The following is a 57,671-nucleotide window of genomic DNA, read 5'->3' on the forward strand; positions in this document are numbered from 1 at the left end:
TGGCGAGGCGGTGGCGGCCTGGGAGATGATGCTGAAGTTACTGCCGGCGGGTGACGCCCGGCGGGCGGTGATAGAGCGCAGTATCCGGCTGGCGCAGGAGAAATAAGACCCTGACGGCCCGGTGGCGCGGCGCCACCGGGCCTGGCTTGTTACTGCATTCCGCGTGTTTGTAAAAATAGAATGGTCGCCGCGACGCGCGAGCGCACGTTTAGCTTGCGAAGTAGATTACGAATGTGCACCTTAACCGTCTGCTCAGAAATATTCAGTACTGACGCAATCTGTTTGTTAGAAAGCCCCTGCGCCAGCTCATGCAAGACATCTAACTCTCGTTCGGTCAGGATACTAAAGGGATCTTCCTGCGCGCCAAACCGTTCACGCTCACGCAGATATTCATTGACCCGATCGCTAAAGACTTTACCGCCGTTAGCGCCTTTGCGAATGGCCTCCAGCAGCACTTCCGGATCGCTATCTTTGAGCAGATAACCGTCGGCGCCGGCGTCGATCAGCGCGTAGATGTCGCTGGCGGAATCCGAGACGGTAAGAATAATAATTTGCGCCGTCACACCATCCCGGCGTAGCGCGTTCAGGGTATCTAACCCGCTCAGACCTTTCATATTCAGATCCAGCAGGATCAGATCGGGCTCAATGCGATTCGCCAGATCGATCGCACTCGCCCCGTCACCCGCTTCGGCAACGACATGAAAAGCCGGGTCCAGTTCCAGTAATTGACGAATACCTCGCCGCATAAGTGGATGGTCGTCCACAATAAGCACCTGAAAAGGTGTTACTTCAGGCATGCTATATCTCCTGAGTTTTATTAGAATGATTATTGTTTTCAGCGCGGAAATCGTCCAGATTTGCCACATTGTCAAGCGCGTAAATTTTACCCTAATTAGTGCATGGGTAAGTAGTAAAACCTGTGACAGGCGAGTAATTAGCTGAACGATAGAAAGGATAAAACAACCCGTTGTGAGAGAAAACAGAATACTCCCTGAAGTTGAATACTGGTCTGGACGCTTTTTTCGGACAATGTGACATAACAGAAGTGTGGCATATGTTGCTGCGCCCTTGCCCCCGTAAGTCCAGACTATCTTTACTGGCAGGAAATTCCTTATTAAAAGTCATAGCGTCTAAAGCTTGTCATTATTAACAAATTATTTTAACTGAATTTATTTATGGTTTTATTAATGTCAATGAAATACATCTGAGCAGAACGAATAAACCGCGACATCTGTTAAATTAAATATTAAGTCAATAGCAGAGGTATTTTTATGCGATAAAGAGATTCTGACGATATTCTTATCATAAATGAAAATGTGGTCAGAAATGAGTGTCATTCACTTATAACTTATCCTGGATGTGCCTGAACAACACTCGCGGCGTTTTGAGCACCCGTTGGGGCGACTCAAGGGGAGAACGTAGTGTGGATGCTATATCAGCCGTTTCTGTGAGCGTAAGCGTGGCGTAGAAAATTTTAAATATGTTAGCCGGTTAAAAATAACTATTGACATTGAAATGGTGGTGGAGTGTATATGAAGAGAATATTTATATATCTATTATTACCTTGTGCATTCGCATGTTCTGCTAATGATAATGTTTTTTTTGGCAAGGGCAACAAGCATCAGATCTCTTTTGCTGCGGGAGAAAGTATAAGAAGAGGAGGGGTTGAGCACTTATATACGGCTTTTCTGACATACAGTGAACCCAGCGATTTTTTCTTTTTACAGGCAAGAAATAATCTGGAGTTAGGAGGATTTAAGGCTAAGGGTAGCGATGATTGCAGTAAACATTCTGGCAGCGTTCCCTGTAATAAATATAACCAGGGCGTATTGGGTATCTCGAAGGATGTGGCGCTGGTTCATTTCGCTGGTATCTATACCGGTATTGGTCTGGGGGCTTATATAAAATCTAAGTCGCGAGATGATATGCGTGTCAATTCTGCATTTACCTTTGGAGAAAAAGCGTTTCTTGGCTGGAACTTTGGGGCTTTTTCTACAGAAGCTTATATCCGGCATTTCTCGAATGGATCACTTACGGATAAAAATTCAGGGCATAATTTTGTAGGTGCTTCAATTAGTTATAATTTCTGAAGTTGAATAACAATTAGCGAGTTGCTGGCTGAAGGAGTAATTAATCACCGTACGTTGTCTACAAAACGTGTTGTGAATAGCCGATCGTTATCGACCCTATGGCGACAGGGAGGCTAATTGTTAGCGACAAAGGCGTGGTAGGCCGTTTACCTTACCAGAACGTTTTATTATTGCTGCGACAGATTGCTTACTCATTTACCTGCCACTGCAAACATTTTTTCCAGTATAGGGTGTAGATGCGCTTTTTCTGTTTTAGTACAAACATGGTTTACGTTAGTTGCCTGCATTGACTTTACTGTGACCACTGCACAGGAAAGATGTCCAATCAGTTCATGCAAAATCAGTTCATGCAAAATAACGTCTCTGGCATCAGCTAACTTTTTAATTGTAGGCATAAAAAAACCAGCCCTGACAGGCTGGTTTTCAAGGGGAATTTTGGTCGGCAGCTTCATCCGCAGCATCTGCGGAGAGCAGCGCAGGTACGGCGACCACAAAAGCCGGGGAGGCATCAGCCAGCGCGGCGTTGGCTGACACAGCCAGAACGGCGGCAGCCGCCTCGTCATCAGCATCGGAGGCATCCACCCACGCCGCCGCATCTGATACCAGCGCATCACTGGCAGCGCAAAGCAGAGCTGCAGCCGGAGAATTGGCAACCAGAGCCGAAGAGGCCGCGAAACGGGCCGAGGATATCGCAGACGTGATTTCCCTGGAAGATGCAAGCCTGACGAAAAAAGGTATCGTTAAATTAAGCAGTGCCACGGACAGTGACAGCGAAGCGCTGGCGGCCACACCAAAGGCGGTAAAAACCGTTATGGGTGAGGTACGGACCAAAGCGCCGCTGGACAGCCCGGCATTCACTGGAACGCCGACCACACCGACGCCGCCAGGCGATGCTAAAGGGCTTCAGACAACAAACGCGGAGTTTGTCCGCAAACTGATTGCCGCGCTGGTTGGTTCCGTACTGGAGCCACTGGACACCCTGCAGGAACTGGCTGACGCGTTGGGAAATGATCCGAACTTTGCCACCACGGTACTGAATAAACTGGCGGGCAAGCAGCCGCTGGACGAAACCCTGACGGCGCTGTCAGGAAAAAGTGTTGACGGTCTTATCGAATACGTTGGTTTGCGAGAAACCATAAGTCGTGCCGCCGATGCATTACAAAAATCACAGAATGGCGGCGATATTCCGGACAAGGATTTGTTTGTGCGTCGTATCGGTGCCGCGCGAGCGTTTGATGGCGCAGTTATTATCGGCTGTGATGATAATCCGTGGACGACGGCGGAGTTTATCGTCTGGCTGGAGTCTCAGGGCGCATTCAATCACCCTTACTGGATGTGTCGTGGCTCCTGGTCTTACGCTTATAACAAAATCATCACGGATACTGGCTGCGGTAATATCTGTCTCGCTGGCGCAGTGATTGAGGTAATGGGAGTGCGTGGCGCGATGACTATTCGGGTGACAACGTCCCATTCAGTATCTGGTTGGTGATACGTGGGTGACAGCCCCAAGTGTATAAGAAGGAATAATTATGACAGCGGAAAAAAAATAAAAAGAACAAACAGTTTTTAAATATTAAAAATTTCATTCCGTATGCACCGGAACCAGATGACACATTATTCGCCGATGCGGCGTATCTTAAATCAGAGGATGGTCAGGACTGGTATGGGTGCCAGCAATTATTTTCAGCAGACACGCTGAAAATTACCTACGACGATAACGATGTTATTACGTGTATTACGCGTGATGTTTCCGGGCTGTGGCCTGCTGGCCAGAGCGTTGCAGAGTTGCCTGATACGGATGAAAACCGTCGCGCTGATATTCATGCTGCTGGCAGTTTAAAGACGGTAAAGTCGTTCAAAGGGTTTATTCGCCGGAAGAGCTGCGCAGGCAGGCAGAATCGAAAATTGAACGCCCGGGCGTTGATACCGGATGATCTGGTCATCGTGGAAAGCGACCCTGAAAAAATCGACACTTTAGCTGTAAAATGACAGTCCCGCCATCCGGTCATCATAACGGATTTTTCTTCTGCACCTTCTGAAGCCCGCCATGTCAGGACGACCATGAATCCGCCGATAACCTTATTGTGAAATTAAGACCAGGAAGAGATGATGTCTGCCGGACAGATACTATATGTAAATTTATAAAGGTTTTTTGTTATGCCCTTTCATATTGGAAGCGGATGTCTTCCCGCCACCATCAGTAACCGTCGCATTTATCGTATTGCCTGGTCTGATACCCCCCCTGAAATGAGTTCCTGGGAAAAAATGAAGGAATTTTTTTGCTCAACGCACCAGACTGAAGCGCTGGAGTGCATCTGGGCGATTTGTCACCCGCCGGCCGGAACGACGCGGGAGGATATGATCAACAGATTTGAACTGCTCAGGACGCTCGCGTATGCCGGATGGGAGGAAAGCATTCATTCCGGCCAGCACGGGGAAAATTACTTCTGTATTCTGGATGAAGACAGTCAGGAGATATTGTCAGTCACCCTTGATGATGCCGGGAACTATACCGTAAATTGCCAGGGGTACAGTGAAACACATCGCCTCACCCTGGACACAGCACAGGGTGAGGAGGGCACAGGACACGCGGAAGGGGCATCCGGGACATTCAGGACATCCTTCCTCCCTGCCACAACGGCTCCACAGACGCCAGCAGAGTATGATGCTGTCTGGTCAGCGTGGAGAAGGGCTGCACCCGCAGAAGAGTCACGCGGCCGTGCAGCAGTGGTACAGAAAATGCGTGCCTGCCTGAATAATGGCAATGCAGTGCTTAACGTGGGAGAATCAGGTCTTACCACCTTGCCAGACTGTTTACCCGCGCATATTACCACACTGGTTATTCCTGATAATAATCTGACCAGCCTGCCGGCGCTGCCGCCAGAACTGCGGACGCTGGAGGTCTCTGGTAACCAGCTGACTAGCCTGCCGGTGCTGCCGCCAGGACTACTGGAACTGTCGATCTTTAGTAACCCGCTGACCCACCTGCCGGCGCTGCCGTCAGGACTATGTAAGCTGTGGATCTTTGGTAATCAACTGACCAGCCTGCCGGTGTTGCCGCCAGGGCTACAGGAGCTGTCGGTATCTGATAACCAACTGGCCAGCCTGCCGGCGCTGCCGTCAGAATTATGTAAGCTGTGGGCCTATAATAACCAGCTGACCAGCCTGCCGACGTTGCCGTCAGGGCTACAGGAGCTGTCGGTATCTGATAACCAACTGGCCAGCCTGCCGACGCTGCCGTCAGAATTATATAAGCTGTGGGCCTATAATAATCGGCTGACCAGCCTGCCGGCGTTGCCGTCAGGACTGAAGGAGCTGATTGTATCTGGTAACCGGCTGACCAGTCTGCCGGTGCTGCCGTCAGAACTGAAGGAGCTGATGGTATCTGGTAACCGGCTGACCAGCCTGCCGATGCTGCCGTCAGGACTACTGTCGCTGTCGGTCTATCGTAACCAGCTGACCCGCCTGCCGGAAAGTCTCATTCATCTGTCTTCAGAGACAACCGTAAATCTGGAAGGGAACCCACTGTCTGAACGTACTTTGCAGGCGCTGCGGGAGATCACCAGCGCGCCTGGCTATTCAGGCCCCATAATACAATTCGATATGGCGGGAGCCTCCGCCCCCCGGGAAACTCGGGCACTGCACCTGGCGGCCGCTGACTGGCTGGTGCCTGCCCGGGAGGGGGAACCGGCTCCTGCAGACAGATGGCATATGTTCGGACAGGAAGATAACGCCGACGCCTTCAGCCTCTTCCTGGACAGACTGAGTGAGACGGAAAACTTCATAAAGGACGCGGGGTTTAAGGCACAGATATCGTCCTGGCTGGCACAACTGGCTGAAGATGAGGCGTTGAGAGCAAACACCTTTGCTATGGCAACAGAGGCAACCTCAAGCTGCGAGGACCGGGTCACATTTTTTTTGCACCAGATGAAGAACGTACAGCTGGTACATAATGCAGAAAAAGGGCAATACGATAACGATCTCGCGGCGCTGGTTGCCACGGGGCGTGAGATGTTCCGTCTGGGAAAACTGGAACAGATTGCCCGGGAAAAGGTCAGAACGCTGGCTCTCGTTGATGAAATTGAGGTCTGGCTGGCGTATCAGAATAAGCTGAAGAAATCACTCGGGCTGACCAGCGTGACGTCAGAAATGCGTTTCTTTGACGTATCCGGCGTGACGGTTACAGACCTTCAGGACGCGGAGCTTCAGGTGAAAGCCGCTGAAAAAAGCGAGTTCAGGGAGTGGATACTGCAGTGGGGGCCGTTACACAGAGTGCTGGAGCGCAAAGCGCCGGAACGCGTTAACGCGCTTCGTGAAAAGCAAATATCGGATTATGAGGAAACGTACCGGATGCTGTCTGACACAGAGCTGAGACCGTCTGGGCTGGTCGGTAATACCGATGCAGAGCGCACTATCGGAGCAAGAGCGATGGAGAGCGCGAAAAAGACATTTTTGGATGGCCTGCGACCTCTTGTGGAGGAGATGCTGGGGAGCTATCTGAACGTTCAGTGGCGTCGTAACTGATGCACCAGGTGAATGAGGTGCGGTGCGACAAAGATATTCCCGGACGAACAACATCAGACAGTACGGATGATGTACAGGTGAAATAGGGGAGACTTCTTCAGTCAGGGCGCGGCGCAACTTTTTCGATGATAACGCGCCGCGCGCCGGTAGCGAGAAGCCGATGGAAGTACTGGATCACCTGAATGCAAAGAAGGGCTGGGGAAAGCTGTACTTTGCCGGGGAGGGTATCCAGCAACAGTGGGCTATGAAGAGAAACATACTGTCATCCCGATATACCACCCGCTATGAAGACCTGCTTCAGGTTAAGTGACAGGTTTACCCTGATTTTCAAATTTCTGATGTGATGGTGTGCCGCAGCCACATTGTATGCAAGAACGGGCTGCGGCAAACTGGCGATCGTTCGATAGTGCGTGTATTGAATAGTTACCAGTCGTGGCGGATTCTACTGGTTAAGGATGACTAATCAATGTATTTAAGTCATCTGTTCAACTTTTCGCGTTGGAGGGAGCTTGAAGTCAATTTGCAGTGACCTTCGATAGCTATTTCACCATCATTTCACCATTTGCAAATTGGATATATAAAAAAACCAGCCCTGGCAGGCTGGCTTTTAAGGGGAATTTTGGTCGGCACGAGAGGATTTGAACCTCCGACCCCCGACACCCCATGACGGTGCGCTACCAGGCTGCGCTACGTGCCGACTTGTGGGTGCTAATACTACCTCTTTCCAACGCGAATGCAAGGGGAAACGGTGCTAACTGATTTATAATTAATCAGTTAGCGATAAAACGTTTCTCTTCTGTTAGCACTTGCAGCAGCAGACTGAGCTGCGGCTTCTGATCTTTGATCTTCTCGCCGTGTAAGTCATAGGTCTGATAATGACCGTTATTATTGAGCACCAGGGTCATTTGCGGCGTCGTGATAGCCAGCGTACTGCCGTCTGCCGCCGTTACCCAGTTATGACGACGTGGAACGGTAAAGATGTCCTGGCCCTGTGAATATTCGTTCGCTGGCGTGCTGACATGTAACAGGCGTTGCATCAACGTGGTCATCACATCGGTATGATCGGTAAGCACATTAATACGCTGCGCAGGCGTCCCCGGCCAGTGGATCACCAGCGGTACTTGCAGATGACCTTGCGACCAGTCGAAGCGATTTTCTTCCGGCGTCAACGGTATGCCGCGTCCTGCGGTAATGATCACGACAGTATTGTCGAATTTACCGGCCTCTCGCAGCGCGTTCAGAACCCGATTGATTTGCGCATCCACGTCGCTGGCGGCACTGGCGTAACGCTTAACAAAATTTTTCTGGTTACTGTCATCAATGTTAGTACCGTTAAACGATATCCATGAGAACCAGCGGTTATCTTCCTGTGCGTAGCGCCCAAGCCAGTCTATCCACTGGCTGGCCGTTTGCGCATCAGACTGCGTTTGCGCTGCCGGCATCGAGAAATCGGACAGTAATGCCTGACGATAAAGCGGGCTGGCGAAGCCATCTGAAGAAAACAGTCCCAGTTGGTAGCCTTGCTGATTCAAGGCGGTAATGAGCGCCGCAGGGGTTCTGGTGGATAACACGCCATCCATATAGCCTGGCGATATGCCATAGAACAGGCCGAAAATACCGTTATCAGTGGTATTCCCTGAACTCATATGACGGGTGAAGTCGATGTTTTGCTCGGCAAATGTAGCCAGCTCCGGCATCTGCTTCTCAAAGCGAGAATAGTTCAGGCCGTCTACGGTAATGAGCAGCACATTCTGACCGGTGCCCATATCGCGATAGTGCAAATTGCTGAGCGGGTACTGTACGGAGACCGCTTCCGGATTGCCTTGCTCTACCAGACGGCGCTGATATTCCTGCGCATCCAGCAGACCGTGTTTTTCAAGAAAACGTCGCGCCGTCATCGGATAAGAGAGCGGCAGGTTTGCCCGCTGCATGGTAATCGGCCGGTAAAAATTAGCATCTGCCCAGATGTAGATAAGATGCGATGCGATAAAGGAGACGAAAAAGAATGCCGCAAGCGGCCTTGCGAAATGGCGACGGCGCGTGAGACTGCGCAGCTTTTGCCAACTCCATGTCGCAAATAGCATCTCAATCAATAAGATAACCGGCACGCTAATAAACATAAGCTGCCAGTCGCGCGCCATTTCGTTCTGGTCAGGGTTGATGACCAGCTCCCAGACAATGGGGTTAAGATGCAGGTGAAAACGGGTAAAGACTTCGCTGTCGATAAGCAACAACGTCATACCTGCGGTCGCCAGTATGGCTGATAAAAACCGCATCAGCCGCTGGGACATCACGATAAACGTGAGCGGAAAAAGAATAAGCAAATAGGTGGCGAACACCAGAAAGCTAAAGTGTCCGACAATGCTCAGGTAGGAGTATATGCGACCCGCAAGCGTTGTCGGCCAGTCGGCGACAAACAGGTAACGGCTGCCGAGCAACGTAGCCAACAGTATATTAAACAGAGCGAACCAGTGCCCCCAGCTAACCATCTGGGAGACTTTTTCACGGTAGCGCTGACGATGAGTTACCATACCTGTCGCTTGTTTCTCCGGAGTCGGCTTTTTAGTGTGCGTTGTCTTCGCTAATCGAAGACTGCAAGGCGCGGGCAAAAGAGTTCGCAATCGCCTGGCGTTGAGCCGGCGCCACGCTGGTGTTGATAAGGTTGGTGACCATATTTCCCAGCACCATCAGGGAAAGATCGGTCGGCGCCTTATGTTTTTCCAGTACACTGAGCAGTTCGCTCAGCAGTTGTTCAACATGTTCATCACTATAGCGGGAGAGTTGTGGCATAAATCAAAATCTGTTTGTTCATGAAAGGGCAACATATTACCGTAGCAACAGTTTTTTTTCTGCATTTTTATCCCCTAAATCATTCGCGTTACGGATAACGCCTGAAATGACAGGGCGATTGCTTGCGTCTTCCGGCAGGCGGTGGTTGAATACCGCCCGGTCTTAAAGGAGAGTTTATCATGAGTCTGGATATCAACCAGATTGCCCTGCACCAGCTTATCAAGCGCGATGAGCAAAATCTTGAGCTGGTCTTGCGCGATTCATTGCTGGAGCCGACAACCACCGTTGTCGAGATGGTGGCTGAACTGCATCGGGTCTATAGCGCCAAGAATAAGGCGTATGGCCTGTTTAATGAAGAGAGTGAACTGGCGCAAGCGCTGCGGTTGCAACGTCAGGGGGAAGAAGATTTTCTTGCCTTTAGCCGGGCGGCGACCGGACGCCTGCGTGACGAACTGGCGAAATATCCCTTTGCGGACGGCGGCATTGTATTGTTCTGCCATTATCGTTACCTGGCGGTGGAGTATCTGCTGGTTACGGTACTGAACAACCTGAGCAGTATGCGGGTCAATGAAAATCTGGACATTAACCCGACGCATTATCTTGATATTAACCATGCGGATATCGTGGCGCGTATCGATCTTACCGAGTGGGAAACTAATCCGCAATCGACCCGCTACCTGACGTTCCTGAAAGGTCGGGTAGGGCGCAAGGTCGCTGACTTCTTTATGGATTTCCTCGGCGCCAGCGAAGGGTTGAACGCCAAAGCGCAGAATCGCGGCCTGTTGCAGGCAGTGGATGATTTCACCGCAGAAGCGCAGTTGGATAAAGCAGAACGTCAGAACGTGCGTCAGCAGGTGTACAGCTACTGCAACGAGCAGTTACAAGCCGGGGAAGAGATTGAGCTGGAATCGCTGTCTAAAGAGCTTTCCGGCGTCAGTGAAGTCAGCTTCAGCGAATTTACCGCCGAAAAAGGCTATGAGCTGGAAGAGAGCTTCCCGGCGGATCGCAGTACGCTGCGCCAGCTAACCAAATATGCCGGCAGCGGCGGCGGGTTAACGATTAACTTTGATGCGATGCTACTGGGCGAGCGGATTTTCTGGGACCCGGCGACCGATACCCTGACTATCAAAGGGACGCCGCCGAATCTGCGCGACCAGTTGCAGCGACGCACGTCGGGCGGGAAATAAAGGCATACGACATAAAAGGACGCCGTAGTGAGTAAAGGAATACGTCAGAAGCCGCCTGTTAATTTCAGTTTATTTCGGCAGGTTTTGTATGCGCACATTGTCGCATTTTTGATGATGTTGATGCTCGGCATGGTGTTCACCGTTCTCTCGTTGGTACTGTTTTATACTTATGGCGCCAACTGGTTACTGAGCTTGTTCATATGCCCGCTGTTCTTGTTAAGTGGTTTATCCATTACTGGATTTGCTTTTAAATCAACCTGGTCCAGCATACGTTACTATTACGACAAGGGGCAGTTGAAACGGTATGGACTCAATCTTGATGCAACTTTGACGCATAAAGAGAAGGTGGAAATACGCATCGATAATGCAAAGCGTCAAGTGCGTGTAGATGAACTGGAGCTCCATGTCTTATTTGATTTTCAGTTTGATAGCAAGACATGGAGCTGCGGCGACTTACTGACCAATGAAAAGGTATTTGATGCGTTGAATGACGGGCAAACGATACCAATACGAATTTTGCCATGGAAACCAGAAAGTGCCAGCGTTCGACAACGGGCATTATTCAATCGGCTTAAAGGTATGAATACCGCGGCGGAAACTACAGATCCTCGATTAGGGGAGGCGCTAATTGAATATGGCGAGGTGTAAGAAAGCAGAAAAGCAAAGTGGGTTCTCGTTGCTCTGCATGTCGTCAAATTCAATTAAACGCATAAAAAAACCCCGCCGGGGCGGGGTTTTTCTTCAACTTCCAGGCGATTACGCGCGAACGAAGTCGATGTGAGTCAGCTTCGGTTTGTAAGCGTGACGCTGTACAGCCTGAGCTTTAACTTTTACTTCTTTACCGTCAACAACGAGGGTCAGAACTTCGCTGTAGAATTCAGCTTTAGCTTGCATGTTCATCACCTGGTCGTGGTCCAGTTCGATAGCAATCGGGGCTTCAGAACCGCCGTAGATGATTGCCGGGAACTTGTTAGCGGCGCGCAGGCGGCGGCTCGCACCCTTACCCTGCTCTTTACGTACTTCTGCGTTGATAGTAAACATTTAAATCTCTCTTTAATAATTCCTGCTACAGGCGACCCAGCAACAGGTAAGTGATCTGCTTTGCGTATGCAAAGGCGGGCGGGATTCTATACTCAAATCGCCGTTACATCAATGAAAAGTACAATTAACCACGTAATTCGTGCGCCCGGCGGAAGCGGCCTTCATAGTCGAACACTTTTTCACGCACCTGCCAGTACTGGCCTTTCATCCGCGCGACCACAAAATCGGGATGCCGCAACAGCGCCTGCTGCGCGACAATATCCGCCGCCGTGATCCAGCGTAAAGGAACGCCGGGCGTGCGGGTATGCGGGCGAATAAATAGCTGTTCGAAAGCGGTACGCTGGGCGGGCGTGTGCAAGCGGAAGCGCTCACTGACATCCGCGCCGTCCTCGTCATAGTAAGTGATTTTCAGCCATTCGCCTTTCTCATCCTGCCCATGCTGCATCGTCATTCCGCTACAGCGCAGGACTAACGCATCCTTGAGCCTGAGCGCCGCTTTTAACATATCGTCCGGGTCGACCAGAATAGCGTCACATTCCCGGCAGCGTCGGGCGGCAATATCGTTTTCGGCATTACACTGCGGGCAGTTTTTGAAGCGAAAGCGAAAATCGCACTGCTCGCGATGGCCGTCGTCATCGTCAAACCAGCCCTGGCAGCGACGGCCAAAGTGTTCAATCAGCGTGCCGTCGGCAGTGGTTTTCCCCCAGAAGGTGTTGGCAAAGCCGCAGGCCGGGCAAAATACCTGGACAGGGACGTTATCGCTTTTTCCCTTCGGGCTACCGACCTCCGGGGCATACAGGTCGTGCGGGTTGCCTGCGTAATCAAGAATCAGGCAATCGGTCTTTCCCGGCGCAAGGCGCAGACCACGCCCGACAATTTGTTGGTAAAGACTAACTGACTCGGTGGGACGTAGAATCGCGATGAGATCAACGTGTGGGGCGTCAAAGCCGGTGGTCAGCACCGAGACGTTAACCAGATAGCGAAAACGCTGCGCCTTGAAATTATCAATCAGCGCGTCGCGCTCGGGCCCTGGCGTATCGCCGGTAATCAGCGCCGCGTCGTCCGCCGGAAGCAGACCGACAATCTCTTTCGCATGTTCGACCGTGGCGGCGAAAATCATCACGCCTTTGCGCGTTTGCGCAAATTCCATAATCTGGCTGATGATGTGCGGCGTAATCCGCTGCTGCTTTTTCAGCTCACGGTTCAGGTCGGCTTCGCTGAACAGCCCATTGCTTTGGGCCTGCAGGCGGCTGAAATCGTATTGGACCACTGGCATATCAAGCCGCTCAGGCGGCGTCAGATAGCCGTGTTTAATCATATAGCGCAGCGGCAGTTCATAAATACAGTCGCGAAACAGCGCGTTGTCGTTGCCGCGCACCATACCGTGGTAATGAAATTGATAAATCCAGCCTTTTCCGAGGCGGAAGGGCGTGGCGGTGAGTCCAAGCAGACGTAAGTGAGGATTAACTTTACTCAGGTGAGTGAGGATTTGCTGATACTGACTGTCTTCATCGTCACCGATGCGGTGGCATTCATCGACAATCAACAGCGAAAACTCCTCCTGGAAGGCGTCAAGATTACGCGCCACCGACTGTACGCTGCCGAACACGACTTTGCCCTGACTCTCTTTACGTTTGAGTCCGGCGGCGAAAATATCCGCTTCCAGCCCCAGCGCGCAATATTTGGCGTGGTTCTGCGCGACCAGCTCTTTCACATGCGCCAGCACCAGTACCCGTCCGCGGGCGACGCGCGCCAGTTCGGCGATCACCAGGCTTTTACCTGCGCCGGTCGGCAGAACAATCACGGCGGGCGTACGGTGGCGGCGAAAGTGGCTGAGCGTGGCGTCTACGGCTTCTTGCTGGTAGGGGCGGAGTGTAAAAATCATGGTCTCACTACGTTAAACGGTTCCGGGAATAGTATGCCATGAATCATTTCCCTTGAGGGATATAGTTAGCCCGCTATACTGAGCGGATAGCAATTCCCTTTTTTCGGGTAGAATGCCCGATTTCCGTATTATTACAGGCTAAATCACACACATGCGACTTGATAAATTTATCGCTCAGCAGCTTGGCGTCAGCCGCGCTATTGCCGGGCGTGAAATTCGTGGTAACCGCGTTACCGTCGATGGCGACATCATTAAAAATGCGGCCTTCAAACTGCTCCCGGAACATGCGGTTGCGTATGACGGCAATCCCTTAGCGCAGCAACACGGGCCACGCTATTTTATGCTTAACAAGCCGCAGGGATACGTTTGTTCAACCGATGATCCCGATCATCCAACGGTGCTGTATTTCCTGGATGAGCCGGTGGCGTATAAGCTGCATGCCGCAGGACGTCTGGATATCGATACTACCGGTCTGGTGTTAATGACAGATGACGGTCAGTGGTCGCACCGCATTACGTCGCCGCGCCATCACTGTGAAAAAACCTATCTGGTGACCCTGGAGTCGCCGGTGGCCGACGATACGGCAGCGCAATTTGCGAAAGGCGTGCAGTTGCATAATGAAAAAGATCTCACTAAACCCGCTACGCTGGAGGTGATAACGCCTGTGCAGGTCCGTCTGACCATCAGCGAAGGCCGTTATCATCAGGTGAAGCGGATGTTTGCCGCAGTAGGCAATCGCGTTGTGGAACTGCACCGCGAACGGATTGGCGCCATTACGCTGGATGAGAATCTGGCTCCCGGCGAGTACCGCCCGTTGACTGAAGAAGAAATCGCCAGCGTCGGCTAACTATCTCGTTAATTTCAGGAGTTCGATGTGACCACCCGGCAGCACTCTTCCTTTGCCATTGTCTTTATCCTTGGCCTGTTGGCCATGTTAATGCCGCTGTCGATTGATATGTATCTTCCTGCGCTGCCGGTGATTTCTGCGCAATTCGGCGTGCCTGCCGGTAGCGCGCAGATGACGCTCAGCACCTATATTCTGGGGTTTGCGCTGGGTCAGCTTATCTATGGACCGATGGCGGATAGCCTCGGGCGTAAGCCGGTCATCCTGGGCGGGACGCTGGTATTTGCCGCTGCGGCGGTCGCCTGTGCGTTGGCGCAGACTATCGATCAACTGATCGTGATGCGTTTCTTTCACGGTTTGGCGGCTGCGGCGGCAAGCGTCGTCATCAATGCGCTGATGCGGGATATTTATCCAAAGGAAGAGTTTTCGCGCATGATGTCATTTGTCATGCTGGTCACTACGATAGCGCCGTTAATGGCGCCCATTGTTGGCGGCTGGGTGTTGGTATGGTTAAGCTGGCACTATATCTTCTGGATACTGGCCATTGCGGCGATTCTGGCGTCAGTCATGATCTTTGCTTTGATTAAAGAGACGCTGCCCGTTGAGCGGCGTCAGCCTTTTCATATTCGTACCACAATAGGTAACTTTGCCGCGTTGTTTCGCCACAAACGCGTACTGAGCTATATGCTGGCGAGCGGGTTTAGTTTTGCCGGTATGTTCTCTTTTTTGAGCGCGGGGCCGTTTGTTTATATCGAAATTAATCATGTTCCGCCGCAGGATTTCGGCTACTACTTCGCGTTGAACATCGTATTTCTGTTTGTGATGACGATTATCAACAGCCGTTTTGTCAGACGGGTAGGGGCGCTAAACATGTTTCGGGCCGGGCTATGGATTCAGTTTGCGATGGCGGTGTGGATGGTTTTCAGCGCGCTGATGGGCATTGGATTCTGGGCGCTGGTGGTTGGCGTTGCGGCGTTTGTCGGCTGTGTGTCGATGGTTTCGTCCAATGCGATGGCGGTCATTTTGGATGAGTTTCCGCATATGGCCGGAACGGCGTCTTCGTTGGCGGGCACTTTCCGCTTTGGTATTGGCGCTATCGTCGGCGCGTTGCTGTCGCTGGCTACCTTTACCAGTGCGTGGCCGATGATCTGGTCGATTGCGCTTTGCGCCGCCTGTTCCATTCTGTTTTATCTCTACGCCAGCCGTCCCAAAAAACGGTGACGGGCGCGCTGCCCCTCAATGGCGCCGAAGAATGCGCAGGCGGCGTTGGGGGACGCTATCCGCTACACGATGGCAAAGCCAAACGGCTTTCATAGTTGATGTATATCAATTACCAATTCATCATTTTCCTCCTTTATGTTTATTTTATGTAAAATCCATTTATGTAAAAAGTCACATCATTGTAGTTAAAAAGGTTGAGTTAGATCGCAGAAACGGGTACATATAGCCCGCCGCTATCTCCGCGTCGGTAAAACTATTTTAACTCCCGCTTGCTGTAGAGCCACTGACGGAGAGAAGGGCGTTAGCAATCTGTTTAAGGACGGGTTGTCAATGATGTGTTAATATAAATGTAAGTAAATTGTGAAGTAATTGTGCTTCCGGGGAAAGAAAGTGAATACATTACAGCTCTCAATTGTTCACCGTCTGCCGCAAAACTATCGCTGGTCGGCGGGTTTTGCGGGGTCAAAGGTTGAACCGATTCCGCAAAACGGGCAGAGCACCGAGAATAGTCTGGTGGCGCTTAAACTGTTGAGTCCGGCAGGCGATAGCGCGTGGTCAGTGATGCATAAGCTCAGCCAGGCGCTAAGCGATATTGAAGTTCCTTGCTCCGTGCTGGAGTGCGAAGGGGAGCCGTGCCTGTTCGTTAATCGTCAGGATGAGTTTGCCGCCACCTGTCGGCTGAAAAATTTCGGCGTGGCGATAGCGGAACCTTTTTCTAACAATAATCCTTTTTAGGCGTCAGCTTAACGCGAGTAGCTGACGCGTATAGGCCTGTTGCGGTGCGGTAAACACGCGCTCGCATTGCCCCTGTTCAACCACCTCCCCCTGCCGTAGCACAATAACCTGATGGCACAGCGCGCGTACTACATGCAGATCGTGGCTAATGAAGATATAGGCCAGACGGTGCTTTTGCTGGAGCGATTTCAGGAGGGCAAGAATCTGCGCCTGAACGGTTTTATCCAGCGATGAGGTCGGTTCATCCAGAATAATAAGCGACGGTTTTAAAATCAGTGCCCTGGCGACGGCGATACGTTGACGCTGGCCGCCGGAAAACTCAGCGGGGTAACGATGCCGCGTTTCCGGGTCCAGGCCGACTTCCATCATGACCGCTTTCACCTGCTGTTCGCGCTGCGCGCCTGAAAGCGTAGGCTGGTGGACGCGCAGGCCTTCTTCGATAATTTGCAATACGTTTAAACGCGGGTTTAGCGATGAGTTCGGGTCCTGGAATACGACCTGGATACGGTGGCGAACAGGTAAAAGCTGGCGGCGGTTTAACGTATCCAGCGATTGACCGTCAAACACGATGCGGCCTTCGGAGCGGATAAGCCGTAACAGCGCCAGACCGGTGGTGCTTTTTCCCGATCCTGACTCGCCGACCAGACCCAGCGTTTCGCCTGGATGCAGGGTGAAACTGATATTGTTAACCACCACATTATGATCCACGACGCGCTTCAGAATGCCTTTGCGGATTGGGAAGGCGACGCGCAGCTTGTCCACTTCCAGCAACGGCGCCTGCCCGGCGGGGAGCGGAACCGGATCGCCAGTGGGTTCGCTGTTGAGTAGTTTTTGCGTGTACGGATGGGTCGGCGCGGAGAGCAGCGTGTCGGCGCGTTGGTTCTCTACGCACTTGCCGTGTTGCATTACCGCCACTGAATCCGCCAGTTTTTTTACAATGCTGAGGTTATGGGTGATAAACAGCAATCCCATATTGAGCTCGCGCTGGAGTTCCCGCAGTAGAGATAAGATCTGCGCCTGTACGGAGACGTCGAGGGCGGTGGTCGGCTCATCGGCGATCAGTAATTCCGGCTGTGTTAACAGCGCCATGGCTATCATGACGCGCTGGCGTTCGCCGCCGGAAAGCTGATGCGGATAATCGCGCAGACGCTGGCTCGCCTGGCGGATACCGACCCGATCCAGACAACCGATCATCTCCGCCCTTGCCGCCTCCCGACGCATTCCCCGATGGAGCGACAGCACTTCATAGAGCTGTTTTTCCAGCGTATGCAGTGGGTTAAGTGAAACCATCGGTTCCTGAAAAATCATGGCGATTTTATTGCCGCGCACGCCGCGTAACGTCTGCTCGCTGGCATGAAGCAATGATTCGCCGTGAAAGCGAATATCGCCGGAGAGGTAGACGGCGGGAGGGGTAGGCAAAAGACGCAGAATGGAAAGCGCCGTCACGCTTTTCCCTGACCCTGACTCGCCGACCAGCGCCAGCGTTTCCCCGGCGTTCACCTGTAACGAAATGGCGTTAACGACAGGGCGCACGTGCTGTTGCTGACGGAAACCTACCGATAAATTTTCAATCGCAAGCAATGGAGATGTCATCTTATACCGCCTTAGCAGGATCAAAGGCGTCGCGTACCGCTTCGCCGATAAAAATCAGCAGCGATAGCAGAATGGCGACAGACAGAAAGGCGGCGATCCCCAGCCAGGGAGCCTGTAAGTTGTTTTTCCCCTGTAAAAGAAGTTCGCCGAGAGAAGGGGAGCCAAGCGGCAGACCGAATCCCAGAAAATCCAGCGACGTCAGGGTGGTGATGGAGCTACATAAAATGAACGGTAAAAATGTCAGGGTAGCGACCATCGCATTAGGCAACATATGGCGCAGGATAATGTCACGATCGCTGACGCCAAGCGCCTGCGCGGCGCGGATATAGTCAAAATTGCGGGTCCGTAAAAACTCGGCGCGCACCACGCCCACCAGACTCATCCAGCCAAACAGCACGGTTATGGCCAGCAGCCACCAGAAGTTAGGCTGCACTACGCTGGAAAGTAAAATAATCAGAAACAGGGTCGGCATCCCCGACCAGACTTCGATGAGACGTTGTCCCCATAAATCGACTTTGCCGCCATAATAGCCCTGTAGCGCGCCCGCCAGTACGCCCATGACGCTGGAGCAAATCGTTAACATCAGGCCGAATAAAATAGAAATGCGGGTGCCGTACAGGATGCGGGCGAAAACGTCGCCGCCATTCGCATCGGTGCCCAGCCAGTTTTTCGCCGAAGGCGGGGAGGGGAAAGGCTGCGTGGTGGCAAAATTAATGGTATTGGCACCAAAGCGTACGGGGGCCCACAACACCCAGCCCCGATTCTCAAGCTGCCGTTGTAGCCAGGGGTCCTGATAATCCGCCGTTGTCGCCAGCGGGCCGCCGAAATCGCGCTCGCTGTAATTTTTTACCAGCGGAAAATACCACTGGCCTTCATAGCGCACCAGCAATGGCTTATCGTTAGCAATCAGTTCCGCGCATAAGCTCAGGCTGAACACGACCAGGAAAATCCATAGTGACCAGTAGCCCCGGCGATTATGGCGGAAACGCGCCCAGCGGGCCTGATTGACCGGGCTTAATCGCGGCATTATCGTCCCTCAAAATCAATGCGTGGATCGACCAGCGTATAGCTGATATCGCTCAGGATATTCAGTAATAAGCCAATCAGGGTAAAGATATAAAGCGTACCGAACATCACCGGATAGTCGCGCGAAACGGTTGCTTCATAACCCAGCAGCCCCAGGCCGTTGAGCGAGAACATGACTTCAATTAGCAGCGAGCCGGTGAAAAACATACTGATAAAAGTGGCGGGAAACCCGGCGATCACCAGCAGCATGGCGTTACGAAAAACATGTTTCCAGAGAATGTTTTTTTCACTCACGCCTTTAGCGCGAGCGGTAACGACATACTGTTTACGCACCTCGTCGAGAAACGAATTTTTCGTCAGCATCGTCAGGGCGGCAAAACCGCCGATGACGGTCGCCAACACCGGCAGCGTAATATGCCACAAATAATCGGTGATTTTCTGGTACCACGGTAATGTGTCAAAGTTGGCTGAGACCAGGCCACGTAGCGGAAAGATATCGTAGTAGCTGCCGCCGGCAAAAAAGACGATTAATAAAATAGCGAACAGAAAGGCGGGGATCGCATAACCAATAATGATAAACGCGCTGCTCCACACATCAAAGCGACTGCCGTTATGGACGGCTTTGCGAATCCCCAGCGGGATAGACACCAGATAAATAATCAGCGTGCTCCATAATCCCAGGGTAATGGAGACGGGAAGGCTATCTTTGATCAGCGTTAGTACGGATGCGCTGCGAAACAGACTGTCGCCGAAGTCAAAAGAGAGATAGTCCCGTAGCATCTTGAAATAACGCTCATGCAGCGGTTTGTCGAAGCCGTAGCGATGGGTGATCTCCGCGATCACCTCCGGATCGAGTCCCCGGCCGCCGCGATAATGGCTGTCGCTGATATTGCCGACGCCGGTTTGCGCATGACTGGCGCGAACGCCTTCGCCGCTGGCGCCGGGCAACGCGCCGCCCTGGCCAAATTCAATCGCGGCAATCGCCTGATCGACAGGGCCGCCGGGAGCGATCTGCACGATAAAAAAGTTAATGGTAATAATGGCCCATAGCGTGGGGATCACCAGTAACAGACGGCGGATAAGATAGGCGCCCATTGATTCTTACTACCTCCTGGCTGCCGGTAGTTTGGCGGCTTTGTTGACATCATACCACCAGGTATCTAACCCGATGGTATATACCGGGCGAATCGCCGGATGGGAGAATTTATCCCACCAGGCGAGCCTGTCTTGCGCCATATACCACATCGGCAGCATGTAATAGTTCCAGGTCAGCACGCGATCCAGCGCCCGTCCCAGCGGCACCAGTTTCGCTTTATCACCCTGCGCTGCGATAATTTGCGCGATCAGTTTATCCACCACCGGGCTTTGTACGCCGGGAGCGTTATAACTGGAGTCAATGTATTCCGACGCCCATGAGATTTGTAGATCGGAGCTGGGCCAGGGCATCGCCCGCCATAGCCTCGGCATCATGTCATAGTCGCGGCTACGCATCCGGTTGGTGAGTTGAGAATTATCAACCTGACGGATAGTCATCGTAATGCCCAGACGCTGAAGATTATGCTGGAAGGGCAGAACCCACTGGCTATTACTGCTGGCAGGAAGGAGAAGTTCAAACGTCAGGGGCTTACCGGTGACGCTATTGACCCGTTGCTGTCCGTTGATCACCCATCCGGCCTGCGTCAACAAGGCGTCAGCTTTAAGAAGATTTTCGCGATCGTAGCCGTCGCCGTTAGAGACCGGCGGCTGATAGATCTGAGTGAAGACTTCAGGAGGAAGATCTTTTTTCATCGGCGCGAGTAATACCAGTTCATCGGCGTCAGGGTAATTTCTGGCGGCGTACTCGGTATTCTGGAAGTAACTGTTGGTTCGGCTCCAGGCATTATAGAACAGCGCTTTATTCATCCACTCAAAATCGAAGGCCAGGGTGACAGCTTCACGTACCCGCCGGTCTTTAAATACCGGGCGCTGAATATTAAAGGCCAGCCAGCGTGTGTCCTGCGCCGACTCGTTTTTCTGTTCTTCTTTAATGATGTAATGATTATCGAAATTTTTACCGATATAGCGCGTTGCCCAGTTTTTAGCGTCGTTTTCCAGCCGTAGATCAAATGCGCCCGCTTTAAACGCCTCGAAAGCGACATTGTCATCAAGGTAGTAATCGTAGCGGATAGTGTCGAGGTTAAAACGTCCACGATTGACCGGCAGATTAGCCGCCCAGTAGTTTTTGACGCGTGAATAGACAATGTACTGGCCCATTTTCCACTGAGTAATCCGGTATGGCCCGCTGGCTAAGGGCGGCGTTGAAAGCGGATCGCTGAGCTTGTGATTTTTCCAGAATTTTTCGGGCATGATCGGTAATGAAAACAGACTAAGCATGTCTTCTTTACCAGGCTTCGCCAGCTCAATTCGCACGGTTAAAGGCGCAATCGCCTTCACGGTAGTACCTTTATAGACCAGACGGAACTGCGGTACGCCTTCGGTCATAAACTTATGAAAGGTAAAGGCCACATCGCGGGCGGTAATGGGCGTGCCATCGTGAAAACGAGCGCGGGGATTAATCGAGATTTCCACCCAGGAATAGTCGGCGGCATAGCGGGCATGGTCGGCAATCAGCGGGTAATAGCTTCCGGGTTCATCATCCGAGGTGGTAAAAAGCGTATCGTAAAGGGCTTCGGTACGTACGCCGGGATTGCCGCGCAGCGAATAGCGATTGAAATTATCGAACGTACCAATGGCGGAAAGCGTCATCTGACCGCCTTTCGGCGCAGCAGGATTCACATAATCAAAGTGATCAAAGTTAAAAGCATACTTAGGTTCGCCGAGTACGGCGAAAGCGTAGCTTTCTTTGATTTCCTGGGCCTGGGCGCCAGCGCTAACCAGTGCGACAAGCAGAAGCATTACGCGCGCAATCATCTGAAGGCGGTTTCCTTATCGTATTGCCCGCTGCAAACCGGCAGGCGTTTCGCTGAATAATAAGTGACGTTGCGTCTGATGTGAATCCGTTAAAACCGTAAGGGGACTACCATTCAGGCACGGAAGGCGCCGACATCCACAGCACGAAATCTTTAAGGGGTAAAGGACGGCTAATCCAGTACCCCTGCAAGTAATTAACACCGTGATCGCGTAGCCAACGGGCCTGCTCCGGCGTTTCAACGCCCTCGGCCACCGTCAGCATATTCAGGCGTCTGGAGAGCGTCAGCACGGTATCCAGAACCGGCGACGTGACGGTTTCCGTGCCGATCGCCTGGATAAAGCCGCGATCGATTTTCAGATAATCTAAAGTAAATCGCTCCAGATAAATCAGGGCGCTATGGCCTGTACCGAAATCATCTATAGCGATTTCAAACCCGGCGGAATGCAGCCATTCGAACAGTTTGGCCGCTTCATACTGCTGGAGCATATCGCGTTCAGTGATTTCCAGCACGATATGAAAATGGTGCGCGGGCAGGGCGTCCCTGAGCCGGTGCATATCCTCTTTAAAACTGTCGCTGTGCAGATGTTCCGGCGCGATGTTAATGCCAAATTTGGCACCGACGGGCATCACCTTCTGTAGCGTGGGCGCGTCGCGGGCGATCAGCTCGAACAGATGCTGCGTTAACGGTACGATAAGTTGCTGCGCTTCGGCATAGTGGATAAAGGCATCCGGCGGAATCTCGCCTGCCGTAGGGTGACGCCAGCGCAGTAAGACTTCAAGCCCGGTGACGCTCAGCGTACGAGTATCGACGACGGGCTGATAAACCACATAAAACTGCTCGTGTTTGATCGCCGTTAAAATCTCTTTGCCCGGTCGCGTCCGGAGGGCATAGATAAAGTAACAGATAAACCCTGCTACGATGCCGCTAATGCAGCCCAGCATCAACGCATACCACAAGTCATTGTAGGTCCAGCTATCGGCATAAAGCTGTATTTTAAGCGGCAGGCCGTTGATAGTTGCCTGTCGTGATGGCGCGCCCGGCAGCTCCGCGACGGTCAGCAGACGCGAAGAAAAGGTCGACAGCGCGGTATTGCCGACAATCAGCGCGATGCCGTTAAAATCATCCTGGCGCGTGGTATAGAGTAAGTAGGGCGTCAGGTTAATATTCAGCGATGTGAATACGCCGCTGTCATTTAATAATGGGTTTCGATACCAAATCACCATTGTCGGTTTGTTGGGCATCATTGGCGTGCCGGGCAGAATCGCCATAGCAACGTCTTTGCGGATATCTATATCCGGTACCAGTTGCTGAAGCGGCATATTCATGGCGCCAGTGGCGGAAGAGCAGAACACTTTTTTATCTTTAATCAATAAGAAGGCGCGGACATTAAGGCTAAAAGCGGCTCTTGAGGTGAGTTCTGCGCCAACCTGCTGACAGGTGTTGATCGTCAACGGCTGAAGAATATCGGTGGTGGCTTTCAGGTCGGCGAAATAGCTGGCCAGGTAATGTTGTACATCAGAAAGGAGCGTATTGTATTTAACATCCCGTTTATGCCACGACAGGAAAAATTGCAGGCTACCAATAAGTAATGCTGCCGCTATCCCCGTAATGATACAGGTAAGCAGGATTTTCCGACCGGAAGAGGAGTCGCGTGTAAGCATAATTCCTGGTGTGACCTGAAAAGGCGGATGCCGGTTAAACTGGTTGATTTATAAGACTATAGCCTGGATTACCCCGGATAGTCATGCTTTTCTGTGATGCGCAGGAAAGCGTATTGTCGCAGTAGTCGTTGGCGGAAACGACCTGAATGTCTGATGACGCTATGTTTATCAGGCCTATGTTCGTGTGTTGTAGGCTGGATAAGAGGCGACACGTCGCTATTCGGTAAAACGGGTTCAGAAGGGATAATAAGCAAAAGCACTGCTGAAGCAGTGCTTTTTATGTCGTCTCATCAGGTAAGCCAAGGGAGGTGCTGCCTGATGAAGATTAACTGCGGCTCAGAACTCGACGCGCTTCATTGTAGCGTTTTTTCCAGTACGGTTCGTTCATACTGGAGATAATGACGCCGCTACTGGTAGACGCATGGACAAACTGGTTATTGCCGATATAAATACCGACATGGCGACCAGTGGAGCCGGCGCGGAACAGAACCAGATCGCCCGTACGCAGGTTATTGCGTGAAACCGCTTTGCCCATTTCCTGCTGTTCATAGGTTGAACGCGGAAGCTCTAAACCAAACTGTTCACGGAAGGTGCGCTGTACAAAGCTGGAACAGTCGACGCCTTTCTTAGTGCTGCCGCCCAGGCGGTAACGCACGCCTTTCCAGTCAGCATACTGATCCATAATCCGCGACTTAACGTCGAGGTTACGCACCATATTTTCAAATTCATCCTGAGAGGCTTGCAGTGAAGAGCTATCGCTATTGCCCACAGCATGCGTCTCAGAATGCATATTCTTTGCGGTATTGGTGGTTGTGCTACAAGCAGAAAGCAGAACCGCAACTGCAATCGCAGGAATCCCGCGCAAAATATATCTCAAAATCGGTTGAGATTTGACCATGTTGTTTGTTTTCCCTTGAAGTCCTTAACGATAAATATCGTTATAAAAATGCCAAACGTGATGAGACTAATTACCTGCACAGCTTGAGACAATTCTTTGTGCACAAATCTGTGGCGGAACGCACAAATTTATTCGCAATGAGAATAATTATCTGGCGAGGCAAAACGAGTTTGAGATTACCCGATTGTTGCTGTCATTGCGAGCGATTTCGCGTGATTTTTTATAAGAATTTATGATACAAAAAGTGAACTATCAGCACGGGTCAAATTAAGCGCAAATCGTTTAAAAATCGGGCAAACTGTTCATTTTGCAGAGGAATAATATGACCGAAAAATGATGGGCTGGGGGAATATCATCATAAATTACCTTCAACGATGTAAAACTATCGCTGAAGGTAATGTTAATTACATAGGTTATTTGTTTAAAATTTGTTTATTTCCGCCCGGGAGATAATTCTCAAAAAGCGCTATCGCCCGGTCGCTGAGCGGGGTCATCAGCCACCAGGGGAGGCCAATCAAAATAACCGTGAGCGACCCGACCACAATATCGGTGAACCAGTGAGCGCCAATCATAACGCGCGGAAACGCGAAAACCACAAATATAATAAGGGCGATAATCCCCGCAGTTTTGCCGAAATAACGCAGCATAAAGGCGGAAAATATCAGCAGCATCATACCGTGATCGCCTGGGAAACTGTCTTTTGACGCGTCTTTTGTCGGGATGTGCAGCAACTCGCTGACGCGATAAATATGCTCAAAAGAGAGCGTTGGGCTGGCGCGCTTGACGGGGATCAGCGCCTGACCGAGTTGGTTAAGCACCACCGCTGTTAGTAGCATGACCAATCCGATTATCACAATGCGCCGCCGGCCCGATGCGTTTTCTTTTAGCCAGAAACTGAGCATCAGTCCGCCCATCGCCAGCAGCGAACAGCCGTCAAACGCCCGATTATTGGTAATAGCGACCCACCAGAGGAACGCGTGGCTTTCCACCAGTTTCTGGTTAAAGAAGTGGAATATGCCGGAATCAATGGTGAACCAGAAGCCGTGATTGACGGGAAGATACCATGACAAAAACAGCGCCAGACCGGCGGCATTAAGCAGAATTATCAAGGAATAGCGGGTTTTCATCGTCATTTCGCCATAGTTTTTAAACGGTGGCAACCTTACGCGTGCGTCGCTAAACGAAGCTTCAACAAGGCCGTCTGTAACGTATTCCAGTCGGTTTCTGTGTTTGAGATAAGTTCAACCCGGCTGTCCGGCGGCGCGACACTCTGTGTTTCGATGTGCAGGTCATCGCCCTGGCGATTGATGCGTACCAGCCCCTCTTGTATGCGCATAACGCCTTTCACCCGGCCCACCGGCGCCAGACGCGCCCATTCGAGGAGGCCAATGGTGTCAAACACGGTATCGGCATCGAAAATCCAGCCGCAGGCCTGATGACCTTGTCCGCTATTGAGGCTGCGTCGCCAGCGCTGCTGGGCGGGCAGATTTAGCGCGGCGAGTCCTTTTTTACTGGCATGAGTGTGAGAATGCGCGGCGCTGGCCGGCAGTTCCGCCAGATTTTGTCGCGGTAAATCCAGAAGCTTACCGTCTATCTGTCCATGTTCGGCATGAATCAGTTGACGATCGCCGCCGTACTGTCGCCACCACTGTTGCAGGGCGGCATCGCTCTGCGCCGTGGCGCGATCGGTCTTATTGGCGATGATAATATCGGCTGAGGCGAGCTGATCGCGGAAATTTTCATTGGCGACACTCTGTTGGTCCAGTAGCAGACGAGGGTCAAGGATGCAGAGCGTGGCGCGTAAATCAATCCACGGCTCATAAACCGGCGCAGTTAATAAATCCAGAATCTGTTTTGGGTGCCCCAGTCCGGTTGGTTCAATCAGCAACCGGTCAGGTTTGCCCTGGCGCAGCAGCGTGTTGAGCCCCACCTGCATAGGCAATCCATTGACGCAGCACATGCAGCCGCCGGGGATCTCTTTTAGCAGTGCGCCGCTGTCGGCAAGCAGCGCGCCGTCAATACCCACTTCACCAAATTCATTAACCAGGACGGCCCACTTTTCAGCCGGATCTTTATGAGCTAATAAATGAAGGATAGAGGTGGTTTTTCCGCTACCGAGAAATCCAGTAATAAGATTGGTTTTGGTCACGTCAGCTCCAGGATATTGATACAACATAACAACTTTTAATAATCCTGGCGAATAAACGTGAAAAAGAGAAGTGCTGAGTTGACGAAGTCGTGCTTCTGCCATCTTAAGAGCAGAAAATGTTAAATTTTTAACGTTTCTCTTGCCTGGTGCAGAACAGTCAATAAATAAAAGGGGCAGACTGCGCCCTGGGGCGCAGCCGAAAAATGTGAAACTTAATCCGCGCGCCCCATATAACGGCGCTCTTCGATATGAATGCGGATTTTCTCACCTGCGCTCAGGTATTCGGGAACCTGAATCACCAGACCGGTGCTTAATGTCGCGGGTTTGTTACGTGCGCTGGCGGACGCTCCTTTAATACCCGGCGCGGTTTCGACGATTTCCAGATCCACGGTCTGCGGAAGCTCTAGCGCCAGCAGTTGGCCGTCCCAGGTCAGAACCTGCATATCCGGCATTCCGCCTTCAGGCATAAACAGCAACTCTTCTTCAATCTGATCTTTGGTGAAGGTATACGGCGTATAGTCTTCTTTATCCATGAACACATATTCGTTGCCATCGACATAAGAAAAGTCAACGCCGCGACGGCTCAGGGTGACGGTATCAACGATATCGTCGCCTTTGAAACGTTCTTCCACTTTCAGACCGGTGCGGACATCGGAAAAACGCATTTTATACAGTGTGGCGGCGCCACGGGCGGTAGGCGACTGAATGTCGATATCTTTCACAATCAGCAATTTGCCGTTGTAGTTCAGTACCATACCTTTTTTGATTTCGTTCGCTCTTGGCATCGAGGAGATCCTGTTGTAGAGATTATCTAAAATATCGCGTAAAACTACTCGCGCCGGGCCGTCCAGGCAAGTGGAATTGTCACTTTTGCTGGTGCAAAAAAGGTGATACTGTTCGCCCGCTTTCCGCTCCGCGTTCAACGAGAATACGCGATGGCATGTCGCCCGGAGGGGGGAAGTGTGCTGTGTTGTCCCTTCTGTTTCCAGCCTTGTCTTCGGAATGTCTGAGGGCAGGTCTGATCATGATGACGTCCACATTTTAAATCTGGATTTTTCTTTGGACAAATTCTGTTATCTTTCATTTGGTTATAAATAGAGGGCTGAGCATGGACTGTCGTAGCGGTTGTGGCGCTTGCTGTATTGCGCCTTCAATTTCGTCGCCGATACCCGGAATGCCGTATGGCAAGCCGATGAATACCAGATGCGTGCAGCTTTCGGAAGATAACTTGTGCCTTATCTTTGGCTCGCCTTTACGCCCAAAAGTGTGCTCTGGTTTGCAACCGACAGGGGACATGTGTTTAACGACCCGGGAAGAGGCCATTATTTATTTGCTGGAACTCGAACAGAAAACCTTACCATGAGCTATGCCGTTTTTGATAAACGTGCAGGGGCTTACGTTATATCCCGAAATAGTCTGCAAAAGCTGCGCCTCAAATTACCTCCTTTTACCATTAAATAGCGTAATACATGCTTCCCTTATTTCGTGGCTTCTGAAGCGGTAGATGTCGCCGCTCAACCCCGTTGGTGCCTGAACGTGTACCGAATAAACCGTCACATAAAACAAAAACGATCAATTTTATTTATATGATAGTTTTTATCTATTAAAAAGAGGAATTTTGATCGATTTTAATTATTTATAACGATCGATATCATGAATTTGATAGTTTATATCTATCATTGATGTATTTACCGATCGATATAACCAGTGTGAATGTGTTGTTATTTTCCTTTAAAATACTCGAATTCTTATGTGTGGGTTTTATCTTATGAAGAAATATACGTTCGCAGCCAGGGCGTTTATTTTTACGCTGGTGTTGCTTTTTGTTATTTCAGTATTCGGGTTGACTATTAGCGTTTTAAAAGGGATGTGAAATGCGGGGAGAAAATAGTGAAATTGATTTAGTCGACGTTTCCTTATTCCTTATAAGAAAATGGCTAAGTATCGTGATCGTTACCTTTATTTTTGTCGCCATTGGCTATGTTTTTGTGAGCGTGCAGCATGATACAAAGGTTGTGAGTATTACAATCAAACCTAATCTGGATACGCCTGCTACCTATGCGTTATGTGGCTATACTAATGATATTCAATGTAAAACAACGGTTATCCTTAACCAGTTTAGCCGTTTCTTGCCTGCGGAATATAAAAATAAAATAAGTTTTGACGCGAAAAATCAGCTTGTCCTTTTTAAGGCGCAGGGGAGGGAAGAAAGCGTCAATAATATTATTTCCACCCTGAAAAATAGCGTCGATAAAATGGCAGCATGGTATATCGATGATGGTGACATTAAACGTTATAGCGTGCATAAAAACATGTTACAAACGGAAACATATACAAAGCTATCCTTGTTATCGGAGGCGGTTAAAAATAATGCTAACATTGAAGTGATAGATGTTGCTGTCACACCAAAATATAAGATGCGGCTGGTGTTGGTTCTTTGCGGACTGATGGGCGTAATTTTCTCAATAACCGGTCTCTTATGTAAGAGGGCGCTAACAGAATATCGTATTGAGAAAAAGACAATGAATGACCGCGCATGAACATCGCGCAGAAATAAATTCTGCGCTGAAATGTGTCGAAGAGTAAAAGTATCAGGCTTGCAAGTTAAACATCTTTAATACGCGCCAGGCAGAACATGGTGGCGACAATCATGACTAACGCAAACCAGAAGACCGCATGATAATTCCAGATTTCTGCGGCGATTCCCGCCAGCGAACCGGCAATGATCCAGCCGACGCGAATGGTATTGGTATACAGCGTGGTGGCTGAACCCGCCTGGCCTGGCATGAGATCCTGAAAATAGAGCATGCCAATCCCGCCAAGAATGCCGATGTAAATCGCGTTCAGCAACTGCAAGCCGAGCAACGTCGCCGGTGCGTGCGCCAGCAACATACCCACATAAAAGCACAGTCCGGCGACAACGGCGATGCACATTAACAGGCGTTTTCCCAACCGTTTGGCGAAGTAACCTGCAATCAGCATTGTGGGAATCTCCAGCCCGGCGGCGGTGCCCATCATCACGCCTGCAAGTTTTTCCGGAAGATGCAGCTCATTGATGATAAACAGCGGCATATTAATGATATACAGGCTGTTAGTTCCCCACATTAACGTACAGATGACAAACAGCAACAGCGTATCGCGGCGATTACGACGCGGTGCTTCCAGCGTGCCGGTCGCCAGCGGCGCATCTTTGCGCATTGACGGTAAAAAGAACCACACCATGACGCCGCAGACGATAAAAGCTACCGCCGCGCTCAAATACATCACCGTAAAGCTAAAACCCATCGCCAGCGCATAGGCCAGCGGCGGCCCAATGACCCAGGCCAATGAGACCTGGGCGCGGAGGATTGAGCTGAACATCACCGCTTCACGACCTGTACGATCGGCATGTTCTCGGGCCAGCGCAAACATCTGCGGGTTGGCGGTAGAGCCGAAGCTACTGAGAAAGACGCCGATGAACAGCAAAATAAAGTAGTTGCGGTTCCAGGCAAACAACACGCAGGCCAACATGCCCAGCACGCAACAGAAAACGATCAGTTTTTTGCGATCGCCTTTTTTATCTGAGCGACCCGCCAGAAACTGGCTCACGATAATGCCGATAACCGCGCTGCCGGTAAAAAAGAAACCCACCATGCCGGGACGGGCGTGAACCTCATCCGTCAGAAAAATACTGAGCGTCGGCGTCTGTAACGCACCGGCAATACCGGTGAGAAAAGCGACGATCAAAAAGGCGGTAGACGTCAGGTCAAACGATTTGGGCGCAGCGGCGGCGGGACTGTTGTGCATGTTTCTATATCAGTGGTGTGAAGAGAGGCGGAGTTTACGCTGCCCATCAGAAAATAAACAGGCGTCTGAATCAAAATCGACACGAAAAATCAAAATAGCATTCCAGTTTGTTACCAGGGCGTGCTGACGCAAGCTGAAAGAAAAAAGCTGAAGCCTTTTATGCGTCAGCTATTGAGGGTCTGTTGGAGAAAAAATGTGCTTCACCTCAAAAAATTGCTACAAAACCGGTAACTTTTCTTGCGTGCTGAAGCAGAAAGATCCAGACTTCTTGAAACGTTTCAGCGCGATCTGGTTTTTTTGATAACTCAGATTGGCGCTTTTTTTCTCATAGTAGCTGAATCGTTTCAATTCAGCAGGAGAGGAGACACATGTTCCAGTTATCGGTTCAGGACATTCATCCGGGCGAGCAGGCCGGAAATAAAGAAGAGGCCATTCGGCAAATCGCCGCCGCGTTAGCGCAGGCGGGGAATGTGGCGGGCGGCTATGTTGACGGTATGCTGGCGCGCGAACAGCAAACCTCGACCTTTCTTGGCAATGGTATTGCGATTCCCCATGGCACAACAGACACGCGCGATCAGGTGCTGAAAACCGGCGTCCAGGTCTTTCAATTTCCGCAGGGCGTTACCTGGGGAGAAGGCCAGGTCGCCTACGTGGCGATTGGTATTGCCGCCAGTTCGGACGAACACCTTGGCCTGCTGCGTCAGCTGACGCATGTGCTGAGCGATGACTCCGTGGCTGAACAGCTGAAATCCGCGACAACGGCGGAAGAGCTGCGCGCATTGCTGATGGGCGAGAAGCAAAGTGAACAATTAAAACTTGATAACGAGACGATGACGCTGGATGTCATCGCCAGCTCGCTGGTCACATTGCAGGCGCTAAATGCGGCGCGTCTGAAAGAGGCGGGAGCGGTTGATGCGGCGTTCGTCGCAAAAACGATTAACGATAGTCCGATGAATCTGGGACAAGGCATCTGGCTGAACGACAGCGCGGAAGGCAATTTGCGCAGCGCTGTTGCGGTAAGCCGTGCGACCCAGGCGTTTGACGTAGAGGGTGAAAAAGCAGCCTTATTAGTCACTGTCGCGATGAACGACGAGCAGCCGATTGCCGTGCTAAAACGCCTCGGCGACCTGTTGCTGAACAATAAAGCCGATCGTCTGCTGAGCGCTGACGCCGCGACGCTGCTGGCGTTGCTGACCAGTGATGATGCGCTGACGGATGACGTACTGAGCGCGGAATTTGTAGTGCGTAATGAGCATGGTCTCCATGCCCGTCCGGGCACCATGCTGGTGAATACGATTAAACAATTTAACAGTGAAATTACCGTGACAAACCTTGATGGAACCGGCAAACCGGCAAACGGACGTAGTCTGATGAAAGTGGTGGCATTAGGCGTGAAGAAAGGCCATCGTCTGCGCTTTACCGCGCAGGGTGAAGATGCTGAACAGGCGCTGAAAGCGATTGGCGATGCGATCGCCGCCGGTCTCGGGGAGGGCGCATAATGAGCAGGCGTGTTGCCACCATTACCCTTAATCCGGCTTACGATCTGGTTGGGTTTTGCCCTGAAATCGAACGCGGCGAAGTGAACCTGGTGAAAACCACGGGTCTGCACGCGGCGGGCAAAGGCATTAACGTTGCCAAAGTGCTGAAAGACTTAGGCATCGACGTCACCGTCGGCGGTTTTCTCGGTAAAGATAACCAGGACGGTTTTCAGCAATTATTCAGCGAACTGGGCATCGCTAACCGCTTTCAGGTGGTTCAGGGCCGGACCCGCATCAACGTGAAGCTGACGGAAAAAGATGGCGAAGTGACCGACTTCAACTTTTCCGGCTTTGACGTGACCCCCGCAGACTGGGAACGCTTTGTTAACGACTCCCTGAGCTGGCTGGGCCAGTTCGATATGGTCTGCGTCAGCGGTAGCTTACCGGCTGGCGTGAGTCCGGAAGCGTTCACCGACTGGATGACGCGTCTGCGCAGCCAGTGTCCATGCATTATCTTTGATAGTAGCCGTGAAGCGTTAGTCGCCGGTCTTAAAGCTGCGCCGTGGCTGGTGAAACCGAATCGCCGCGAACTGGAAATTTGGGCGGGTCGTAAGCTCCCGGAAATGAAAGATGTAATTGATGCGGCGCACGCGTTACGCGAACAGGGTATCGCTCATGTGGTGATTTCGCTGGGGGCGGAAGGCGCGCTGTGGGTTAACGCCTCAGGAGAATGGATCGCTAAACCACCGGCAGTGGACGTGGTAAGTACCGTCGGCGCAGGCGATTCCATGGTTGGCGGATTGATTTACGGCCTGCTGATGCGCGAGTCCAGCGAACATACGCTGCGTCTGGCGACGGCGGTTGCCGCGCTGGCGGTCAGCCAGAGCAATGTGGGTATTACCGATCGTCCTCAGTTGGCCGCAATGATGGCGCGTGTCGACTTACAACCGTTTAACTGACAGCAGGAGAGGCATAATGAAAACGCTGCTGATAATTGACGCTAATCTCGGCCAGGCTCGCGCTTACATGGCGAAAACCCTGCTTGGAGCGGCGGCGCATAAAGCAAATCTGGAAATTATCGACAATCCGAATGATGCTGAGCTGGCGATCGTGCTGGGCGAATCTCTGCCGAACGACAATGCTCTGAACGGCAAAAAGGTTTGGCTGGGGGATATTGGTCGCGCCGTCGCGCATCCGGAACTGTTTCTGAGTGAAGCCAAAAGCCATGCGACCCCTTACAGCGCCCCTGCTGCGGCTGCTCCTGCGGCGAGCGGCGGTCCGAAACGCGTGGTCGCGGTAACGGCCTGCCCGACCGGCGTCGCTCATACTTTTATGGCGGCTGAAGCCATTGAAACAGAAGCGAAAAAACGCGGCTGGTGGGTAAAAGTCGAAACGCGCGGCTCCGTGGGGGCCGGCAATGCCATCACCCCGGAAGAGGTGGCGGAAGCGGATTTAGTGATTGTGGCGGCGGATATCGAAGTGGATCTGGCGAAGTTTGCCGGTCTCCCGATGTACCGCACGTCGACCGGCCTGGCGCTGAAAAAGACGGCGCAGGAGCTGGATAAAGCCGTAGCGGAAGCGACGCCGTATCAACCGGCGGGTAAGGCATCGCAAGCGGCGACCGAAGGGAAGAAAGAGAGCGCTGGCGCATACCGGCATCTGTTGACGGGCGTTTCTTACATGCTGCCTATGGTGGTTGCCGGGGGACTGTGTATTGCGCTTTCCTTCGCCTTTGGTATTGAAGCCTTTAAGGTGCCGGACACGCTGGCGGCGGCGCTGATGCAGATTGGCGGCGGTTCGGCGTTTGCGCTGATGGTGCCGGTACTGGCGGGCTATATCGCTTTCTCCATCGCGGATCGCCCAGGCCTTACGCCAGGTCTGATTGGCGGTATGCTGGCGGTTAGCACCGGTTCCGGTTTTATCGGCGGGATCATTGCCGGCTTCCTTGCCGGGTATATGGCGAAGCTTATCAGTACCAAACTGAAACTTCCGCAAAGTATGGAAGCGCTGAAGCCAATCCTGATCATCCCGTTAATTTCCAGTCTGGTGGTGGGGCTGGCGATGATTTACCTGATCGGTAAACCGGTTGCCGGGATTCTGGAAGGGCTCACCCACTGGCTGCAAACCATGGGGACGGCAAACGCGGTGCTGCTGGGCGCGATTCTCGGCGGGATGATGTGTACCGACATGGGTGGCCCGGTGAACAAAGCGGCGTATGCGTTTGGTGTTGGTCTGCTGAGTACGCAAACTTACGCGCCGATGGCGGCGATCATGGCCGCAGGTATGGTACCGCCGTTAGCGCTGGGTCTGGCGACGATGGTGGCGCGCCGTAAGTTCGACAAAGCGCAGCAGGAAGGCGGTAAAGCGGCGTTGGTGCTGGGGCTGTGCTTTATCACTGAAGGCGCTATTCCGTTTGCGGCACGCGACCCGATGCGTGTACTGCCGTGCTGTATCGTTGGCGGCGCGTTGACCGGGGCCATTTCTATGGCGGTAGGCGCAAAATTGATGGCGCCGCATGGCGGTCTGTTTGTTCTGCTTATCCCAGGCGCAATTACGCCGGTATTGGGATACCTGCTGGCAATTGTGGCCGGTACGCTGGTGGCAGGGCTGGCTTATGCCGTCCTGAAACGTCCGGAGACGGAAGTCGCGGCAAAAGCGGCATAAGAGAAACACGCTAAAAAAGGCAGAGCGCGCTCTGCCTTTTTTATTGCCTGAAGAACATTGAGCGTCAGGCCATCGCTTCGGCAATTTGCTGGGCTTTTAACCACGCAATCTCTTCCGCCCAGATATCAGGATTGATGGTCTCCAGTATCAGCGGAATACCGTCAAAACGCCCATCCTGCATAATCCAACGAAACGCATCGTGGCCGATATTGCCTTCACCCAGACTGTGATGGCGGTCAACGCGGCTACCGAAGGCGCTTTTGGCGTCGTTCAGGTGCATTCCGCGCAAATACTGAAATCCGACAATTTTCCCGAATTCGGCGAATGTTTTTTCGCACGCCTCTGGCGTACGCAGATCGTATCCGGCGGCAAAGGCATGGCAGGTATCGATACAGACGCCAACGCGCGACTTATCTTCCACGCCGTCGATGATGGCGGCTAACTGTTCAAACTCAAACCCCAGATTACTGCCCTGACCGGCTGTATTTTCGATAACCGCCGTAACGCCCTCGGTCTGCGCGAGGGCAATATTGATGGATTCCGCGATCCGCGCCAGGCAATCCTCCTGTGCAATCTGCATCAGATGGCTACCGGGATGAAAATTAAGCAAGGTTAAGCCGAGTTGTTCACAGCGTTGCATTTCATCGAGAAAGGCATCGCGTGATTTTTCCAGCGCTTCACTGACCGGATGGCCCAGATTAATCAGGTAACTATCGTGGGGAAGGATTTGCGCCGCTGAAAAATGATACTTTTCACAGGCGATTTTAAAGTCATCAATGACCTGGGGAGTAAGGGGGGCGGCACGCCACTGACGCTGGTTTTTTGTGAAAAGCGCAAAGGCCGTTGCGCCAATTTCAGCCGCGCGGGCAGGGGCGTTAGCCAGACCGCCAGCAGCGCTGACGTGCGCTCCGATGTATTTCATAAAAGACTCCTGTTAAACCCGCTAACGGTTCATTACGAACGCTATGATAACGGGTTAACAGGCGTGAAACGTAATAATTTATGCGATAAGGCTATGGATTAGGACGTTAATGGCGCCACCGCCAATAATCAGCCAGGCGAATAATGCCAGCGCCATCAGCAGCGGTTTCGCCCCCGCTTTTTTCAATGCGCTAACGTGAGTGGTCAGACCCAACGCCGCCATTGCCATCGCCAGCAGCACCGTATCCAGCGTCACCAGCATATCCACCACGGCTTTCGGCAGCAGGTGGAAAGAGTTGAAGATCGCCACTACGATGAAGAAAATAGCAAACCACGGAATGGTAATTTTGCTTTTTTCCGCGCCGGTCGCCGGTGAAAGCTGTTTAACGCGTGCCGCCAGAATGATCAGGAACGGCGCCAGCATCATGACACGCAGCATCTTAGCGATAACTGCCGCATTTTCCGCATCCGGGCTAACGGCGTGACCCGCTGCGACCACTTGCGCGACTTCATGCATGGTTGAGCCGATATAGATGCCGTAAGTTTCCGGGCTGAACCAGTGCGCCAGCAGCGGATACATTGCCGGGTAAAGGAAAATAGCGATGGTGCCGAAAATAACGACAGTCGCGACGGCTACAGTAACCTTACTGGCTTCCGCTTTTACCACCGGTTCTGTCGCCAGTACCGCCGCCGCGCCGCAGATACTGCTACCGGCGCCAATCAGCCAGCTGGTATGCCTGTCCAGACCAAAGACTTTTTGGCCTAAGAAGCAGGCCAGCATGAACGTGCTGGAAAGCGTTAATACGTCAATCACAATACCGCTAATACCCACGTCGGCGATTTGTGAAAAGGTAAGGCGGAAGCCGTAAAGGATAATCCCTAAACGCAGCAGATGTTGTTTTGCAAACAGCACGCCGCCGTCGCATTGTTTCCATATTTGTGGATAGACGGTATTCCCGATAACCATACCCAGCAGGATAGCCAGGGTCAGGGCGCTGAACCCCGCGCCTGCAACGGCAGGGATAGCGCCGCCCCACAGGGCGACTCCTGTAATGACGGCGCTCAGAGCGAGCCCCGGTATAAAATGCCACATTGTACGACGATGATTCTGCAAGGTGAGTTCTGTCATAACCTTCTCCTGTATATGGACAATAAGGTTACGGTGATCTGGTTTAAAAATAAAATTGATTATATATTTATAATTAATCTTTATAAGTGGTAAGTGAAACGCTATCGGTGGGATACGACTATGCATATTACGCTACGACAACTTGAAGTGTTTGCTGAAGTACTGAAAAGCGGTTCAACAACCCAGGCGTCGGTCATGCTGTCATTATCGCAGTCCGCCGTTAGCGCCGCGCTCACCGATCTGGAAGGTCAGCTCGGCGTACAGTTGTTTGATCGGGTGGGGAAACGGCTGGTGGTCAACGAACATGGGCGCTTGTTATATCCGCGCGCGCTGGCATTGCTGGAGCAAGCGGTAGAAATTGAGCAGCTATTTCGTGAAGATAACGGCGCGATACGGGTTTATGCCAGTAGCACCATCGGCAATTACATTTTACCCGCCATGATTGCCCGCTATCGCCAGCATTATCCGGCCTTGCCGCTGGAACTCAGCGTGGGAAACAGCCAGGACGTGATTAACGCGGTGCTGGATTTTCGGGTTGATATCGGCCTGATTGAAGGACCATGTCACAGTACAGAGATTATTTCTGAGCCGTGGCTGGAAGATGAGCTGGTGGTCTTTGCCGCGCCGTCCTCGCCGCTGACGCAGGGGCCGGTGACGCTGGAACAGCTTGCGGCATCCCCATGGATTTTACGCGAGCGCGGTTCCGGTACGCGGGAAATTGTCGATTATTTGCTGTTGTCGCATTTGCCGCGCTTTCATATGGCGATGGAGTTGGGGAATTCAGAAGCGATCAAACATGCGGTGCGTCATGGACTGGGGATAAGCTGTTTATCGCGCCGGGTGATTGCTGAACAACTCCAGGCGGGAACCCTGGGCGAAGTCGCGGTGCCGTTACCGCGCCTGGTGCGCACGTTGTGGCGTGTTCATCATCGGCAGAAACATCTTTCTAACGCGTTGCAGCGTTTTTTGAGTTACTGTGAATAAAGGTGAAGAGGAGGGCTGCCCGGGCGGCATCGCCATTTTTAGTATCCGCTTACGTATACGTTATTCTCTGCTTTACTTATAATCCGTGGCCGGTCATGAAGGTCTCTTATAACCGCGCATTTGTGTCGGAAGGATAGTATTTCGTCTGTTACAATCGCGCCTCATTTTTTGGATGGATAGCATTTTCACATGGGTTCCAAAACTAAAACCACAGAAGCGCCCGCGCTACGTCGCGAATTAAAGGCGCGTCACCTGACGATGATTGCCATTGGCGGCTCCATCGGGACAGGTCTTTTCGTTGCATCTGGTGCGACAATTTCTCAGGCGGGGCCAGGCGGCGCGCTGTTTTCTTATATTCTGATTGGTTTGATGGTCTACTTCCTGATGACCAGTCTTGGCGAGCTGGCGGCCTATATGCCGGTATCTGGCTCGTTTGCGACATATGGTCAGAACTATGTGGAAGAAGGCTTTGGTTTCGCGCTGGGCTGGAACTACTGGTACAACTGGGCGGTGACTATCGCTGTTGACCTGGTTGCCGCGCAATTGGTGATGGGCTGGTGGTTCCCGGACACGCCGGGCTGGATCTGGAGCGCGCTATTCCTCTGCGTCATTTTCTTGCTGAACTACATTTCCGTGCGCGGTTTTGGCGAGGCGGAGTACTGGTTCTCGTTAATTAAAGTCGCGACCGTTATTATCTTCATCATCGTTGGCGTAGCGATGATTATCGGTATCTTTAAAGGTGTCGAGCCGGTCGGCTGGAGCAACTGGACGACGGGCGATGCGCCTTTTGCTGGCGGTTTTGCGGCAATGATTGGCGTCGCGATGATCGTGGGCTTCTCTTTCCAGGGAACTGAGCTGATTGGTATTGCCGCCGGGGAATCTGAAAACCCGGAGAAGAATATTCCGCGCGCGGTGCGTCAGGTGTTCTGGCGTATTCTGCTGTTTTATGTTTTCGCGATTTTGATTATCAGCCTGATCATTCCTTATACCGATCCAAACCTGCTGCGTAACGACGTCAAAGACATTAGCGTCAGTCCGTTTACCTTAGTGTTCCAGCATGCGGGCTTGTTGTCTGCGGCGGCGATAATGAATGCGGTTATCCTGACGGCGGTACTGTCTGCGGGTAACTCCGGGATGTATGCCTCGACCCGTATGCTCTACACCCTGGCCTGTGACGGTAAGGCCCCGCGTATTTTTGCGAAATTGTCCCGCGGCGGCGTACCGCGCAATGCGCTTTATGCCACCACCGTGATTGCCGGTCTTTGCTTTTTGACCTCAATGTTCGGCAACCAGACGGTCTATCTGTGGCTGTTGAACACCTCCGGTATGACGGGCTTCATCGCCTGGCTGGGGATTGCCATTAGCCATTATCGCTTCCGTCGCGGTTACGTGATACAAGGGTATGATGTGAATGATTTGCCGTACCGTTCCGGGTTCTTCCCGCTGGGGCCGATTTTCGCCTTTGTACTGTGCCTGATTATTACGTTGGGGCAGAACTATGAAGCGTTCCTGAAAGATACCATCGACTGGGGCGGCGTCGCGGCGACCTATATCGGTATTCCGCTGTTCCTGCTTATCTGGTTCGGCTACAAGCTGATAAAAGGTACGCATTTCGTGCGCTATAGCGAAATGCACTTCCCGGAACGCGTTAAAAAGTAACGCGGTATTCTCGTCGTAGGCCGGATAGGCTTTTATGCCGCTATCCGGCACTGACTGCCTGAATCTGACTCTTCTAACCCTCTCATTCGAGAGGGTTTTTTGTTTTTTCTTCATGATTGGTTCAAATGACATAATTATTAACAATTAAATTGATAATTATTATCGTTTGCTTTATCGTTACGCTCGAAATCAGAAAGGATGAAGATTCGGGCGCGACCGTCACTAATGAGCCCGACTCGCCTGCATAAAAAGAGTTCGCCGTGATAACCGTTATCGCAGGCGAAACGTAATGCGTTGTGAGCGATAACCGATTTTTTTGTCGTATTTACCTCATGGAGAAATGGAATGTTTAGGTTTAACCCTTTCGTTCGGGTAGGGCTTTGTATGTCCGCAGTTACGTTGGCCTGGCCGGTTGCCGCGGCAACGGATGATGGTGAAACTATGGTCGTTACCGCGTCCGCCATCGAACAAAATCTGAAAGATGCGCCAGCAAGTATCAGCGTCATTACCCAGCAAGATTTACAGCGCAGGCCCGTGCAAAACCTGAAAGATGTCCTGAAAGAGGTGCCGGGCGTACAGCTCACTAACGAAGGGGATAACCGTAAAGGCGTGAGTATTCGTGGTCTGGACAGCAGCTATACGCTGATCCTGATCGACGGTAAGCGCGTTAACTCCCGTAACGCGGTCTTCCGCCATAATGATTTTGATCTGAACTGGATACCGGTTGACGCTATCGAACGTATTGAAGTGGTGCGTGGCCCCATGTCCTCGCTGTATGGCTCCGATGCGCTGGGCGGCGTGGTCAACATTATCACCAAAAAAATTGGTCAGAAATGGCACGGCAGCGTCACGGTTGACTCCACTATTCAGGAACATCGCGACCGTGGCGATACTTATAACGGTCAGTTCTTTACCAGCGGTCCGCTGATCGACGGCGTGCTGGGAATGAAAGCCTACGGTAGCCTGGCGAAACGCGAAAAAGACGAGCAGCAGAGTTCCGCCACCACCGCTACGGGTGAAACGCCGCGCATTGAAGGATTTACCAGCCGGGATGGAAACGTCGAGTTTGCCTGGACACCAAACGAAAATCATGACGTTACCGCAGGCTACGGTTTTGATCGCCAGGACCGGGACTCCGACTCGCTGGATAAAAACCGTCTGGAACGGCAAAACTATGCGTTGAGCCATAACGGACGTTGGGATCTCGGCAATAGTGAGCTCAAATTCTACGGCGAAAAAGTGGAAAACAAAAACCCCGGCAACAGTAGCCCTATTACGTCAGAAAGCAATTCGATTGACGGGAAATACGTTCTGCCGTTAGCGTCTGTCAACCAGTTCCTCACCTTCGGCGGCGAATGGCGTCACGATAAACTGAGCGATGCGGTCAACCTGACCGGCGGTTCCAGTACTAAAACCTCCGCCAGCCAGTATGCTCTGTTCCTTGAAGATGAGTGGCGCATCTTCGAACCGCTGGCGCTGACCACCGGTATTCGTATGGATGACCATGAAACCTATGGCGATCACTGGAGCCCGCGTGCTTATCTGGTCTATAACGCAACGGATACCCTGACGGTGAAAGGTGGGTGGGCCACGGCCTTTAAAGCGCCGTCGCTATTGCAATTAAGTCCGGACTGGGCGACCAACTCCTGCCGTGGCGGATGCCGCATTATCGGTAGCCCGGATCTGAAACCTGAAACCAGTGAAAGCTGGGAGCTCGGCCTTTATTACCGGGGCGAAGAAGGCATACTGGAGGGCGTGGAAGCGAGCGTTACCACGTTCCGTAACGATGTGGACAATCGCATCAGCATTAGCCGTACCCCTGACGTTAACGCCGCGCCCGGCTATTCCAACTTTGTCGGTTTCGAAACCAACAGTCGGGGACAGCGCGTTCCGGTCTTCCGTTATTACAACGTGAATAAAGCGCGTATTCAGGGCGTGGAAACCGAGTTGAAAGTTCCGTTTAACGAGGCGTGGAAACTGTCGTTGAATTACACCTATAACGACGGACGCGACGTCAGTAATGGCGGGAACAAGCCGCTTTCCGATCTGCCGTTCCACACCGCGAACGGTACGCTGGACTGGAAACCGGTGCAGCTCGAAGACTGGTCATTCTACGTATCAGGGAATTATACCGGGCGTAAGCGGGCCGACAGCGCAACAGCGAAAACGCCGGGCGGGTACGTGGTCTGGGATACCGGCGCGGCATGGCAGGCGACGAAAAACGTTAAACTGCGTGCGGGCGTTCTGAACGTGGGCGATAAAGATCTCAAACGCGACGACTACGGTTATACCGAAGACGGACGTCGTTACTTTATGGCGGTGGATTACCGTTTCTGACAGAGACTGGCGACAGCCGCGTTTTGCCGCTGTCGCCAGAATGTTATAACCGATGCAGCCTGGAGAGCAACGCCAGCGACAGAGTCGTTAGCAGAATGGCGATTAACGCATAGATATAAACGCCCGACCACGCCCAGCTATTTTTCACCATAATTACCGGCACACCGGCCATTGCCGCGCCGACATAGCTGAACAATCCCCGAAAGCCGGTAATCGATCCCGCCGCATCCTTATGGGTCACATCCAGACAGCCGACGGCAAAAAGCATATGCGGTCCGTATAAGGCGAAGCCCATGATGGTGAACAGAATCGCGGTGAGGGTGTAAGAGGTATCCTGAACCAGCGGCACCAGCACGATGCATATGCACAGCGCCAACGCGAAGATTAATCCGGTCATCCAGCGGTTACTTTTGAACATAAAGTCAGACAAGTAGCCTGCCAGCAACCCACCTGCCAGTCCGCCCGCCTCAAACCAGGAAATAATCGAGTTCGCTTTTATCAGACTCCAGCCGTGAACCTGCGAATAGTAAATCTGCGGCCAGTCGTTAAGGATGGTGCGCGCAATATAAACTGACATATCACCGATAATAATGATCCATACCAGTGGATTGGTCAGGATATATTTCACAAAAATCTGCCAGAAGCTCAGGTTGACCGGGCTGGCCTTGACCTGGGCCAGTTCCGTCGGGTCGTTACGCCACTGCCCCACGTTGGGCAAACCTAACGTACCGGGACGATCTTTAATGGTAAATAGCGCCACTATCCCCATCAGCAGCGAAATGGCGCCGGGAACATAAAACCCCATTTTCCAGCTACCGCTAAAGGCGATAGCAAAACTGGTCAGCAGCGGCGCGAGGCTGCCGCCGATATTGTGCGCCGCTTCAACGATAGCCCACCAGCGTCCCCGTTCGTTTTTCGAAAACCACGAGGCCATAATTTTCGCCATCGGCGGAAAGCTGGTGCCCTGTAATATCGCGTTGAGACTGTACAGCACGTAGAATGCCGCCACGCTGTCGGAAAAGCCGAACAGAATATTTACAATCCCCACGCCAATCAGCACCGGGCCGGTCATGGCTTTCGGGTTAATTTTATCGACCAGCATCCCGCCGACAAACTTCATCGCGCCATAAAGAATGTAAAAAATAGAAGACATAATGGCGAAGTCTTCTGCGGTCAGCGACGTTTCCGTCAGCATGGCCGGCATCGCGGCGGAGAAGTTTTTACGGGTAAGATAAAAGACGGCATAAGAGATAAAGACCGAGGCGATAATCTCAAAACGAAATTTTTTATAGGTCTGGTCTATCTCTTTTTTCTCTTTTACAATCGGCTTATCGGGCTGGCTGAAAATAAATGTTTTTATACTCATTTTAAAATTCCCTTCCGGCGAGGTGAGTCGCGTTATAATTCATCTTCAATAAGAAAAAGAAGCAATTCGAAACCGTGATAATTAATCTGATGGTGGATTTTTTCCCGTACAACCGGCTTCGCTTTCCAGGCAATACCGGTGCCAGCATGTTCTAACATCGGCAGATCGTTGGCGCCATCACCGCAGGCAATAATATTCTCCGTGGCAATATTTAACCGGGCAGCCAGGTCAACCAGCGTCTGTTTTTTGTTTGCGGCGTTCATAATCGGCAAGGTAATGTTATCCGTCAGAACGTTATCGCGTATTTCAACCGTATTCGAAAAGGCATAATCCAGTTGATACCGTTCTTTTAGACGCTGGGTGAATATATCCAGTCCCCCGGAGATAATCGCGGTTTTAAATCCTTTGGCCTTGATGACTGGCAGAATAGTTAACAGGCCTGGCGAAAGGGTCATGCGATCGCATACGGCGTTCAGCACTGCTTTCGGTGTGCCTTTCAACATTCCGATACGTCGGGTAAAACTGGCGTTAAAATCAAGCTTGCCCTCCATCGCCTGTTGGGTAATGGCGGTGATTTGCGTCGACATGCCAAGCTCGCGGGCAATTTCATCCACGCCTTCTTCCGCAATAAATGTCGAGTCCATATCAAACGCGATAATACCGTTAGCAGGCAGTGGCTGCGGCTTAATAAAAAAATCAAACTGCCATTGCAATGAGAGTTCGCGTAAATAGCGATAAAATTCAGGCGTCAGACATTCCGCTGGCAGCGTAAGCTTTAAATAAGCGGTATTGATAAGCGCGGCATAACGTTTATCAAATAATAGCGGAAACGGCATGGTGACGGCATTAAATAACGTTTCATGTAATTTTTTCTGAAACGTATCGATATCCTGTGTAGTAATAAAATAAATAATACTCATATGATAACTCCCTTAATTTACGGGTATTATAATGGCTCTTTTGCGGCGTGGAATCTCGTGCTATCACAGATATCACAGCCAGAAAAGGGCTAAAAAAGCGTTGTTTTTGATACCAGGTAAAGTTCAGACACAAAAGGTATCACTTTTGATATGCCAACTGTGCGAGGATGTTATTTATTACTGAACGCGAATGACACTGAAAGGATTGATATAACGATGGAGAGTTGCCTTGATATATTCAAAATAGTAATAGGTCCATCCAGCTCACGTACCGTAGGGCCGATGCGCGCCGCCTGTCACTTTATTTCATTGCTCAGAGAACAAGAGACGTTACCGCTAATTCGGGAAATTGAAATCGAGCTGTATGGCGCGTTATCGTTAAGCCGCAAGTGCCACAATGTGGATACCGCCCTTTATCTTGGGCTGCTGGGTTGCCAGCCGGAGAATGTCGATCTCCGTTCGTATATGGCGGTGATTAAGCGTGCGGAAAATGAAAACAAAATCGAACTCCCGCTCTCCGACGCGGGCGGAATCACGATAAAAGTCAAGATTATCGCCAATCACCAGGCGCATCCAGGCCATCCTTATGCCATGACGTTTCGCGCCAGAGATGATTATTTCACGGTGTATGAAGAGACCTGGTTTTCGACCGGCGCCGGACAGGTTCGCAAACATGGCGAGCCGCTGACGCCATCGCTTCCTTTGCGTACAGTGTCGCCCTTTGAATTTAGTCATGCCGCGCAGTTGCTGGCGCTGTGTCGGCGTAACGGCCTGTCCGTGGCGGCGCTGATGATGAAAAATGAGCTGTGCCGCCACTCGCCACAGATGTTGCAGAATTATCTGGCGCAAATATGGGACGTGATGCAGCAGGCGGTTTATCGCGGCCTGCATACTGAGGGGGTATTACCCGGCCCCTATCAGGTACCGCGGCGCGCCTGTGCGTTACATAAGACGTTACAGGCTAACCGCTCCGCCAGCGATTTTTTAACCGCGCTGAACTGGGTCAATGCCTTCGCGATTGCGGTAAGCGAAGAAAATGCCAGCGGCGGACAGATTGTTACCGCGCCAACCAATGGCGCGTGCGGCATTATTTCGGCAGCGCTCTGCTGGTATGATAAATTTGTCACGCCGCTGGAATCCGGTGCTCTGACCCGTTTCTTCCTGACCGCCGCCGCTATCGCGATATTGTTTAAACAAAACGCCTCTATTCTGGGATCTGAAGTTGGCTGTCAGGGGGAAGTCGGCGTGGCGTGCTCAATGGCGGCGGCGGGCCTGGCTGAACTGATGGGCGCATCCGTGGAGCAAACGCTGAGCGCCGCTGAAATTGCCATGGAACATCATCTGGGATTGACCTGCGATCCGCTGGGCGGGCAGGTACAAATTCCCTGCATAGAGAGAAACGCCATCTCTGCCGTGAAAGCGATAAACGCGGCGACGATGGCGATGAGTCGCGTAAGCGAACCCTGTATCTCGCTCGATGAGATCATTGCTGCGATGTACGAGACCGGTAAAGACATGAGCGCTAAATACCGTGAAACGTATCATGGTTCGCTGGGGAAAATTCAGCCGCGCAAGAGAGGGTAACAGCGTGAAATACAATACGATGAATAACGACGAGATTATCCTGTCGTTGTGCGCCCGCTTAAAGGAGACGCGTCTGTCTCTTTCGATGACCCAGCAGCAGCTTGCCGATCGCGCGCACGTTGGCATCGCCACCATCAAGCGTATCGAGAAGGGGGGAGGGCTTAATCTTGATACGTTAATTTCTCTCCTGCGGGCGCTGGATAAGTTGCATAATCTTGATGCGGTGCTGTTTGAATCCGAGCTGCGTAATTTTCACGAAAGTTATGAAGGCGGAGAGGGCAGCGGCCGCCTTCAGGTACGCCAGCAGGCCGCGGATTTAAATAATAAATCTTCCGCGCCGCAGTCGGAGGAGGTGAACTACAGCGCGGCGCTGGAAAATTCATTATGTTGGTGACGTCTCACGCTCGTCCCGTAAATACCGGGCATGAAAGCGCAGATGGTCCTCGATGAAGGACGCAATAAAATAATAGCTATGATCGTAGCCAGGCTGGATTCGTAGCGTCATCGGCCAGGCGGTTTGCCGCGCGGCTTCCGCCAGTACGGCGGGCTGAAGCTGATCGGCGAGGAATTGATCGCTGTCGCCCTGATCGATGAGCACAGGAATGGCGTCCTGCGGCTGGCTGGCCAGCATTAATTCGCAGCTATCCCACTCAGTCCAGGCTGATTCATCTTCGCCGAGATAAGCGGTAAGCGCTTTGATTCCCCACGGCACGCGGCTGGGGTTGACGATAGGCGCAAAAGCAGAGACGCTGGTGTATTTACCCGGATTTTTCAGCGCCATGATTAATGCGCCGTGGCCGCCCATCGAGTGCCCGCTGATGGCGCAACGGTCGCTGACGTTAAACTGTGTCTGGATAAGCGCCGGAAGCTCATCGCGCAGGTAATCGTACATGCGATAATGGCTGGCCCAGGGCGGCTGTGTGGCATTGAGATAAAACCCGGCGCCGTGGCCTAAATCGTATCCGCTATCGTCGGCGACCTGTTCACCGCGTGGACTGGTATCCGGCATCACCAATACAATGCCCAGTTCTGCTGCGATACGCTGCGCGCCTGCTTTGGTGGTAAAGTTCTCATCATTGCAGGTCAACCCGGACAACCAGTACAGTACCGGAGGCGGTTCATTATCCTGAGTCGGCGGAAGAAAAATGCTGAATGTCATGGCGCAGTTTAGCGTGGCGGCATGATGACGCCAGCGCTGCTGCCAGCCGCCAAAACATCGGTGCTCTTCGAGCATTTCCATGCGGGGGCTCCTTTTATAGTGAACCTGATAAGGTATGCAGATTCTTCATAATACAGATTATTCACCGCGTTGTGAGTAACTTTCACTTCCGTAATACATAAACATGCTTCATCATTTAAATAACGTTGCGTTAACAAATATGCCCTTTGTCCTGCCATCATTCTCGCACCGGAAAAGATGTCATGAAAGGCAGCGACAATTTCAACAATTATGGGCGTGAATACTGGATTATGTGCGCTACCTCACGCACAATAATCACACTGTCACAATATTGACAAACTTTGCCCCATGCAGGGCAGAGGCGCCACACCTGCAGGAGAACACGATTAATGCCATCACTCAGTAAAGAAGCGGCCCTGGTTCATGACGCGCTGGTTGCCCGGGGGCTGGAAACGCCGCTGCGCCCGCCTATGGATGAACTGGATAATGAAACGCGAAAAAGCCTTATCGCAGGGCATATGACTGAGATTATGCAGTTGCTGAATCTCGATTTGAGCGATGACAGTCTGATGGAAACGCCGCATCGTATCGCTAAGATGTACGTTGACGAGATTTTCGCCGGCCTCGACTATGCCAATTTCCCGAAAATTACCCTCATTGAAAATAAAATGAAGGTGGATGAAATGGTCACCGTCCGCGATATCACGCTGACCAGCACCTGTGAACATCACTTTGTGACCATTGATGGCAAAGCGACCGTCGCGTATATCCCCAAAGATTCCGTGATCGGCCTGTCGAAAATTAACCGCATCGTGCAATTCTTCGCCCAGCGTCCGCAGGTTCAGGAACGTTTGACCCAACAAATTCTGACGGCGCTGCAAACCTTGCTCGGCACCAATAATGTAGCGGTATCGATTGATGCGGTGCATTACTGCGTGAAAGCGCGCGGTATTCGTGACGCAACCAGCGCCACGACGACGACGTCGCTGGGCGGATTGTTTAAGTCCAGCCAGAATACGCGCCAGGAGTTTCTGCGTGCCGTTCGCCATCATCCATGATTAAGGCGGAGACGATGGAACGTAATGTCACGCTGGATTTTGTACGTGGCGTCGCTATCCTCGGTATCCTGCTTCTTAACATTAGCGCCTTTGGATTGCCGAAGGCGGCTTATCTCAATCCCGCCTGGTACGGCGCGATCGTTCCCGAAGACGCCTGGTCCTGGGCGGTTCTCGATATTGTGGCGCAGGCTAAGTTTCTTACGCTGTTCGCGTTGTTGTTTGGCGCGGGGCTACAAATGCTGCTTCCGCGTGGTAAACAGTGGATTCAGTCGCGCTTAACGCTATTGGTACTGTTAGGTTTTATCCATGCGTTATTCTTTTGGGACGGCGACATTCTGCTGGCCTACGGTCTGGTCGGGTTAATTTGCTGGCGACTGGTACGCGACGCGCCTTCGGTAAAAAGCCTGTTCAATACCGGCATACTCCTTTATCTGGTAGGGATTGGCGTGCTACTGCTGCTGGGCGTGGTATCGAGTAGCGAAACCAGCCGCGCCTGGACGCCGGATGCGTCGGCAATATTGTATGAAAAATACTGGAAGCTGAACGGCGGCATGGAGGCTATCAGCAACCGGGCAGAGATGCTGTCGAATAGTTTACTGGCGCTCGGCGCGCAGTATGGCTGGCAACTGGCGGGTATGATGCTGCTGGGCGCCGCGCTAATGCGTAGCGGCTGGCTGAAAGGTCAGTACAGTCTGCGGCACTATCGCCGTACCGGGGCTCTGCTGGTGGCGTTAGGGCTACTGATCAACCTGCCTGCGGTCATTTTACAATGGCGGCTGGACTGGGCGTACCGCTGGTGCGCCTTTTTATTGCAGGCGCCGCGTGAACTGAGCGCGCCGTTGCAAACGCTGGGCTATGCCGCGCTGATGTTTGGCTTCTGGCCGCAGCTTAGCCGATGCAGACTGACGCTTGCCATTGCCTGCGTAGGGCGAATGGCGCTGACCAATTATCTGCTGCAGACGATCATCTGTACCACGCTGTTTTATCAGTTTGGCTTATTTATGAAATTCAATCGACTGGAACTCTTGTTCTTTGTCGTTCCGGTATGGGCAATAAACCTTCTCTTTTCCGTCATCTGGCTACGTTTCTGGCGACAGGGACCGGTCGAGTGGTTATGGCGTCAACTCACGTTGCGCGCGTCAGGATCGCTCAGATAACGATCTGGATCACATTCATTAACAAAATGGCTGTAACCGTTTCCATCCCTGTGATGTTTCTCACGCAGCCCTGGGCAGGGTGCTGACAAAATAGCCGCCTGCTAACGGGGCATTTGTGAGCATTTTTGAACTCAAACAGGGCAGTGAATATGATCACCATTCGTGATGTAGCGCGCCAGGCTGGCGTGTCTGTAGCGACCGTTTCCCGCGTACTGAATAACAGCGCGTTAGTCAGTCCCGACACCCGTGACGCCGTTATGCAGGCCGTCACCCTGCTGGGATATCGGCCAAATGCGAATGCGCAAGCGCTGGCCACCCAGGTGAGCGACACCATCGGCGTCGTGGTCATGGATGTTTCCGATGCCTTTTTCGGCGCTCTGGTGAAAGCCGTAGATCTGGTCGCGCAGCAGCACCAGAAATATGTTCTCATTGGCAACAGTTATCATGAGGCGGAAAAAGAGCGCCATGCGATTGAAGTCTTGATCCGTCAGCGTTGTAACGCATTGATTGTTCACTCAAAAGCCTTAACCGATCGCGAGCTGAGCGACTTTATGGATCAGATCCCCGGTATGGTGCTGATTAACCGTATCGTGCCGGGTTATGCGCATCGTTGTGTTTGTCTCGACAATGTGAGCGGCGCCAGAATGGCGACCCGAATGTTGCTGAATAATGGACATCAACGCATCGGCTACCTGGCCTCCAGCCACCGTATTGAAGATGACGCGATGCGCAGAGAAGGGTGGTTACACGCGCTGCAAGAGCAGGGGATTGCTGCGTCGGAGAGCTGGATAGGCACCGGCACGCCGGACATGCAGGGCGGCGAGTCGGCAATGGTTGAGTTGCTGGGACGCAATCTGCAACTGACGGCGGTATTTGCCTATAACGATAACATGGCGGCGGGCGCGCTGACGGCGTTAAAAGATAACGGCATCGCCATTCCCTTGCATCTGTCTGTCATCGGTTTCGATGATATCCCTATTGCTCGTTATACCGATCCTCAGTTGACTACCGTGCGCTATCCTATTGCTTCTATGGCGAAAATCGCGACCGAGCTGGCGTTACAGGGGGCTGCAGGCACGCTGGATATCACGGCGACGCACTGCTTCATGCCGACCCTGGTACGGCGCCATTCGGTGGCATGGCGACAGAATGCGGTACTGATCACTAACTGATTACGCACCGCATGTAACCGTTTTCAATCTGTGAGTAAATTCACAGTTTATTAACATTGTGATAGCTATGATGACAACGTTTGTCGCACTGTAACTAACGTGTAACAGTTAGTTGTCAGTTTTGCTGGGGTATTTCGCTTATAAAAACCGTTATCACAATATCCCGCGACTACCGGACAAAAATAAAGAGTTGAATAAGAGCTTATCCCATTAGGGCTATTTTACTTGCCATTTTGGACCTGGTCAGTGCTCGCCAAAACGCGTTAGCGTTTTGAACGCCGCTTGCGGCGGCCCGAAGGGCGAGCGTAGCGAGTCAAACCTCACGTACTACGTGTACGCTCCGGTTTTTGCGCGCTGTCCGTGTCCAAACTGGCTGCGCCAATAACGCCTGGTGGGATAGGCTCTAAATACGCTTCGGCGTTCAGTAACACGCGTTAACGTGCTGAACAGCCGGGCATTTTTTTACGCTATACCCTACATAATAAAACCGGAGCTACCATGAATAAGAAGGTACTGACCCTTTCTGCCGTGATGGCAAGTCTGTTATTCGGCGCGCACGCGCAGGCGGCTGATACTCGTATTGGCGTGACGATTTATAAATATGACGATAACTTTATGTCCGTGGTGCGTAAGGCTATTGAAAAAGATGGCAAATCCGCGCCGGATGTTCAGCTACTGATGAATGACTCGCAAAACGATCAATCTAAACAGAATGATCAAATTGACGTTTTATTGGCGAAAGGGGTTAAAGCTCTGGCGATTAACCTGGTCGACCCGGCAGCCGCCGGTACGGTGATTGAGAAAGCGCGCGGGCAAAATGTGCCGGTGGTGTTCTTTAACAAAGAGCCTTCCCGCAAAGCGCTGGACAGCTATGACAAGGCGTATTATGTCGGGACTGACTCTAAAGAATCCGGTGTGATTCAGGGCGACTTGATTGCCAAACACTGGCAGGCGAATCAGGGTTGGGATCTGAATAAAGACGGTAAAATTCAGTATGTTCTGCTGAAAGGCGAGCCGGGGCACCCGGATGCTGAAGCTCGTACGACGTATGTGGTGAAAGAGTTAAATGCTAAAGGTATTCAGACCGAGCAACTGGCGTTAGACACCGCCATGTGGGATACCGCGCAGGCAAAAGATAAGATGGATGCCTGGCTATCTGGCCCGAACGCTAACAAGATTGAAGTGGTTATCGCGAATAACGATGCGATGGCGATGGGCGCGGTAGAGGCGCTGAAAGCGCATAATAAATCGTCGATTCCGGTCTTTGGCGTCGATGCGTTACCGGAAGCCCTGGCGCTGGTGAAATCGGGCGCGATGGCCGGTACGGTACTGAATGACGCCAACAATCAGGCGAAAGCGACATTCGATCTGGCGAAAAACCTCGCCGAAGGCAAGGGCGCGGCTGACGGCACCAGCTGGAAGATTGAGAACAAAATCGTGCGCGTGCCTTATGTCGGCGTGGACAAAGACAATCTGAGCGAATTTACCCAAAAATAACTTTTCCGTCTGTGGGCGCAATTTTGTTGCGCCCTGAAACCGTGGAAGGGTGACGCGCCGCAGACCGGATAACGTATTTCTTTTGCCATCCGGCGCGGATAGTCATAATTAAAAAGGCCGACAGGGTATCATTATGGGCAGCACGATCTCTCCGTCGTCGGGTGAATATTTGTTGGAAATGCGTGGCATTAACAAATCATTTCCCGGCGTGAAAGCGCTTGATAATGTCAACTTAAACGTTCGTCCGCACTCTATTCATGCATTAATGGGCGAAAACGGCGCAGGCAAATCAACATTATTAAAATGTCTTTTCGGTATTTACCAAAAAGATTCCGGCAGCATTGTATTTCAGGGAAAAGAAGTGGACTTCCATTCGGCGAAAGAAGCGCTGGAGAATGGGATTTCGATGGTACACCAGGAGTTAAACCTGGTATTACAACGTTCGGTCATGGATAACATGTGGCTGGGACGTTATCCCACCAAAGGTATGTTTGTCGACCAGGATAAAATGTACCAGGATACCAAAGCGATATTTGATGAGCTGGATATCGATATTGACCCACGCGCGCGCGTAGGAACGTTATCCGTTTCGCAAATGCAGATGATCGAAATTGCGAAGGCGTTTTCCTATAATGCTAAGATCGTTATTATGGATGAACCGACCTCATCGTTAACTGAGAAAGAGGTTAATCATCTGTTCACCATTATTCGCAAGCTGAAAGAACGCGGCTGCGGTATTGTTTATATCTCGCATAAAATGGAAGAAATTTTTCAATTGTGCGATGAAATTACTATTTTGCGCGACGGTCAGTGGATTGCCACCCAGCCGCTGGAAGGGCTGGATATGGATAAGATCATTGCGATGATGGTCGGGCGTTCCCTGAACCAGCGCTTCCCGGATAAAGAAAATAAGCCGGGCGACGTGATTCTGGAGGTACGTCACCTGACCTCGCTACGCCAGCCTTCCATTCGCGATGTCTCCTTTGATTTGCACAAGGGCGAAATTCTGGGCATTGCCGGTCTGGTTGGGGCAAAGCGTACCGATATCGTCGAAACGCTGTTTGGCATTCGTGAGAAGTCGTCCGGGACAATCACTTTACATGGCAAGAAAATTAATAATCACACTGCGAACGAAGCGATTAACCACGGTTTTGCGCTGGTGACGGAAGAGCGTCGTTCCACCGGAATTTACGCCTATCTGGATATCGGATTTAACTCATTAATTTCGAATATCCGTAATTATAAAAATAAAGTGGGGTTACTGGATAATTCCCGGATGAAAAGCGACACCCAATGGGTCATTGATTCCATGCGGGTAAAAACGCCGGGGCATCGCACGCAAATTGGCTCACTTTCCGGCGGCAATCAGCAAAAGGTGATCATTGGACGTTGGCTATTAACGCAGCCGGAAATATTAATGCTGGACGAACCGACCCGCGGTATTGATGTCGGCGCAAAATTTGAAATTTATCAGCTTATTGCGGAACTGGCGAAAAAAGGCAAGGGGATCATCATTATCTCTTCTGAAATGCCGGAGCTGTTAGGGATTACCGATCGTATCCTGGTGATGAGTAACGGTCTCGTTTCCGGCATTGTCGATACTAAAACAACAACGCAAAACGAAATTTTGCGTCTTGCTTCTTTGCACCTTTAAGATCAGGGGCTCCTTATGAGTGCGTTAAACAAGAAAAGCTTTTTGACCTGGCTGAAAGAGGGCGGAATTTACGTCGTTCTTTTAGTGTTGCTGGCGATTATTATTTTCCAGGACCCGACTTTTTTAAGTTTGTTGAATTTAAGTAATATTCTGACGCAATCTTCGGTACGTATTATTATCGCGCTGGGCGTGGCGGGACTCATTGTCACACAGGGGACAGACCTGTCGGCGGGGCGTCAGGTAGGGCTGGCGGCGGTCGTGGCGGCAACATTACTGCAATCAATGGAAAACGCCAATAAAGTGTTTCCGGAAATGGCGACCATGCCGATTGCGCTGGTTATCCTGATTGTCTGCGCGATTGGCGCGGTGATTGGCCTGGTGAACGGCATCATCATTGCTTACCTGAACGTGACGCCGTTTATTACCACGCTTGGCACGATGATTATCGTTTATGGGATCAACTCCCTTTACTATGACTTTGTCGGCGCTTCGCCCATTTCCGGCTTTGACAGCGGCTTTTCCACCTTTGCGCAGGGCTTTGTGGCGATGGGCAGTTTCCGGCTCTCATACATCACCTTTTACGCCCTGATTGCGGTAGCGTTTGTCTGGGTGCTGTGGAATAAGACCCGTTTTGGTAAAAACATTTTTGCTATTGGCGGCAACCCGGAAGCGGCAAAAGTTTCCGGCGTAAACGTGGCGCTGAACCTGCTGATGATTTATGCGCTCTCCGGTGTGTTTTATGCCTTCGGCGGCTTACTGGAAGCAGGGCGTATTGGTTCTGCCACCAACAACCTCGGCTTTATGTATGAACTGGATGCGATTGCCGCGTGCGTGGTCGGGGGCGTATCGTTTAGCGGCGGAGTGGGGACGGTCTTCGGTGTGGTGACCGGCGTCATTATCTTTACCGTCATCAACTATGGCCTGACCTATATCGGGGTAAACCCGTACTGGCAGTACATTATCAAAGGCGGCATTATCATTTTCGCCGTGGCGCTGGACTCGCTGAAATACGCGCGTAAGAAGTAGTTATCCAGACCTATTGCCTTGCTTATCAGATAACCCGGCGCAGCGAAACTGCGCGCCGGGCTTCATACCGCGAGCTACAGTGTTAACGCGTGCTCTTTTTCGCCTTTTTTAAATTTGACCTCGCCTAAATCAATACAGGCGACCGGGCAGACATGACCGCACAGCAGACAACCGACGCATTTTTCCGTATTGCAATGCGGCGTGCGGCTGTGTTCATCCCACTCCATCGCCTGATGACCGCCGTCATAGCAGGAGATATAGCAACGTCCGCAGCCGACGCATTTCTCCTGATTAATCCGCGGATAGACGATATAGCTGCGATCCAGGTCTTCCGCCGGGATAATATTGCCATTCGCCAGCCCGATCATCTCCTGTAATGAGGCAAATCCCTGATCGGCCAGATAGTGGCTGAGGCCGCTCGCCATATCTTCTACAATGCGGTAACCGTATTGCATAATGCCTGTCGTCACCTGTAGGGTCGCCGCGCCCAGCAGCAGAAATTCGGCAGCGTCTTCCCAGGTTTCAATGCCGCCGATACCGCTAATCGGGAAATCGCGCAGTTCAGGGTGCATTCGCAACTGCTGGATAAAACGCAGCGCAATGGGTTTCACCGCTTTTCCTGAATAACCGGAGATACTGGATTTACCGTTAACCACCGGCATCCCGATTTTGCGGTTCAGGTCGATGTTAGTAATGGATTTCACGGTGTTGATGGTGGCGATACCGTCGGCTCCGCCGCGTTTAGCGGCCAGCGCGACTTCACACATATCGCCAATATTCGGCGTCATTTTCGCCAGCATTGGCAAAGATGAACCGCGTTTTACGGCGCGGCAGTATTTTTCAACCAGCTCCGGGCTTTGCCCTACATCGCTTCCCATGGCGTGCGAGGTCATCTGCGGGCAAGAGAAGTTACACTCAATCATATCCGCGCCGGCTTCTTCAACCAGACGCGCCAGTTCCTGCCACTGCTGCTCATTTTCCCCCATGATGGAAGCAATCAGCACCTTATCCGGATAATCCTGTTTTAACCTTCGAATGGCGGCCAGGTTCTCTTCCAGCGGATGCTCAGCAATTTGCTCCATGTTTTTGAAACCAATAAAACCGGTATCTTCTTTCGTCAGGTGGTCAAAACGTGGAGAGACTTCGTTGGCAATAAAAAAACCAATGGTTTTAAAAACGATCCCGCCCCAGCCGGTATCATAGGCTTTGGCGCACATCTCATAACAATTGCCTACCGGAGAAGAAGAAAGACAAAACGGATTGGGAAACTTAACGCCGCAAAAGGTAACAGACAAATCTTTTGTTAACATGAGCAGGCCTCCTCTAAATAATGATGAATAGCCTGAGCGGCTTCTTTTCCGGTTTTTACCGCATAAACGACGGTCTTATCGCCTTTAACAATATCGCCAGCGGCAAAGATCGCCGGGTCGTCGGTTTGATAATTGTGCGTGTCGATAATATTATGCTGCGCTTTTATCTCCGCAAAGGTATCCAGTCGCGCGTGCTGCCCCACGGCCAAAATAATATTTTCCGCTTCCAGCGTCAGTTCTCCTGAGTGGCGTACATGGTGGAAGGTCACTTTATTTCCGCTGACGGCGACAGGCGTAAAGCCATCAATAATCGATACGCCTAATGCCTGTGTGCTGGTAAATTCTTTTTCGCTGGCGGGGAATTCGGCTAATTCTTCCCGCGCCACGCAGGTGACGGAAGGGCAGCCGAGAATTTTTAACGTACTGGCGACATCCATCGCTACGTCGCCGCCGCCAATAATTAATGCGCTACGCGGAACGCTAATATCGCCGTCGGCCTGACGGGCGCGCTGTAAAAAATCAACGGCAATCTCTACGTGACTGGCTTGCTCAAATAACGGTAAACCAGAGCCACAGGACATCCCGACGGTCATCAGCACGGCGCGATATTCGGCTTTGAGTTGCGCAAGCGATAGCGACCCGCCCACCTCACAATTACATTTAATATTGACGCCCATTTCTACAATGCGGGCAATTTCCTGATCGAGTACGCTTTGCGGCAGACGAAATGCCGGGATGCCGTGACGCAGCCATCCGCCGGGCTGCGGCTGTTTTTCGTAAATGGTGACGTCATAGCCTAAATGCGTGAGCGTCACGCTTGCCTGCAAACCTGCCGGACCCGCGCCAATAATCGCTACTTTCCCGCGTGTTTTACTCCCGGGCTGATAAATCTGCATGGCAGTCTGCTGTTCAAAATCGGTAATAAAACGTTGCAGGCGTGCAATATCAATAGGTTTATCTATTCCGGAACGTGTACATCCGCGCTGGCATAATTTTTCCGTCGGACAGACTCTGGCGCAGACGGCGCCAAGCGCATTATTTTCCCGGATAGTTTCCGCTGCGCCTTTAAAATTGCGAAAGTAAATAGAACGAATAAATTTCCCCGGATCGGTTTGCGCCGGGCAAGCCTGACTACAGGGCGCATCGTGACATAATAAACAACGTGAAGCCTCTTTTATTGCCAGTAATGGCGTAAAACCAGGCGTGAGTTCATCCAGATAATTTTGTTGCGGCATATAATCTTCCTTAATGCTTGAATAAATTAAGGCGAAACGCAAATAACGCGTTTTAATGATCCAAAATCTACCGCCAGCCTAAGCATTGAAAGAAGGGTATTCTGTGAAAGAATTCACAAAAAAATGAAACCAGAATGCAAAACAGCATTTGTTCCTTATATCATAATAATAACTATTCTCAATTTTAAAGGGATAATAAATAGATTAACGATAAAAAAGAAGATAAATAATCATTCCAGTAAATAAAAAACCGCAACCGGTATAAAGAAAAAGATAAGACCAATATTGTACGGGATCGGCATGGCGATAGACATAAACCGGTTTTCGCGCATTTTTGACAACTTTATCTACCGCGCCGGTTCGCCAGCCTTTCCAGGCCTCACGGAAGCAAAAAAGCGGGAGTAGCAGAAAGGCTAATATGACAAATATCGTCTGTACATCCATGATCATTTCCCTTTTTTCTTTTCCAGTTCAAGCAATTGTTCCGGCGTAACGGCCGGATATCCCTGGGCGTCATTCGGCACCTGATGCTGCGTGGGAATAGGTACCAGCGGGCCTAAAAAACGCGGTTCGCGTTTAAAAATATAGAGATCCGCCAGCGCGCTAAAGCGGGCGCCAAATTCGCGCAGGCGCACTGTCAGCATATTTTTGGGCGAAGGTACCGCGTAACACTGCGCCTGAATGCCCATATGCAACGCAATAAACAAGGCGCGTTCGCAGTGGAAGCGCTGAGTGATGATAATAAAGTCGTTGGTATCAAACACTTTGCGGGTACGCACAATGGAGTCAAGCGTACGGAAGCCAGCGTAATCAAGCACAATGTCCGCAGGATCGACGCCCGCCGCGATAAGGTCTTTGCGCATGGTCATCGGTTCGTTATAGCTTTGCAGGGCATTGTCGCCGCTGAGCAGCAGGTAATTGACTTTACCGCTATTGTAAGCGTTTAACGCGCCCTGGATACGATAACGATAGTACTGATTAATGACACCCTTGCGATA

Annotated in this window: 51 protein-coding genes, 1 tRNA gene and 3 pseudogenes (1 of these 55 running past the window's edge); 27 read left to right on the forward strand and 28 right to left on the reverse strand. The window is 51.7% G+C overall.

Going from position 1 to position 57,671, the window contains the following annotated elements:
- Positions 1–106 (forward strand): annotated as a pseudogene (locus tag J4617_RS22840) (hypothetical protein); the annotation flags it as partial.
- Positions 107–149: 43 nt separating this feature from the next.
- On the opposite strand, the gene narP reads toward J4617_RS22840, so the two are convergent.
- Entirely contained in the window at positions 150–797 is a 648-nt protein-coding gene (gene narP, locus J4617_RS00005; RefSeq protein ID WP_001115498.1) for a nitrate/nitrite response regulator protein NarP, read from the reverse strand.
- Between the two features lie 729 nt (positions 798–1,526).
- Here narP and pagL point away from each other — a divergent pair.
- The gene (gene pagL / locus J4617_RS00010) at positions 1,527–2,090 is read left to right on the forward strand and encodes a lipid A 3-O-deacylase PagL (protein ID WP_000281877.1); all 564 of its coding nucleotides are present in this window, start codon (positions 1,527–1,529) and stop codon (positions 2,088–2,090) included.
- 191 nt (positions 2,091–2,281) lie between these two features.
- Here the strand turns inward: pagL and J4617_RS00015 are convergent, their stop codons facing one another.
- Positions 2,282–2,485 carry a virulence protein MsgA gene (locus J4617_RS00015; RefSeq protein WP_001653202.1) on the reverse strand — a complete coding sequence of 68 codons (204 nt, stop codon included), beginning with the start codon at positions 2,483–2,485 and terminating at the stop codon, positions 2,282–2,284.
- A 28-nt stretch (positions 2,486–2,513) separates the two neighbouring features.
- On the reverse strand, positions 2,514–2,672 hold the full coding sequence (locus J4617_RS00020; RefSeq protein WP_153260251.1) for a hypothetical protein: 159 nt from the start codon (positions 2,670–2,672) through the stop codon (positions 2,514–2,516).
- A 115-nt stretch (positions 2,673–2,787) separates the two neighbouring features.
- Here J4617_RS00020 and J4617_RS00025 point away from each other — a divergent pair, with 115 nt between their 5' ends.
- From J4617_RS00025 to J4617_RS00040, 3 genes and pseudogenes are all read left to right on the forward strand, one after another.
- Entirely contained in the window at positions 2,788–3,579 is a 792-nt protein-coding gene (locus J4617_RS00025) for a tail fiber protein (protein WP_000624225.1), read from the forward strand.
- A 668-nt stretch (positions 3,580–4,247) separates the two neighbouring features.
- Positions 4,248–6,614 carry an SPI-2 type III secretion system effector E3 ubiquitin transferase SspH2 gene (gene sspH2 / locus J4617_RS00035; RefSeq protein ID WP_023198577.1) on the forward strand — a complete coding sequence of 789 codons (2,367 nt, stop codon included), beginning with the start codon at positions 4,248–4,250 and terminating at the stop codon, positions 6,612–6,614.
- Positions 6,615–6,626: 12 nt separating this feature from the next.
- Positions 6,627–6,924, forward strand: a pseudogene (locus tag J4617_RS00040) (DUF4113 domain-containing protein); the annotation flags it as partial.
- Positions 6,925–7,180: 256 nt separating this feature from the next.
- Here the strand turns inward: J4617_RS00040 and J4617_RS22845 are convergent.
- The 4 genes and pseudogenes from J4617_RS22845 to J4617_RS00055 form a co-directional block, all read right to left on the reverse strand.
- Positions 7,181–7,279, reverse strand: a pseudogene (locus J4617_RS22845) (hypothetical protein); the annotation flags it as partial.
- A tRNA-Pro gene (locus J4617_RS00045) sits at positions 7,235–7,311 on the reverse strand. The gene J4617_RS00045 and the pseudogene J4617_RS22845, both read right to left, overlap by 45 nt.
- Before the next feature lie 73 nt (positions 7,312–7,384).
- Positions 7,385–9,145 carry an LPS biosynthesis-modulating metalloenzyme YejM gene (gene yejM / locus J4617_RS00050; protein ID WP_000256150.1) on the reverse strand — a complete coding sequence of 587 codons (1,761 nt, stop codon included), beginning with the start codon at positions 9,143–9,145 and terminating at the stop codon, positions 7,385–7,387.
- A 31-nt stretch (positions 9,146–9,176) separates the two neighbouring features.
- Complete coding sequence (locus J4617_RS00055) at positions 9,177–9,404, reverse strand: YejL family protein (protein WP_001135904.1); 228 nt, start codon at positions 9,402–9,404, stop codon at positions 9,177–9,179.
- 179 nt (positions 9,405–9,583) lie between these two features.
- On the opposite strand from J4617_RS00055, the gene yejK reads away from it, so the two are divergent.
- Together yejK and J4617_RS00065 are read left to right on the forward strand one after the other, a co-directional pair.
- Positions 9,584–10,591, forward strand: a complete 1,008-nt coding sequence (yejK, locus tag J4617_RS00060; RefSeq protein WP_000050806.1) for a nucleoid-associated protein YejK — start codon at positions 9,584–9,586, stop codon at positions 10,589–10,591.
- A gap of 27 nt (positions 10,592–10,618) precedes the next feature.
- Entirely contained in the window at positions 10,619–11,239 is a 621-nt protein-coding gene (locus J4617_RS00065) for a hypothetical protein (protein WP_001618515.1), read from the forward strand.
- Positions 11,240–11,347: 108 nt separating this feature from the next.
- Here the strand turns inward: J4617_RS00065 and rplY are convergent, their stop codons facing one another.
- The gene (gene rplY / locus J4617_RS00070) at positions 11,348–11,632 is read right to left on the reverse strand and encodes a 50S ribosomal protein L25 (RefSeq protein ID WP_000494192.1); all 285 of its coding nucleotides are present in this window, start codon (positions 11,630–11,632) and stop codon (positions 11,348–11,350) included.
- A 124-nt stretch (positions 11,633–11,756) separates the two neighbouring features.
- Positions 11,757–13,517 carry a DEAD/DEAH box helicase gene (locus tag J4617_RS00075; RefSeq protein ID WP_000578115.1) on the reverse strand — a complete coding sequence of 587 codons (1,761 nt, stop codon included), beginning with the start codon at positions 13,515–13,517 and terminating at the stop codon, positions 11,757–11,759.
- A gap of 151 nt (positions 13,518–13,668) precedes the next feature.
- On the opposite strand from J4617_RS00075, the gene rsuA reads away from it, so the two are divergent.
- The 3 genes from rsuA to J4617_RS00090 all read left to right on the forward strand — a co-directional run bounded on the left by rsuA (position 13,669) and on the right by J4617_RS00090 (position 16,317).
- Complete coding sequence (rsuA, locus tag J4617_RS00080) at positions 13,669–14,364, forward strand: 16S rRNA pseudouridine(516) synthase RsuA (protein ID WP_001234836.1); 696 nt, start codon at positions 13,669–13,671, stop codon at positions 14,362–14,364.
- A gap of 27 nt (positions 14,365–14,391) precedes the next feature.
- Positions 14,392–15,582 (forward strand): Bcr/CflA family multidrug efflux MFS transporter, encoded by a 1,191-nt coding sequence (locus tag J4617_RS00085; RefSeq protein ID WP_000213349.1) that lies wholly within the window; start codon positions 14,392–14,394, stop codon positions 15,580–15,582.
- A gap of 390 nt (positions 15,583–15,972) precedes the next feature.
- A complete protein-coding gene (locus J4617_RS00090) occupies positions 15,973–16,317 on the forward strand; it encodes a YejG family protein (RefSeq protein WP_001094639.1) in 345 nt (114 codons plus the stop codon).
- 3 nt (positions 16,318–16,320) lie between these two features.
- Here J4617_RS00090 and yejF read toward each other — a convergent pair whose 3' ends face one another.
- From yejF to yeiP, 9 genes are all read right to left on the reverse strand, one after another.
- Complete coding sequence (gene yejF, locus J4617_RS00095) at positions 16,321–17,910, reverse strand: microcin C ABC transporter ATP-binding protein YejF (RefSeq protein ID WP_017466094.1); 1,590 nt, start codon at positions 17,908–17,910, stop codon at positions 16,321–16,323.
- Between the two features lies 1 nt (position 17,911).
- Positions 17,912–18,937: an ABC transporter permease gene (locus tag J4617_RS00100; RefSeq protein ID WP_001137761.1), complete on the reverse strand. Its 1,026-nt coding sequence runs from the start codon at positions 18,935–18,937 to the stop codon at positions 17,912–17,914.
- Entirely contained in the window at positions 18,937–20,031 is a 1,095-nt protein-coding gene (locus J4617_RS00105; protein WP_000501623.1) for a microcin C ABC transporter permease YejB, read from the reverse strand. Before J4617_RS00105 ends, J4617_RS00100 begins: the two co-directional genes overlap by 1 nt.
- Before the next feature lie 9 nt (positions 20,032–20,040).
- The gene (locus J4617_RS00110; RefSeq protein WP_000561742.1) at positions 20,041–21,846 is read right to left on the reverse strand and encodes an extracellular solute-binding protein; all 1,806 of its coding nucleotides are present in this window, start codon (positions 21,844–21,846) and stop codon (positions 20,041–20,043) included.
- A gap of 106 nt (positions 21,847–21,952) precedes the next feature.
- A complete protein-coding gene (locus J4617_RS00115; RefSeq protein ID WP_000957744.1) occupies positions 21,953–23,509 on the reverse strand; it encodes a cyclic di-GMP phosphodiesterase in 1,557 nt (518 codons plus the stop codon).
- A 325-nt stretch (positions 23,510–23,834) separates the two neighbouring features.
- Positions 23,835–24,407, reverse strand: a complete 573-nt coding sequence (gene mepS / locus J4617_RS00120) for a bifunctional murein DD-endopeptidase/murein LD-carboxypeptidase (RefSeq protein WP_000241015.1) — start codon at positions 24,405–24,407, stop codon at positions 23,835–23,837.
- Positions 24,408–24,820: 413 nt separating this feature from the next.
- On the reverse strand, positions 24,821–25,540 hold the full coding sequence (locus J4617_RS00125; RefSeq protein ID WP_000178095.1) for a phosphatase PAP2 family protein: 720 nt from the start codon (positions 25,538–25,540) through the stop codon (positions 24,821–24,823).
- A gap of 29 nt (positions 25,541–25,569) precedes the next feature.
- Positions 25,570–26,556 (reverse strand): GTP-binding protein, encoded by a 987-nt coding sequence (locus tag J4617_RS00130; RefSeq protein ID WP_000169350.1) that lies wholly within the window; start codon positions 26,554–26,556, stop codon positions 25,570–25,572.
- A 212-nt stretch (positions 26,557–26,768) separates the two neighbouring features.
- Positions 26,769–27,341 (reverse strand): elongation factor P-like protein YeiP, encoded by a 573-nt coding sequence (gene yeiP, locus J4617_RS00135; protein WP_001136822.1) that lies wholly within the window; start codon positions 27,339–27,341, stop codon positions 26,769–26,771.
- A gap of 323 nt (positions 27,342–27,664) precedes the next feature.
- Between yeiP and J4617_RS00140 the strand changes: the two genes are divergently transcribed.
- From J4617_RS00140 to J4617_RS00150, 3 genes are all read left to right on the forward strand, one after another.
- Positions 27,665–27,919: a YkgJ family cysteine cluster protein gene (locus tag J4617_RS00140; RefSeq protein ID WP_010989043.1), complete on the forward strand. Its 255-nt coding sequence runs from the start codon at positions 27,665–27,667 to the stop codon at positions 27,917–27,919.
- Between the two features lie 387 nt (positions 27,920–28,306).
- The gene (locus J4617_RS00145) at positions 28,307–28,429 is read left to right on the forward strand and encodes a membrane protein (RefSeq protein WP_001519564.1); all 123 of its coding nucleotides are present in this window, start codon (positions 28,307–28,309) and stop codon (positions 28,427–28,429) included.
- A 1-nt stretch (position 28,430) separates the two neighbouring features.
- Positions 28,431–29,096, forward strand: coding sequence for an LPS biosynthesis protein (locus J4617_RS00150; protein ID WP_001749129.1), 666 nt, complete (start codon positions 28,431–28,433; stop codon positions 29,094–29,096).
- A gap of 64 nt (positions 29,097–29,160) precedes the next feature.
- On the opposite strand, the gene setB is transcribed toward J4617_RS00150, so the two are convergent.
- On the reverse strand, positions 29,161–30,342 hold the full coding sequence (gene setB, locus J4617_RS00155; RefSeq protein WP_000551937.1) for a sugar efflux transporter SetB: 1,182 nt from the start codon (positions 30,340–30,342) through the stop codon (positions 29,161–29,163).
- Between the two features lie 368 nt (positions 30,343–30,710).
- Here setB and fruB point away from each other — a divergent pair, with 368 nt between their 5' ends.
- From fruB to fruA, 3 genes are read left to right on the forward strand one after another with little or no spacing between them, the layout of a single operon-like run.
- Positions 30,711–31,841, forward strand: a complete 1,131-nt coding sequence (gene fruB, locus J4617_RS00160; RefSeq protein WP_000487287.1) for a fused PTS fructose transporter subunit IIA/HPr protein — start codon at positions 30,711–30,713, stop codon at positions 31,839–31,841.
- Entirely contained in the window at positions 31,841–32,779 is a 939-nt protein-coding gene (gene fruK, locus J4617_RS00165; RefSeq protein ID WP_000091249.1) for a 1-phosphofructokinase, read from the forward strand. The genes fruB and fruK overlap by 1 nt, the downstream gene beginning before the upstream one ends.
- Positions 32,780–32,795: 16 nt before the next feature.
- Positions 32,796–34,484 carry a PTS fructose transporter subunit IIBC gene (gene fruA / locus J4617_RS00170; protein WP_000854408.1) on the forward strand — a complete coding sequence of 563 codons (1,689 nt, stop codon included), beginning with the start codon at positions 32,796–32,798 and terminating at the stop codon, positions 34,482–34,484.
- A 64-nt stretch (positions 34,485–34,548) separates the two neighbouring features.
- Here fruA and nfo read toward each other — a convergent pair whose 3' ends face one another.
- Positions 34,549–35,406, reverse strand: coding sequence for a deoxyribonuclease IV (gene nfo / locus J4617_RS00175; RefSeq protein WP_000873909.1), 858 nt, complete (start codon positions 35,404–35,406; stop codon positions 34,549–34,551).
- A gap of 78 nt (positions 35,407–35,484) precedes the next feature.
- Complete coding sequence (locus tag J4617_RS00180) at positions 35,485–36,534, reverse strand: YeiH family protein (protein ID WP_000137966.1); 1,050 nt, start codon at positions 36,532–36,534, stop codon at positions 35,485–35,487.
- Positions 36,535–36,654: 120 nt separating this feature from the next.
- On the opposite strand from J4617_RS00180, the gene yieE reads away from it, so the two are divergent.
- The 3 genes from yieE (at position 36,655) to cirA (ending at position 41,514) form a co-directional block, all read left to right on the forward strand.
- A complete protein-coding gene (gene yieE / locus J4617_RS00185; protein ID WP_000548316.1) occupies positions 36,655–37,518 on the forward strand; it encodes a DNA-binding transcriptional regulator YeiE in 864 nt (287 codons plus the stop codon).
- Positions 37,519–37,707: 189 nt separating this feature from the next.
- Positions 37,708–39,177, forward strand: a complete 1,470-nt coding sequence (gene lysP / locus J4617_RS00190; protein WP_000534999.1) for a lysine-specific permease — start codon at positions 37,708–37,710, stop codon at positions 39,175–39,177.
- Between the two features lie 345 nt (positions 39,178–39,522).
- Positions 39,523–41,514, forward strand: coding sequence for a catecholate siderophore receptor CirA (gene cirA / locus J4617_RS00195; RefSeq protein WP_000488252.1), 1,992 nt, complete (start codon positions 39,523–39,525; stop codon positions 41,512–41,514).
- 43 nt (positions 41,515–41,557) lie between these two features.
- On the opposite strand, the gene J4617_RS00200 is transcribed toward cirA, so the two are convergent.
- Together J4617_RS00200 and serB are read right to left on the reverse strand one after the other, a co-directional pair.
- A complete protein-coding gene (locus tag J4617_RS00200; protein ID WP_000023806.1) occupies positions 41,558–42,880 on the reverse strand; it encodes an MFS transporter in 1,323 nt (440 codons plus the stop codon).
- Between the two features lie 32 nt (positions 42,881–42,912).
- On the reverse strand, positions 42,913–43,800 hold the full coding sequence (gene serB, locus J4617_RS00205) for a phosphoserine phosphatase SerB (RefSeq protein ID WP_017465882.1): 888 nt from the start codon (positions 43,798–43,800) through the stop codon (positions 42,913–42,915).
- Positions 43,801–44,016: 216 nt separating this feature from the next.
- On the opposite strand from serB, the gene J4617_RS00210 reads away from it, so the two are divergent.
- Together J4617_RS00210 and J4617_RS00215 are read left to right on the forward strand one after the other, a co-directional pair.
- A complete protein-coding gene (locus tag J4617_RS00210) occupies positions 44,017–45,384 on the forward strand; it encodes an L-serine ammonia-lyase (protein WP_208290665.1) in 1,368 nt (455 codons plus the stop codon).
- 4 nt (positions 45,385–45,388) lie between these two features.
- A complete protein-coding gene (locus J4617_RS00215) occupies positions 45,389–45,778 on the forward strand; it encodes a helix-turn-helix transcriptional regulator (RefSeq protein WP_000876817.1) in 390 nt (129 codons plus the stop codon).
- Here J4617_RS00215 and fghA read toward each other — a convergent pair.
- A complete protein-coding gene (gene fghA / locus J4617_RS00220) occupies positions 45,767–46,624 on the reverse strand; it encodes an S-formylglutathione hydrolase (RefSeq protein WP_000425488.1) in 858 nt (285 codons plus the stop codon). The genes J4617_RS00215 and fghA overlap by 12 nt on opposite strands.
- Positions 46,625–46,953: 329 nt before the next feature.
- On the opposite strand from fghA, the gene folE reads away from it, so the two are divergent.
- The 6 genes from folE to mglC all read left to right on the forward strand — a co-directional run bounded on the left by folE (position 46,954) and on the right by mglC (position 54,128).
- Positions 46,954–47,622 carry a GTP cyclohydrolase I FolE gene (gene folE / locus J4617_RS00225; RefSeq protein ID WP_001139611.1) on the forward strand — a complete coding sequence of 223 codons (669 nt, stop codon included), beginning with the start codon at positions 46,954–46,956 and terminating at the stop codon, positions 47,620–47,622.
- 14 nt (positions 47,623–47,636) lie between these two features.
- Positions 47,637–48,779, forward strand: coding sequence for a DUF418 domain-containing protein YeiB (gene yeiB, locus J4617_RS00230; protein ID WP_023198576.1), 1,143 nt, complete (start codon positions 47,637–47,639; stop codon positions 48,777–48,779).
- A 149-nt stretch (positions 48,780–48,928) separates the two neighbouring features.
- Entirely contained in the window at positions 48,929–49,951 is a 1,023-nt protein-coding gene (galS, locus tag J4617_RS00235) for an HTH-type transcriptional regulator GalS (RefSeq protein ID WP_000628631.1), read from the forward strand.
- Between the two features lie 498 nt (positions 49,952–50,449).
- Positions 50,450–51,448 (forward strand): galactose/glucose ABC transporter substrate-binding protein MglB, encoded by a 999-nt coding sequence (gene mglB / locus J4617_RS00240; protein WP_017465879.1) that lies wholly within the window; start codon positions 50,450–50,452, stop codon positions 51,446–51,448.
- A 133-nt stretch (positions 51,449–51,581) separates the two neighbouring features.
- A complete protein-coding gene (gene mglA, locus J4617_RS00245) occupies positions 51,582–53,102 on the forward strand; it encodes a galactose/methyl galactoside ABC transporter ATP-binding protein MglA (RefSeq protein WP_000535913.1) in 1,521 nt (506 codons plus the stop codon).
- Positions 53,103–53,117: 15 nt separating this feature from the next.
- Positions 53,118–54,128, forward strand: a complete 1,011-nt coding sequence (gene mglC, locus J4617_RS00250) for a galactose/methyl galactoside ABC transporter permease MglC (protein WP_001275101.1) — start codon at positions 53,118–53,120, stop codon at positions 54,126–54,128.
- 74 nt (positions 54,129–54,202) lie between these two features.
- Here mglC and preA read toward each other — a convergent pair whose 3' ends face one another.
- The 4 genes from preA to sanA form a co-directional block, all read right to left on the reverse strand.
- The gene (gene preA, locus J4617_RS00255) at positions 54,203–55,438 is read right to left on the reverse strand and encodes an NAD-dependent dihydropyrimidine dehydrogenase subunit PreA (RefSeq protein ID WP_000956095.1); all 1,236 of its coding nucleotides are present in this window, start codon (positions 55,436–55,438) and stop codon (positions 54,203–54,205) included.
- Positions 55,432–56,673, reverse strand: a complete 1,242-nt coding sequence (locus tag J4617_RS00260) for an NAD(P)-dependent oxidoreductase (RefSeq protein WP_001136409.1) — start codon at positions 56,671–56,673, stop codon at positions 55,432–55,434. The genes preA and J4617_RS00260 overlap by 7 nt, the downstream gene beginning before the upstream one ends.
- A 204-nt stretch (positions 56,674–56,877) precedes the next feature.
- Positions 56,878–57,123 (reverse strand): DUF2542 family protein, encoded by a 246-nt coding sequence (locus tag J4617_RS00265; RefSeq protein WP_000605187.1) that lies wholly within the window; start codon positions 57,121–57,123, stop codon positions 56,878–56,880.
- Positions 57,120–57,671, reverse strand: partial view of an outer membrane permeability protein SanA gene (gene sanA, locus J4617_RS00270; protein ID WP_000920081.1) — the 3' portion only. It continues 168 nt past the right edge of the window; the window shows 552 of its 720 coding nt (coding positions 169–720); the start codon falls outside the window, past its right edge; its stop codon occupies positions 57,120–57,122. The genes J4617_RS00265 and sanA overlap by 4 nt, the downstream gene beginning before the upstream one ends.

It is taken from the genome of Salmonella sp. 32010601201800023SM, from assembly GCF_017572235.1.
GTDB classification, from domain to species: domain Bacteria; phylum Pseudomonadota; class Gammaproteobacteria; order Enterobacterales; family Enterobacteriaceae; genus Salmonella; species Salmonella enterica.

Excerpts from the sequence above, each read along its gene's own strand:
- J4617_RS00260 (WP_001136409.1), bottom strand. The coding sequence starts at position 56,673 with ATGCCGCAACAAAATTATCTGGATGAACTCACGCCTGGTTTTACGCCA.
- J4617_RS00265 (WP_000605187.1), bottom strand. The coding sequence starts at position 57,123 with ATGATCATGGATGTACAGACGATATTTGTCATATTAGCCTTTCTGCTA.
- J4617_RS00115 (WP_000957744.1), bottom strand. The coding sequence starts at position 23,509 with ATGCTTACACGCGACTCCTCTTCCGGTCGGAAAATCCTGCTTACCTGT.
- yeiP (WP_001136822.1), bottom strand. The coding sequence starts at position 27,341 with ATGCCAAGAGCGAACGAAATCAAAAAAGGTATGGTACTGAACTACAAC.
- yieE (WP_000548316.1), top strand. The coding sequence starts at position 36,655 with ATGCATATTACGCTACGACAACTTGAAGTGTTTGCTGAAGTACTGAAA.
- J4617_RS00200 (WP_000023806.1), bottom strand. The coding sequence starts at position 42,880 with ATGAGTATAAAAACATTTATTTTCAGCCAGCCCGATAAGCCGATTGTA.
- mglC (WP_001275101.1), top strand. The coding sequence starts at position 53,118 with ATGAGTGCGTTAAACAAGAAAAGCTTTTTGACCTGGCTGAAAGAGGGC.
- sspH2 (WP_023198577.1), top strand. The coding sequence starts at position 4,248 with ATGCCCTTTCATATTGGAAGCGGATGTCTTCCCGCCACCATCAGTAAC.
- J4617_RS00100 (WP_001137761.1), bottom strand. The coding sequence starts at position 18,937 with ATGCCGCGATTAAGCCCGGTCAATCAGGCCCGCTGGGCGCGTTTCCGC.
- J4617_RS00210 (WP_208290665.1), top strand. The coding sequence starts at position 44,017 with ATGGAGAGTTGCCTTGATATATTCAAAATAGTAATAGGTCCATCCAGC.
- J4617_RS00110 (WP_000561742.1), bottom strand. The coding sequence starts at position 21,846 with ATGATTGCGCGCGTAATGCTTCTGCTTGTCGCACTGGTTAGCGCTGGC.
- serB (WP_017465882.1), bottom strand. The coding sequence starts at position 43,800 with ATGAGTATTATTTATTTTATTACTACACAGGATATCGATACGTTTCAG.
- preA (WP_000956095.1), bottom strand. The coding sequence starts at position 55,438 with ATGTTAACAAAAGATTTGTCTGTTACCTTTTGCGGCGTTAAGTTTCCC.
- J4617_RS00105 (WP_000501623.1), bottom strand. The coding sequence starts at position 20,031 with ATGGGCGCCTATCTTATCCGCCGTCTGTTACTGGTGATCCCCACGCTA.
- fruA (WP_000854408.1), top strand. The coding sequence starts at position 32,796 with ATGAAAACGCTGCTGATAATTGACGCTAATCTCGGCCAGGCTCGCGCT.
- J4617_RS00015 (WP_001653202.1), bottom strand. The coding sequence starts at position 2,485 with ATGCCTACAATTAAAAAGTTAGCTGATGCCAGAGACGTTATTTTGCAT.
- fghA (WP_000425488.1), bottom strand. The coding sequence starts at position 46,624 with ATGGAAATGCTCGAAGAGCACCGATGTTTTGGCGGCTGGCAGCAGCGC.
- mglB (WP_017465879.1), top strand. The coding sequence starts at position 50,450 with ATGAATAAGAAGGTACTGACCCTTTCTGCCGTGATGGCAAGTCTGTTA.
- J4617_RS00125 (WP_000178095.1), bottom strand. The coding sequence starts at position 25,540 with ATGACGATGAAAACCCGCTATTCCTTGATAATTCTGCTTAATGCCGCC.
- lysP (WP_000534999.1), top strand. The coding sequence starts at position 37,708 with ATGGGTTCCAAAACTAAAACCACAGAAGCGCCCGCGCTACGTCGCGAA.
- fruB (WP_000487287.1), top strand. The coding sequence starts at position 30,711 with ATGTTCCAGTTATCGGTTCAGGACATTCATCCGGGCGAGCAGGCCGGA.
- mepS (WP_000241015.1), bottom strand. The coding sequence starts at position 24,407 with ATGGTCAAATCTCAACCGATTTTGAGATATATTTTGCGCGGGATTCCT.
- J4617_RS00140 (WP_010989043.1), top strand. The coding sequence starts at position 27,665 with ATGGACTGTCGTAGCGGTTGTGGCGCTTGCTGTATTGCGCCTTCAATT.
- J4617_RS00145 (WP_001519564.1), top strand. The coding sequence starts at position 28,307 with ATGTGTGGGTTTTATCTTATGAAGAAATATACGTTCGCAGCCAGGGCG.
- J4617_RS00075 (WP_000578115.1), bottom strand. The coding sequence starts at position 13,517 with ATGATTTTTACACTCCGCCCCTACCAGCAAGAAGCCGTAGACGCCACG.
- nfo (WP_000873909.1), bottom strand. The coding sequence starts at position 35,406 with ATGAAATACATCGGAGCGCACGTCAGCGCTGCTGGCGGTCTGGCTAAC.
- setB (WP_000551937.1), bottom strand. The coding sequence starts at position 30,342 with ATGCACAACAGTCCCGCCGCCGCTGCGCCCAAATCGTTTGACCTGACG.
- fruK (WP_000091249.1), top strand. The coding sequence starts at position 31,841 with ATGAGCAGGCGTGTTGCCACCATTACCCTTAATCCGGCTTACGATCTG.
- folE (WP_001139611.1), top strand. The coding sequence starts at position 46,954 with ATGCCATCACTCAGTAAAGAAGCGGCCCTGGTTCATGACGCGCTGGTT.
- J4617_RS00180 (WP_000137966.1), bottom strand. The coding sequence starts at position 36,534 with ATGACAGAACTCACCTTGCAGAATCATCGTCGTACAATGTGGCATTTT.
- yejF (WP_017466094.1), bottom strand. The coding sequence starts at position 17,910 with ATGACATCTCCATTGCTTGCGATTGAAAATTTATCGGTAGGTTTCCGT.
- rsuA (WP_001234836.1), top strand. The coding sequence starts at position 13,669 with ATGCGACTTGATAAATTTATCGCTCAGCAGCTTGGCGTCAGCCGCGCT.
- rplY (WP_000494192.1), bottom strand. The coding sequence starts at position 11,632 with ATGTTTACTATCAACGCAGAAGTACGTAAAGAGCAGGGTAAGGGTGCG.
- yeiB (WP_023198576.1), top strand. The coding sequence starts at position 47,637 with ATGGAACGTAATGTCACGCTGGATTTTGTACGTGGCGTCGCTATCCTC.
- J4617_RS00150 (WP_001749129.1), top strand. The coding sequence starts at position 28,431 with ATGCGGGGAGAAAATAGTGAAATTGATTTAGTCGACGTTTCCTTATTC.
- narP (WP_001115498.1), bottom strand. The coding sequence starts at position 797 with ATGCCTGAAGTAACACCTTTTCAGGTGCTTATTGTGGACGACCATCCA.
- yejM (WP_000256150.1), bottom strand. The coding sequence starts at position 9,145 with ATGGTAACTCATCGTCAGCGCTACCGTGAAAAAGTCTCCCAGATGGTT.
- galS (WP_000628631.1), top strand. The coding sequence starts at position 48,929 with ATGATCACCATTCGTGATGTAGCGCGCCAGGCTGGCGTGTCTGTAGCG.
- cirA (WP_000488252.1), top strand. The coding sequence starts at position 39,523 with ATGTTTAGGTTTAACCCTTTCGTTCGGGTAGGGCTTTGTATGTCCGCA.
- yejK (WP_000050806.1), top strand. The coding sequence starts at position 9,584 with ATGAGTCTGGATATCAACCAGATTGCCCTGCACCAGCTTATCAAGCGC.
- J4617_RS00055 (WP_001135904.1), bottom strand. The coding sequence starts at position 9,404 with ATGCCACAACTCTCCCGCTATAGTGATGAACATGTTGAACAACTGCTG.
- mglA (WP_000535913.1), top strand. The coding sequence starts at position 51,582 with ATGGGCAGCACGATCTCTCCGTCGTCGGGTGAATATTTGTTGGAAATG.